This window comes from Bradyrhizobium sp. T-12, assembly GCF_058314695.1.
Genome location: NZ_CM177756.1, coordinates 559,139 through 615,556 on the forward strand (window position 1 = coordinate 559,139; position 56,418 = coordinate 615,556).

52 protein-coding genes (2 of these 52 only partly in view) are annotated in these 56,418 nt (G+C 63.7%); 25 read left to right on the top strand and 27 right to left on the bottom strand.

Annotated elements, in window-relative coordinates:
* The 5 genes from AC0WRY_RS02655 to recQ form a co-directional block, all read left to right on the top strand.
* Positions 1–1,565, top strand: partial view of an efflux RND transporter permease subunit gene (locus AC0WRY_RS02655; protein ID WP_194405554.1) — the 3' portion only. The gene continues 1,546 nt to the left of window position 1, outside the view; 1,565 of the gene's 3,111 nt are visible here — the last part of the coding sequence; its start codon lies beyond the left edge, outside the window; its stop codon occupies positions 1,563–1,565.
* 231 nt (positions 1,566–1,796) lie between these two features.
* Entirely contained in the window at positions 1,797–3,098 is a 1,302-nt protein-coding gene (locus AC0WRY_RS02660; protein ID WP_194405555.1) for an O-acetylhomoserine aminocarboxypropyltransferase/cysteine synthase family protein, read from the top strand.
* Positions 3,099–3,110: 12 nt separating this feature from the next.
* Positions 3,111–4,151 (top strand): homoserine O-succinyltransferase MetA, encoded by a 1,041-nt coding sequence (metA, locus tag AC0WRY_RS02665; RefSeq protein WP_194405556.1) that lies wholly within the window; start codon positions 3,111–3,113, stop codon positions 4,149–4,151.
* A gap of 65 nt (positions 4,152–4,216) precedes the next feature.
* Positions 4,217–4,963, top strand: a complete 747-nt coding sequence (locus tag AC0WRY_RS02670) for a polysaccharide deacetylase family protein (RefSeq protein ID WP_194405557.1) — start codon at positions 4,217–4,219, stop codon at positions 4,961–4,963.
* Positions 4,964–5,095: 132 nt separating this feature from the next.
* Positions 5,096–6,961, top strand: a complete 1,866-nt coding sequence (recQ, locus tag AC0WRY_RS02675) for a DNA helicase RecQ (RefSeq protein ID WP_194405558.1) — start codon at positions 5,096–5,098, stop codon at positions 6,959–6,961.
* A 138-nt stretch (positions 6,962–7,099) separates the two neighbouring features.
* Here recQ and AC0WRY_RS02680 read toward each other — a convergent pair whose 3' ends face one another.
* Positions 7,100–8,116 carry a 1-aminocyclopropane-1-carboxylate deaminase gene (locus AC0WRY_RS02680; RefSeq protein WP_194405559.1) on the bottom strand — a complete coding sequence of 339 codons (1,017 nt, stop codon included), beginning with the start codon at positions 8,114–8,116 and terminating at the stop codon, positions 7,100–7,102.
* A 158-nt stretch (positions 8,117–8,274) separates the two neighbouring features.
* Between AC0WRY_RS02680 and AC0WRY_RS02685 the strand changes: the two genes are divergently transcribed.
* Positions 8,275–8,739, top strand: a complete 465-nt coding sequence (locus AC0WRY_RS02685) for an Lrp/AsnC family transcriptional regulator (protein ID WP_194405560.1) — start codon at positions 8,275–8,277, stop codon at positions 8,737–8,739.
* 66 nt (positions 8,740–8,805) lie between these two features.
* The gene (locus tag AC0WRY_RS02690) at positions 8,806–9,975 is read left to right on the top strand and encodes a PLP-dependent cysteine synthase family protein (protein ID WP_194408143.1); all 1,170 of its coding nucleotides are present in this window, start codon (positions 8,806–8,808) and stop codon (positions 9,973–9,975) included.
* 6 nt (positions 9,976–9,981) lie between these two features.
* Here AC0WRY_RS02690 and AC0WRY_RS02695 read toward each other — a convergent pair whose 3' ends face one another.
* Positions 9,982–11,565, bottom strand: coding sequence for a sensor domain-containing diguanylate cyclase (locus AC0WRY_RS02695; protein ID WP_491122613.1), 1,584 nt, complete (start codon positions 11,563–11,565; stop codon positions 9,982–9,984).
* Between the two features lie 234 nt (positions 11,566–11,799).
* Positions 11,800–12,672: a hypothetical protein gene (locus tag AC0WRY_RS02700; RefSeq protein WP_491123538.1), complete on the bottom strand. Its 873-nt coding sequence runs from the start codon at positions 12,670–12,672 to the stop codon at positions 11,800–11,802.
* Positions 12,673–12,885: 213 nt separating this feature from the next.
* Between AC0WRY_RS02700 and AC0WRY_RS02705 the strand changes: the two genes are divergently transcribed.
* Entirely contained in the window at positions 12,886–13,131 is a 246-nt protein-coding gene (locus AC0WRY_RS02705; protein WP_491122614.1) for a hypothetical protein, read from the top strand.
* 6 nt (positions 13,132–13,137) lie between these two features.
* On the opposite strand, the gene AC0WRY_RS02710 is transcribed toward AC0WRY_RS02705, so the two are convergent.
* Positions 13,138–14,073: an alpha/beta hydrolase gene (locus AC0WRY_RS02710; RefSeq protein ID WP_491122615.1), complete on the bottom strand. Its 936-nt coding sequence runs from the start codon at positions 14,071–14,073 to the stop codon at positions 13,138–13,140.
* A 132-nt stretch (positions 14,074–14,205) separates the two neighbouring features.
* Here AC0WRY_RS02710 and AC0WRY_RS02715 point away from each other — a divergent pair, with 132 nt between their 5' ends.
* Positions 14,206–15,093, top strand: coding sequence for a branched-chain amino acid aminotransferase (locus tag AC0WRY_RS02715; protein WP_491122616.1), 888 nt, complete (start codon positions 14,206–14,208; stop codon positions 15,091–15,093).
* 105 nt (positions 15,094–15,198) lie between these two features.
* Here the strand turns inward: AC0WRY_RS02715 and AC0WRY_RS02720 are convergent, their stop codons facing one another.
* A complete protein-coding gene (locus AC0WRY_RS02720) occupies positions 15,199–15,816 on the bottom strand; it encodes a class I SAM-dependent methyltransferase (protein WP_491123539.1) in 618 nt (205 codons plus the stop codon).
* 44 nt (positions 15,817–15,860) lie between these two features.
* Complete coding sequence (gene phaR / locus AC0WRY_RS02725) at positions 15,861–16,451, bottom strand: polyhydroxyalkanoate synthesis repressor PhaR (protein WP_194405566.1); 591 nt, start codon at positions 16,449–16,451, stop codon at positions 15,861–15,863.
* A 317-nt stretch (positions 16,452–16,768) separates the two neighbouring features.
* Here phaR and AC0WRY_RS02730 point away from each other — a divergent pair, with 317 nt between their 5' ends.
* The 3 genes from AC0WRY_RS02730 to yddG all read left to right on the top strand — a co-directional run bounded on the left by AC0WRY_RS02730 (position 16,769) and on the right by yddG (position 19,973).
* Positions 16,769–17,947 carry an acetyl-CoA C-acetyltransferase gene (locus tag AC0WRY_RS02730; protein WP_491122617.1) on the top strand — a complete coding sequence of 393 codons (1,179 nt, stop codon included), beginning with the start codon at positions 16,769–16,771 and terminating at the stop codon, positions 17,945–17,947.
* Between the two features lie 266 nt (positions 17,948–18,213).
* Positions 18,214–18,939: an acetoacetyl-CoA reductase gene (gene phbB / locus AC0WRY_RS02735; RefSeq protein ID WP_097666290.1), complete on the top strand. Its 726-nt coding sequence runs from the start codon at positions 18,214–18,216 to the stop codon at positions 18,937–18,939.
* A 164-nt stretch (positions 18,940–19,103) separates the two neighbouring features.
* Entirely contained in the window at positions 19,104–19,973 is an 870-nt protein-coding gene (yddG, locus tag AC0WRY_RS02740; RefSeq protein WP_491122618.1) for an aromatic amino acid exporter YddG, read from the top strand.
* A 55-nt stretch (positions 19,974–20,028) separates the two neighbouring features.
* Here yddG and AC0WRY_RS02745 read toward each other — a convergent pair whose 3' ends face one another.
* Both AC0WRY_RS02745 and gloB read right to left on the bottom strand, forming a co-directional pair.
* Complete coding sequence (locus tag AC0WRY_RS02745; RefSeq protein ID WP_194405569.1) at positions 20,029–20,451, bottom strand: cupin domain-containing protein; 423 nt, start codon at positions 20,449–20,451, stop codon at positions 20,029–20,031.
* 50 nt (positions 20,452–20,501) lie between these two features.
* Positions 20,502–21,269: a hydroxyacylglutathione hydrolase gene (gloB, locus tag AC0WRY_RS02750; protein WP_491122619.1), complete on the bottom strand. Its 768-nt coding sequence runs from the start codon at positions 21,267–21,269 to the stop codon at positions 20,502–20,504.
* Between the two features lie 108 nt (positions 21,270–21,377).
* On the opposite strand from gloB, the gene AC0WRY_RS02755 reads away from it, so the two are divergent.
* Positions 21,378–22,121, top strand: coding sequence for a methyltransferase domain-containing protein (locus tag AC0WRY_RS02755; protein WP_194405571.1), 744 nt, complete (start codon positions 21,378–21,380; stop codon positions 22,119–22,121).
* Between the two features lie 55 nt (positions 22,122–22,176).
* Here AC0WRY_RS02755 and AC0WRY_RS02760 read toward each other — a convergent pair whose 3' ends face one another.
* Positions 22,177–22,965, bottom strand: a complete 789-nt coding sequence (locus tag AC0WRY_RS02760; protein WP_491122620.1) for a DUF4167 domain-containing protein — start codon at positions 22,963–22,965, stop codon at positions 22,177–22,179.
* 462 nt (positions 22,966–23,427) lie between these two features.
* A complete protein-coding gene (gene prmC, locus AC0WRY_RS02765) occupies positions 23,428–24,324 on the bottom strand; it encodes a peptide chain release factor N(5)-glutamine methyltransferase (protein ID WP_491122621.1) in 897 nt (298 codons plus the stop codon).
* A 90-nt stretch (positions 24,325–24,414) separates the two neighbouring features.
* On the opposite strand from prmC, the gene AC0WRY_RS02770 reads away from it, so the two are divergent.
* A complete protein-coding gene (locus AC0WRY_RS02770) occupies positions 24,415–24,840 on the top strand; it encodes an HIT family protein (protein WP_491122622.1) in 426 nt (141 codons plus the stop codon).
* Here the strand turns inward: AC0WRY_RS02770 and AC0WRY_RS02775 are convergent, their stop codons facing one another.
* The 4 genes from AC0WRY_RS02775 to AC0WRY_RS02790 all read right to left on the bottom strand — a co-directional run bounded on the left by AC0WRY_RS02775 (position 24,841) and on the right by AC0WRY_RS02790 (position 29,696).
* Positions 24,841–25,539: an ABC transporter ATP-binding protein gene (locus AC0WRY_RS02775; RefSeq protein WP_194405575.1), complete on the bottom strand. Its 699-nt coding sequence runs from the start codon at positions 25,537–25,539 to the stop codon at positions 24,841–24,843.
* Positions 25,536–27,383: a branched-chain amino acid ABC transporter ATP-binding protein/permease gene (locus AC0WRY_RS02780; protein ID WP_194405576.1), complete on the bottom strand. Its 1,848-nt coding sequence runs from the start codon at positions 27,381–27,383 to the stop codon at positions 25,536–25,538. The genes AC0WRY_RS02775 and AC0WRY_RS02780 overlap by 4 nt, the downstream gene beginning before the upstream one ends.
* Positions 27,384–27,394: 11 nt before the next feature.
* Complete coding sequence (locus tag AC0WRY_RS02785) at positions 27,395–28,270, bottom strand: branched-chain amino acid ABC transporter permease (protein ID WP_194405577.1); 876 nt, start codon at positions 28,268–28,270, stop codon at positions 27,395–27,397.
* A gap of 94 nt (positions 28,271–28,364) precedes the next feature.
* Entirely contained in the window at positions 28,365–29,696 is a 1,332-nt protein-coding gene (locus tag AC0WRY_RS02790) for a substrate-binding protein (protein WP_194405578.1), read from the bottom strand.
* A 251-nt stretch (positions 29,697–29,947) separates the two neighbouring features.
* On the opposite strand from AC0WRY_RS02790, the gene AC0WRY_RS02795 reads away from it, so the two are divergent.
* Together AC0WRY_RS02795 and AC0WRY_RS02800 are read left to right on the top strand one after the other, a co-directional pair.
* Positions 29,948–30,565, top strand: coding sequence for a hypothetical protein (locus AC0WRY_RS02795; protein ID WP_194405579.1), 618 nt, complete (start codon positions 29,948–29,950; stop codon positions 30,563–30,565).
* Between the two features lie 189 nt (positions 30,566–30,754).
* Positions 30,755–31,168 (top strand): MarR family winged helix-turn-helix transcriptional regulator, encoded by a 414-nt coding sequence (locus tag AC0WRY_RS02800; protein WP_349643190.1) that lies wholly within the window; start codon positions 30,755–30,757, stop codon positions 31,166–31,168.
* A 19-nt stretch (positions 31,169–31,187) separates the two neighbouring features.
* On the opposite strand, the gene prfA is transcribed toward AC0WRY_RS02800, so the two are convergent.
* From prfA to AC0WRY_RS02815, 3 genes are all read right to left on the bottom strand, one after another.
* Positions 31,188–32,273 (bottom strand): peptide chain release factor 1, encoded by a 1,086-nt coding sequence (gene prfA / locus AC0WRY_RS02805; protein WP_194405581.1) that lies wholly within the window; start codon positions 32,271–32,273, stop codon positions 31,188–31,190.
* A 57-nt stretch (positions 32,274–32,330) separates the two neighbouring features.
* Entirely contained in the window at positions 32,331–34,598 is a 2,268-nt protein-coding gene (gene ptsP, locus AC0WRY_RS02810; protein WP_194405582.1) for a phosphoenolpyruvate--protein phosphotransferase, read from the bottom strand.
* A gap of 352 nt (positions 34,599–34,950) precedes the next feature.
* Positions 34,951–36,207, bottom strand: coding sequence for an aspartate kinase (locus AC0WRY_RS02815; protein WP_194405583.1), 1,257 nt, complete (start codon positions 36,205–36,207; stop codon positions 34,951–34,953).
* A 149-nt stretch (positions 36,208–36,356) separates the two neighbouring features.
* Between AC0WRY_RS02815 and AC0WRY_RS02820 the strand changes: the two genes are divergently transcribed.
* From AC0WRY_RS02820 to AC0WRY_RS02835, 4 genes are all read left to right on the top strand, one after another.
* Positions 36,357–36,824 carry a PH domain-containing protein gene (locus AC0WRY_RS02820; RefSeq protein ID WP_194405584.1) on the top strand — a complete coding sequence of 156 codons (468 nt, stop codon included), beginning with the start codon at positions 36,357–36,359 and terminating at the stop codon, positions 36,822–36,824.
* Between the two features lie 14 nt (positions 36,825–36,838).
* Positions 36,839–37,606 (top strand): bifunctional 2-polyprenyl-6-hydroxyphenol methylase/3-demethylubiquinol 3-O-methyltransferase UbiG, encoded by a 768-nt coding sequence (ubiG, locus tag AC0WRY_RS02825; protein ID WP_194405585.1) that lies wholly within the window; start codon positions 36,839–36,841, stop codon positions 37,604–37,606.
* Between the two features lie 110 nt (positions 37,607–37,716).
* Positions 37,717–37,998 (top strand): GIY-YIG nuclease family protein, encoded by a 282-nt coding sequence (locus AC0WRY_RS02830; RefSeq protein WP_194405586.1) that lies wholly within the window; start codon positions 37,717–37,719, stop codon positions 37,996–37,998.
* Positions 37,999–38,262: 264 nt separating this feature from the next.
* Positions 38,263–39,162 carry an EamA family transporter gene (locus AC0WRY_RS02835; protein WP_194405587.1) on the top strand — a complete coding sequence of 300 codons (900 nt, stop codon included), beginning with the start codon at positions 38,263–38,265 and terminating at the stop codon, positions 39,160–39,162.
* Here the strand turns inward: AC0WRY_RS02835 and AC0WRY_RS02840 are convergent.
* From AC0WRY_RS02840 to AC0WRY_RS02855, 4 genes are read right to left on the bottom strand one after another with little or no spacing between them, the layout of a single operon-like run.
* On the bottom strand, positions 39,159–39,644 hold the full coding sequence (locus tag AC0WRY_RS02840) for a DUF1178 family protein (RefSeq protein WP_194405588.1): 486 nt from the start codon (positions 39,642–39,644) through the stop codon (positions 39,159–39,161). The genes AC0WRY_RS02835 and AC0WRY_RS02840 overlap by 4 nt on opposite strands.
* A complete protein-coding gene (locus AC0WRY_RS02845; protein ID WP_194405589.1) occupies positions 39,641–40,519 on the bottom strand; it encodes a carbon-nitrogen hydrolase family protein in 879 nt (292 codons plus the stop codon). Before AC0WRY_RS02845 ends, AC0WRY_RS02840 begins: the two co-directional genes overlap by 4 nt.
* A complete protein-coding gene (gene grxC / locus AC0WRY_RS02850) occupies positions 40,516–40,791 on the bottom strand; it encodes a glutaredoxin 3 (RefSeq protein ID WP_194405590.1) in 276 nt (91 codons plus the stop codon). Before grxC ends, AC0WRY_RS02845 begins: the two co-directional genes overlap by 4 nt.
* A 47-nt stretch (positions 40,792–40,838) precedes the next feature.
* A complete protein-coding gene (locus AC0WRY_RS02855) occupies positions 40,839–41,636 on the bottom strand; it encodes a ComF family protein (protein ID WP_194405591.1) in 798 nt (265 codons plus the stop codon).
* A 146-nt stretch (positions 41,637–41,782) separates the two neighbouring features.
* Here AC0WRY_RS02855 and AC0WRY_RS02860 point away from each other — a divergent pair, with 146 nt between their 5' ends.
* Positions 41,783–42,631, top strand: a complete 849-nt coding sequence (locus tag AC0WRY_RS02860; RefSeq protein WP_194408145.1) for a methyltransferase domain-containing protein — start codon at positions 41,783–41,785, stop codon at positions 42,629–42,631.
* A gap of 128 nt (positions 42,632–42,759) precedes the next feature.
* Here the strand turns inward: AC0WRY_RS02860 and AC0WRY_RS02865 are convergent, their stop codons facing one another.
* Entirely contained in the window at positions 42,760–43,170 is a 411-nt protein-coding gene (locus tag AC0WRY_RS02865; protein ID WP_194405592.1) for a (deoxy)nucleoside triphosphate pyrophosphohydrolase, read from the bottom strand.
* 141 nt (positions 43,171–43,311) lie between these two features.
* Between AC0WRY_RS02865 and AC0WRY_RS02870 the strand changes: the two genes are divergently transcribed.
* Positions 43,312–44,664, top strand: coding sequence for a TadE/TadG family type IV pilus assembly protein (locus tag AC0WRY_RS02870; RefSeq protein ID WP_491122623.1), 1,353 nt, complete (start codon positions 43,312–43,314; stop codon positions 44,662–44,664).
* A 41-nt stretch (positions 44,665–44,705) separates the two neighbouring features.
* Here the strand turns inward: AC0WRY_RS02870 and argJ are convergent, their stop codons facing one another.
* On the bottom strand, positions 44,706–45,965 hold the full coding sequence (argJ, locus tag AC0WRY_RS02875) for a bifunctional glutamate N-acetyltransferase/amino-acid acetyltransferase ArgJ (RefSeq protein WP_194405594.1): 1,260 nt from the start codon (positions 45,963–45,965) through the stop codon (positions 44,706–44,708).
* A gap of 104 nt (positions 45,966–46,069) precedes the next feature.
* The gene (locus AC0WRY_RS02880; protein WP_194405595.1) at positions 46,070–47,011 is read right to left on the bottom strand and encodes a peptidylprolyl isomerase; all 942 of its coding nucleotides are present in this window, start codon (positions 47,009–47,011) and stop codon (positions 46,070–46,072) included.
* Positions 47,012–47,364: 353 nt separating this feature from the next.
* Here AC0WRY_RS02880 and secA point away from each other — a divergent pair, with 353 nt between their 5' ends.
* Positions 47,365–50,205 (top strand): preprotein translocase subunit SecA, encoded by a 2,841-nt coding sequence (gene secA / locus AC0WRY_RS02885; RefSeq protein WP_194405596.1) that lies wholly within the window; start codon positions 47,365–47,367, stop codon positions 50,203–50,205.
* A 115-nt stretch (positions 50,206–50,320) separates the two neighbouring features.
* On the top strand, positions 50,321–51,487 hold the full coding sequence (locus AC0WRY_RS02890) for a tyrosine-type recombinase/integrase (protein WP_491122624.1): 1,167 nt from the start codon (positions 50,321–50,323) through the stop codon (positions 51,485–51,487).
* Positions 51,488–51,490: 3 nt separating this feature from the next.
* Here the strand turns inward: AC0WRY_RS02890 and AC0WRY_RS02895 are convergent, their stop codons facing one another.
* The 3 genes from AC0WRY_RS02895 to AC0WRY_RS02905 form a co-directional block, all read right to left on the bottom strand.
* Positions 51,491–52,261 carry a glycoside hydrolase family protein gene (locus AC0WRY_RS02895; protein ID WP_491122625.1) on the bottom strand — a complete coding sequence of 257 codons (771 nt, stop codon included), beginning with the start codon at positions 52,259–52,261 and terminating at the stop codon, positions 51,491–51,493.
* On the bottom strand, positions 52,262–52,765 hold the full coding sequence (locus AC0WRY_RS02900) for a hypothetical protein (RefSeq protein WP_491122626.1): 504 nt from the start codon (positions 52,763–52,765) through the stop codon (positions 52,262–52,264).
* Between the two features lie 1,274 nt (positions 52,766–54,039).
* On the bottom strand, positions 54,040–54,432 hold the full coding sequence (locus AC0WRY_RS02905) for a hypothetical protein (RefSeq protein WP_491122627.1): 393 nt from the start codon (positions 54,430–54,432) through the stop codon (positions 54,040–54,042).
* Between the two features lie 1,014 nt (positions 54,433–55,446).
* Here AC0WRY_RS02905 and AC0WRY_RS02910 point away from each other — a divergent pair.
* A protein-coding gene (locus AC0WRY_RS02910) for a hypothetical protein (RefSeq protein ID WP_491122628.1) crosses the window boundary here: on the top strand, positions 55,447–56,418 show its 5' portion. It continues 333 nt past the right edge of the window; only the first 972 of its 1,305 coding nucleotides appear in the window; it begins with the start codon at positions 55,447–55,449; the stop codon falls past the right edge of the window.

Sequence of the window (56,418 nt, forward strand, 5' to 3'; positions counted from 1 at the left end):
TGATCACCCTCGCCGTCCGCCACAAATTCCTGACCTGCAGCATCGTCGCCGTCGCCTTCGCGCTTTCCGTCCTCGGCATGGGTGGTGTCAAGCAGCAGTTCTTTCCGACCTCTGACCGCCCGGAAGTGCTGGTGGAGGTTCGTCTGCCCGAGGGCACCAGCATCGAGACGACGACGGCCACTGTCGAGAAGCTCGAGGGTTGGCTGCACGATCAACCCGAGGCCAAGATCATCACCAGCTATGTCGGCCAGGGTGCGCCGCGCTTCTTCTTCGCGATGGCGCCCGAGCTGCCCGATCCGGCCTTCGCAAAGATCGTCGTCCTGACGCCTGACGCAGAAGCGCGCGAGGCCTTGAAGCACCGGCTCCGACAAACCGTGTCGCAGGGCCTTGCGCCCGAGGCCAATGTGCGCGTCACCCAACTCGTGTTCGGACCCTATACGCCGTTCCCGGTCGAGTTTCGTGTGATGGGGCCGGATCCCGCGCAACTCTACGCCATCTCTCAAAAGGCTCTCGAAGTGATGCGCGGCGTTCATGACGCGCGGCAGGCAAATCGGGATTGGGGCGATCGCACACCCGTGCTTCGCTTCGTCCCGGATCAGGATCGACTGAACCTGATCGGTCTTTCGCCGGCCGAGGTCGGTCGCCAGCTTCAGTTCCTGCTCACCGGCATCGCCGTGACGCAGGTCCGCGAGGACATCCGCAATGTCCCCATCGTGGCACGCAGCGCGGGTGGCGAGCGGCTCGATCCGGCGCGTCTGGCGGATTTCTCATTGATGAGCCGCGACGGCCGCTCGATTCCGCTCGACCAGGTCGGTCATTCGGAAATCCGGCTCGAGGAGCCGATCATGAAGCGGCGCGATCGCACCCCCGTCGTCACCATACGCTCCGACATCAATGAGGCGTCCCAACCGCCGGAAGTCTCCAAGGAGATCAAGACAGCCCTGCAGCCCCTGATCGCATCCCTTCCGGCCGGCTATCGTATCGAGCTGGGCGGATCGATCGAGGAAGCGACCAAGGCCAACGACGCGCTGGCGACGATCTTCCCAGCCATGATCGCCGCGATGCTGATCGTCGTCATGCTGCAGGTGCGGTCCTTCTCGACGATGGCGATGGTCGTCCTGACAGGACCGCTCGGCCTGGTCGGTGTCGTGCCGGCACTGCTCATCTTCAACCAGCCGTTCGGATTCAACGCGATCCTGGGCCTGATCGGACTGGCGGGCATCCTGATGCGCAACACGTTGATCCTGACCGAACAGATCAAGGAGAACCTTGCCGCCGGCCTTGACGACTATCACGCCGTCATCGAAGCCACGGTGCAACGCACGAGGCCCGTGATCCTGACTGCCTTGGCTGCCGTGCTGGCCTTCATCCCGCTCACTCATTCCGTGTTCTGGGGATCGATGGCTTACACGCTGATCGGCGGCACCGCGCTCGGAACGGTTCTGATCTTGCTGTTTCTTCCTGCGCTCTATGCCGCGTGGTTCCGCATCAAGCCGACCGCAGACGATATGCATGAAGCTTCGCGCGAGAAGCCGGACCTGCAAGCGGCATTGGCTGCCGAGTAAGGCTCCGTTGATCCCATGGAGGATCGGTGGCCGACATCGCCGCCGCTGATTGATTAATGCAATTTAACCCGAATTCCGGCCAATTCGCCAATAACGGTTAGGGTTACTTCCTCGATCTCTAAGCGAATTATTGTCCGCTTTACCACCCGCCTCTAACACGGACGTGGCGGAAAACGCACATGCCTCATTCCAGGCCAATGAGTGCGGCCCGCCCCACGCGGAGGTGGCACGATGCGCAACGAGACGATCGCTATTCACGCCGGCTACGAGCCCGAAGCCACCACGCACGCGGTCGCCGTGCCGATCTACCAGACCGCGGCCTATGCCTTCGACAGCGCCGATCACGGCGCAGCCCTCTTCAATCTCGAAACCGAAGGTTTTCGCTACAGCCGCATTGCCAATCCGACCAGCGCGGTGCTGGAGAAGCGCATAGCCCAGCTCGAAGGCGGCGTCGGCGCGCTGGCGGTCGCGACCGGGCAAGCGGCGCTGCATTTCGCCTTCGTCAACGTTGCCGATCACGGCGGCAACATCGTTTCCGTGCCGCAGCTCTACGGCACAACGCACACGCTGCTCTCGCACATCCTGCCGCGGCAGGGCATCACCGGCCGCTTCGCCGAGAGCGACGCGCCGGATGCGGTCGAGAGGCTGATCGACGAGAACACCCGCGCGGTGTTCGCCGAGACCATCGGCAATCCCGCCGGCAATGTCTGCGACATCGAGGCCCTGGCCAAGGTCGCGCATGCCCATGGCGTGCCGCTGATCGTCGACAACACGGTCGCAACCCCGATCCTGCTCAAGCCGTTCGACTACGGCGCCGACATCGCCGTGCATTCGCTGACCAAGTTCTTGGGCGGCCACGGCACAACGCTCGGCGGCGCCATCGTCGATTCCGGAAATTTTCCCTGGGCGAAGCACGCTGATCGTTTCCCCGCCTACAACAAGCCCGATGCCTCCTATCACGGCCTCGTCTATGCCGAACGGTTCGGCCGCACCGCCTATATCGAGCGTGCGCGCAGCGTCTATCAGCGCACCATGGGCTCGGTGCTGTCGCCGTTCAACGCCTTCCTGCTGCTCCAGGGCATCGAGACCGTCGCGCTGCGCATGGAGCGCCATGTCGAGAACGCCCGCAAGGTCGCCGAATTCCTGCGCAAGGATTCACGCGTCGCCTGGGTCAATTACACCGGCTTTCCCGACAGCCCCTATTATCCGCTGGTGCAGAAATATCTCGATGGCAACGCCTCCTCGCTGTTCACCTTCGGCATCAAGGGCGGCATGGAGGCCGGCAAGACGTTTTACGACGCGCTGAAGCTGATCACGCGCCTCGTCAATATCGGCGATGCCAAGTCGCTGGCCTGCCATCCGGCCTCCACCACCCACCGCCAGATGTCGGCCGAGCAACAGCGCGTTGCCGGCGTGCTGCCGGAAACCATCCGGCTCTCGATCGGCATCGAGCACGTCTCCGACATCATCGAGGACATCGACCAGGCGCTGGACAAGGCCTGCCGGTCGGCGCGCCTCGAGGCCGCGGAGTAGGCGGCACCGCCAATGACGATCCTGATCGACAGGGATCAAGTCATCTCGAGCCCGGCGCTGGTGCCGACCGAGCGCGATCTCGCGCGCGATCCCGGCGCCGAGCTTACCATCGGGCTCGTCAACAACATGCCCGATCCCGCGCTGAAGGCGACCGAGCGGCAGTTCATGAAGCTGCTCCAGGCCGCAGCAGGCTCGTGCCGCATCCGCTTCCACTGCTTCTCGCTTCCCACCGTGAAGCGGTCGCCGGAAGCAAGATGGCACGTCGAGAGCGAGTATTCCAACCTCTCCGATCTCAAGCGCCTGAAATTCGACGGGCTGATCGTGACAGGCGCAGAGCCCGTCGCGCCCGAGCTCGACCAGGAGCCGTACTGGCGCGACCTCACCGAGCTCATCGACTGGGCCAAGGCCAATACGCGCTCGACGATCTGGTCGTGCCTTGCCGCGCACGCGGCGGTGCTGCATCTCGACGGCATCGCACGGCGACGGCTGCCAGCCAAATGCCACGGCATCTTCGATTGCGACGTGATGACGAGCGATGCACTGACGCGCGCCGCGCCCGCGCCGCTGAAGGTCTCGCATTCGCGGCTGAACGAGATCGCGGAGTGCGACCTGGTTCAGGCCGGTTATCAGGTGCTGACCCGTTCGGCAGAGGCCGGCGTCGACGTCTTCGTTCGTCAATATGCCAGCCGCTTCGTGTTCTTCCAGGGCCATCCGGAGTATGACGCGCTGTCGCTCCAGCGCGAATATCTGCGCGACATCGGCCGCTATCTCGCGCGGGAGCGCGAGACCTATCCGCGCCTGCCCGTGAGCTATTTTGACGCAGCGACGGAAGAGAAATTGCTCCGCTTCGAGAAGAAGGCGGCGCACCAGCGTCATCCGGCACTCGCCAACGAGCTGCCCGGGCTGACCTTGCGCGCTGATATCGGTGCCGGCAGCGCGGCGGCTGTGCTTTTTCGCAACTGGTTGCAATATCTCAGCGCGGCAGCCGAGGCGGCGATCCTCGCGCGTCCGTCCAGGGATGTTGGTTCCGCGTTAGGATTACCCAAGCGTTAGGCTTGCCTCAACCGGCGCGCGAATGTTTCAGTACAGAAATACGCAAATCACGGGAAGCTTAGGTCGTGTGGTCGGCACTCCAGGGACGCGTGAGCAATCGGCTGGCCCGGCATTTCCGTGCCGCCCCGCATCGGCTGCCCACCTCGCATGCGCCGATCGTGAGCTTCACTTTCGATGACGCCCCCGACAGCGCAGCAGGGCAGGGCGCCGAACTTCTCGAACAGCATGGCGGCCGGGGCACGTTCTATCTCGCCGGCAGCCTGATCGGCCAGCCATCGGACCATTGGCATGGCTTGTCGGATGACGCGATCGTCCGGCTTCACCGCACCGGTCACGAGATCGCCTGCCATACCTTCTCGCACCAGAGCTCGGCCCATCTCGACGAGGGCGGCATGGCGCGCGAGATCGAGCGGAATCGCGCCTATTTTCGTGCGATAGATTCCTCGATCGCGCTGGAGAATTTCGCCTATCCCTATGGCATCGCCTCGGTCTGGCGCAAGCCGCAGCTTGCCAAGGTATTCCGTTCGGCGCGTGGCATCCTTCCCGGCGTCAATAGCGACGTCATCGATCTCCAGTTCCTGCGTGCCTCGCCCCTGATCGATCGCGAAATCGATCGCGCGGGCGTCGATCGCTATTTCGACGAGGCCGTCGCGAGCGGCGGCTGGCTGATCTTCTATGGACACGACGTCGCGGACGCGCCGAGCCCGTATGGCTGCACGCCGGACCTGATGCGTCATGCGCTGAAAGCGGCCGGAAAGCGCAATATGCCGATCGTGACGGTCGCAGAGGCGCTACGCAGGATTGGGGCGTAGTGTCGTCTTCACTTCTCCCCCTGTAAGGCGAGAGGGAGAGAGCCACGCCTCGGGAGCAAACGCCCTTGCCACGCACGCGCCAGCATGCGACTGGCCTTGTGACGAATCTCACCGCCTGGTTCCATCCCGCTCATGCCCGCTCCCTCCACCGCCCCGCTGCCTGCGCCGGCCAACGGCCGCGATGCGCTGTCGATGCTGCATTCGGTGTTCGGTCTGCCGGGTTTTCGCGGCGCGCAGGGAGAGATCGTCCGGCATGTCACCGAGGGCGGCAATTGCCTGGTGCTGATGCCGACCGGCGGCGGCAAGTCGCTGTGCTATCAACTTCCTTCCCTGCTGCGCGAAGGCTGCGGCATCGTGGTGTCGCCGTTGATCGCGTTGATGCGCGATCAGGTCGCCGGCCTGATCGAGGCCGGCGTCAATGCCGCCGCGCTGAATTCGTCACTGTCGTTCCAGGAGGCCTCCGACATAGAGCGCCGCCTGCTCGCGGGCGATCTCGATCTGCTCTATGTCGCGCCGGAACGCCTGGTCACGCCGCGCTGCCTGTCGCTGCTGGCGCAGGCGAAAGTGGCGCTGTTCGCGATCGACGAAGCGCATTGCGTTTCGCAATGGGGCCATGACTTCCGTCCCGAATATGTCGGCCTCTCCATCATCGCCGAGCGCTTTCCCGACGTGCCGCGCATCGCGCTGACCGCGACCGCTGACGATCTGACGCGCAAGGAGATCGTCGCGCGACTTCAGCTGGCGGATGCGCCGCAATTCGTCTCGAGCTTCGACCGGCCCAACATCCGCTACGAGATCGTCGACAAGCGCAACGCGGTGTCGCAGCTGAAGGAGTTCATCCGGGAGCGTCATGAGGGCGATGCCGGCGTGGTCTATTGCCTGTCCCGTAACCGGGTCGAGGAGGTCGCCGCCGCGCTTCAAGACGCCGGCATTGCAGCGCTGCCCTACCACGCCGGGCTCGACGGAGCGTTGCGCTCACGCAACCAGGACCGCTTTCTCAACGAGGACGGCATCGTCATCGTCGCGACCGTCGCGTTCGGCATGGGCATCGACAAGCCCGACGTGCGCTTCGTTGCCCATCTCGACCTGCCCAAGAGCATCGAGGCCTACTACCAGGAGACGGGCCGCGCCGGCCGCGACGGCAAGCCGTCGGCGGCCTGGATGGCCTATGGGCTCTCCGACATCGTGCAGCAGCGCCGCATGATCGACGAGTCCAGCGCCTCCGACGAGTTCAAGCGGATCTCGATCGGCAAGCTCGATGCGCTGGTCGGCCTTGCCGAAACGCCGCGCTGCCGGCGCCGGCGGCTGCTCGCCTATTTCGGCGAGGTCGTGATGGGCGAGAGCTGCGGCAATTGCGACAATTGCCTGACGCCGCCGAAGATGCGCGATGGCAAGGTGCTGGCGCAGAAGCTGTTGTCCTGCGTCTATCGCACTGGGCAGCGTTTTGGCGCGATGCATCTGATCGACGTGCTGATCGGACGCCTGACCGAGAAGGTGACGCAGTTCGGCCACGACAAATTGTCGGTGTTCGGCATCGGACGCGAGCTCAACGAAAAGCAGTGGCGCACCGTGCTGCGGCAGCTTGTGGCGATGGGCCATTTGCAGAGCGACAGCGAAGCCTATGGAGCGCTGAAGCTGACCGAGAGCGCGCGCGGCGTGCTGCGCGGCGAGACCGAAGTGTGGCTGCGCGAGGAAGCGCCCGGCACCCGCGTTCGCGCAAGCCGCGGCAAATCCCGCCGCGGCGACCTTGCGCCTGCCGCCAATGCCCCGCAAGGCGATGTCGATCCCGAACTGCGCGCGCGGCTGCGCTCGTGGCGCTCGGAGATCGCCCGTGAGCGCGGCGTGCCGGCCTATGTCGTGCTGCACGATGCCACCATCGACGGCATCGTCCGGGCCTGGCCGACCACGCTCGACGAACTCCGCAACGTGCCGGGCATCGGCGACAAGAAGCTCGAGCATTACGGCGACGAACTGCTGCAGATCGTCAAGACGCGGTAGGCGCTATCGCAGATGCCGTAGCCCGGATGGAGCGAAGCGCAATCCGGGATCTCGCACATCAACGGCACCGTCCCGGATTACGCTACGTTCCATCCGGGCTACGAAGGTGCAGGAGGCGGCTATCGCCTCCCTTATGCCTCAGCCGTTGCGGAAGGCATACGCGTAGCCGTTCAGCGCCGGTGCGCCGCCGAGATGGGCGTACAGGATCTTTGCGCCCTTCTCGAAATAGCCCTTCTGCGCGAGGTCGATCAGGCCCTGCATCGACTTGCCCTCGTAGACGGGGTCGGTGATCATGCCTTCGAGACGCGCGCTGAGGCGGATGGCTTCCTTGGTCTCTTCCGACGGCACGCCATAGGCGGGATAGGCGTAGTCCTCGATCAGCACGACGTCGTCAGCCACGAGGTCCTTGCCGAGGTCGACGAGTTCAGCCGTGTTCTTCGCGATCTCGAGCACCTGCGACTTGGTCTGTGCGGGCGTGAAGGACGCATCGATGCCGATCACCTTGCGGGCGCGGCCGTCGGCGGCGAAGCCGACCAGCATGCCGGCATGGGTGGAGCCGGTCACGGTGCAGACGATGATGTAATCGAACTTGAAGCCGAGCTCGGCTTCCTGCTGGCGCACCTCTTCGGCGAAGCCGACATAGCCGAGCCCGCCATATTTGTGCACAGAGGCGCCGGCGGGAATCGCATAGGGCTTGCCGCCTGCGGCCTTCACTTCCTCGATCGCCTGCTCCCAGCTCTTGCGGATGCCGATGTCGAAGCCGTCGTCGACCAGGCGCACGTCGGCGCCCATGATGCGCGACAGCATGATGTTGCCGACGCGGTCATAGACGGCGTCCTCGTGCGGCACCCAGGCTTCCTGCACCAGGCGGCACTTCATGCCGATCTTGGCGGCGACCGCGGCGATCATGCGGGTGTGGTTCGACTGCACGCCGCCGATCGAAACCAGCGTGTCGGCGTTGGAGGCGATCGCATCGGGGATGATGTATTCGAGCTTGCGCAGCTTGTTGCCGCCATAGGCAAGGCCGGAATTGCAGTCCTCGCGCTTGGCATAGATCTCGACCTGGCCGCCGAGATGCTTTGACAGCCGCTCCAGCTTCTCGATGGGGGTTGGACCGAAGGTCAGCTTGTAGCGCGGAAATTTGTCGAGCTTCATGGGTCATCCCGATTGGCGTTGGTGCTGGCGGCTCCCTAGCATCGCCCCGGGAAAAGGTGCTCTCGAATTTTGCGCCAATGTTGCGCCTATTCTTGCGTCGAGGATAATATTGGCTCATGATTCTTCCATACTGACACTCTTTTGCGGAAGCTTCTTTCATGGCCGCCCGGCTCGATCGAACCGACCTTAAGATCCTGAGATTGCTGCAAAATAACGGTCGGCTCAGCAACGCCGAGCTGGCCGTCTCAGTCGCGATCAGCCCCGCCACCTGCCATCGCCGGACCCAGCGGCTGTTCGAGGACGGCTTCATCGCCGCCGTCCGCGCCATGGTTGCGCCGAAGAAGGTGGCCAAGGGCACGCTGGTGATGGTCGGCGTCGTGCTCGACCGCTCGACACCGGAGAGTTTCGCCACCTTCGAGCAGGCGATCGCCAGGCTGAAATTCGTGCTCGACTGCCACCTCGTCGCCGGCGACTTCGACTATTTCCTGAAGATCCGCGTCGGCGACATGGAGGATTTCAACCGCATCCACGGCGAGCAGCTCATCGCGCTGCCCGGCGTGCGGCAGACCCGCACCTTCTTCGTGATGAAGGAGGTCGTCGACAACGCGCCGCTGGAATTTTGAGCGGCGTGCACGAAGCGCCTCGTGCTAGATGGACGACAGTTTTCGAGGAATCGCCTGGTCATGCCGATGGAGCCGCTCCCCTTCCGCCACCACGATCCGGCCGGGCCGGCCTATCGCCGCGGCTGGGTCGATGAGGCCGTGGCCGCGATCGAGGCCGACCAGTGCCGCACCGCCGATACGCATCTGATCCGGCTGATCGTGCCGGCGCTGTCAGGCATCGACATCTATCTGAAGGACGAGTCTACCCATCCGACCGGCAGCCTGAAGCATCGCCTTGCGCGCTCGCTGTTTCTCTACGCGCTCTGCAACGGTCACATCCGCGAAGGCACGCCCGTGGTCGAGGCCTCGTCGGGATCGACCGCGGTGTCGGAGGCCTATTTCGCGCAGATGATCGGCGTCCCCTTCTACGCAGTGATGCCGCGCACGACGTCGGCGGAGAAGATCGCCGCGATCGAGCATTATGGCGGCAATTGCCATCTGATCGACGATGGCCGCGCGCTGTATGCGGAAGCCGCCGCGCTCGCCGCCCGTCTGAACGGCCATTACATGGACCAGTTCACCTTCGCCGAGCGGGCGACCGACTGGCGCGGCAACAACAACATCGCCGAATCGATCTTCACGCAGTTGCAGGGCGAGCGGCGCCCGCTGCCGGACTGGATCGTGATGGGCGCGGGCACCGGCGGCACCTCGGCGACCATCGGACGCTATTTGCGCTATCGCCAATATCCGACACGTCTGTGCGTTGCCGATGTCGAGCATTCCGCCTTCTTCGACTGCTTCCGCTCGCAGGACCGCTCCCATGTCTGCGATCGTCCGTCGCTGATCGAGGGGGTCGGCCGTCCCCGTTGCGAGCCGTCCTTCGTGCCCGGCGTGGTCGATCGCATGATGAAGATCCCGGATGCGGCCACGATCGCGGCGATGAACGTGCTGTCGCGCCGGCTGCGCCGCCCGGTGGGCGGCTCCACCGGCACCAATTTCCTCGCGCTGTGCCGGCTCGCCTCGGAGATGCGTCAGGCCAACGTTGTGGGATCGCTGGTGACGCTGATCTGCGATTCCGGCGAACGCTATCGGCAGACCTATTACGAGCCCGAATGGCTGAAGGCCCGCGGCCTCGATCCGGCGCCGTTCGAGGCCAAATTGTCGTCATTCCTCGCGACGGGCGAGCCGCTCGCGCTTGATCTCGACGACGTCGTCAATCCGCAGAGCGCGTTCGACGCTCCGGTGCCGCCGCAATAGTGTCGATCACTCCGCCGCCTTGCTTGCGGGCGCTGGTGGCACAAAGGCGATGCAGCGGTTGCGGCCCTCGGCCTTGGCCTGGTAGAGCGCCTGATCGGCGGCGCTCATCAGCGCGTCGATGCCGGACATGCTGACGGTCGCCTCCGCGATGCCCACACTGACGGTGACGCCGAATCGAATCTCGCCGGCGATGATCTGCGCGCTCATCACGCGTTTGCGGATGCGATCGGCGACTGTCCTCGCACGTGACAGGCTGGTTTCGGGCAGCAGCACGGCGAACTCCTCACCGCCGAGGCGGCCGACGAGGTCTGATTTGCGTTTGCCATCGAGACACGCGGCTGCAACCGCTCTGATCGCGGCATCGCCCACGGCATGGCCGTAGCGGTCGTTGACCGACTTGAAGTGGTCGATGTCGAGCATCAGCACCGAGACGGAGCGATAATAGCGCTGGAACCGGCTCCACTCCGCATCGAGGGATTCGAGGAAGTGGCGGCGATTGTAGAGGCCCGTAAGAGAGTCGGTGGTCGCGAGCGTCTCCAGCATCGCGGCCTTTTGCGTGAGGTCGGTGATGTCGACATAGGTCAGCATGCGGCCGCCATTCGACATCGTGGTGCAATGGGCCCTGATGCGCCTTCCGTCCGGCGTCTGCAGGTCGCGCACATGGTCGCCGGCCTTGACCTCGGCGACCCGCCTGGCAGGAAATTTTGTCAGCTCGTTTGCCGGAAGGTCCGGAGCGCTCGCGCGATGGACCCGGCTCACCAGTGATGCATAGGTCGGTCGGCTCGCCGCCTCCTGCTCGCTCACATCCCAGAACCGGCGCATCCGCCTGTTCATGAAGCTTGCGTTGAGATCGCGATCGAGCAGCAGCACGCCGTCCTCGACATTCTCGAGCGCGTCGCGCAGCAGCTTCAGCTCGTCGGAATAGCGCACGATGTCGGTGACTGGCGTATAGGTCAGCATTCGCCCGCCGTCGGGCAGTGGCGTGCACTGCATCCGCACGACGTCACCCTTGGTGCGGCGCAGATCGAGCGGCGAGGCGTCACCCGCCTGGACGTGACGGACCCGCTCTGCGACGTAAGCTTCAAGTTCAGCCGGCGGAATCTCGTAAGCAAGTGTGTCGCGGCCGTGATGCATCAGGGTCACGAATGACGGATTGCTGTTGGCGACCTCGTCCGGCAATAGCCACATCTCCCGGAAGGCACGGTTGATCAACTTCGCACGGAGATTGGCATCCAGCAGAACAATGCCGAGCGGGACGAAATCAAGTGCTGCGCGAAGTGCGAGCATCTGCCCGCGCATCAGCGCATCGGACGAGCGCCTTCGCTCCTCGCCGGCGAGGGACTCGACATTGTTCGGCTCCTCGAAAGCGACCCCGACCTGACGGTCCGATCGCCAGACCACGCGACAGGTCAGGACCTCGCGCCCCGCCAGCCGAAGCTGGAAGCGCTCGGGCACGCCGAGGCCGCTCTCCATCTCGAGCGTCGCCGCCTCGTCGGTCAGCCGTCGCACGACGCAATCGATCGTCGACTGGCCGAAATTGAAGAAGATTTTCCCAGCAAGTAGCGTCCGTTCCGGGACCAGATGGGACATTCGCAGCCTCCCGCGTGACTCCGGCCCAGTCTGTCGCAAGCATATTGCCGAGAGGTAACCGGATGGGCGCGGCGGCCATAAGACCGACCGGCAGTCCTTGGCCGGGAGAAGCCACCACGGGGGTCCGAAAGCCCTGCGAAAGTCCCTCATCGTCAAGGCCGGGCCAGTGCGACCGCCCTGGGATGCCGGAACAAGCGGTAGATTGGCTTTACCAGCTGTCCACCATGATCACAGTCAATTGCGCACGGCGTAAAGCGGCGTTCGCAAGGTCACTTGGTAGGCCGGCTTCGGCGTCCAGGCGATCTGCGCGGTGACGCCGAACAGGCGGTTGTCATTGTCATCCATGCGGTCGAGGTCGAGCCGCAGGATGGGCTGCGTGAAGGACTCGGCCAGCGTTCGGCCGGCGAGCTGCGCGCCGCCGAACGACTGCATGCCGAGGCGGCCCGTGAACTTCCAGTTGCTCGGCCATTGGTAATAGCCGCCGGCATAGAGGATCGTGTTCGGCCGGATGCTGGCGAACGGGCTGGCGATGGTGGTGTAGGTATGTTGCATGCCGGCCAGCCAGCCCCGCGTCTCGTCTTCGTCCAGCGCGTAGTCGAATTCCAGAATGTTGTTGAGCGAGTTCGTCATGCCCTGATCGTTCGGCACCGATTGGGTCAGGGTCGATTGCAGCGTGATGGTCGGAATCGATCCGCCGTCCTGCCGGTGGAGGTCGGCCTGCACGCCGATGTTCCAGCTCGTGACGTCGAACGTCGACCAGCCGCCGCCGATGTCGGTCGTCGAGCCCGACACGCCGCCGTAGAGCGAGACGCGGTCGTTGACGTCGACGGTCAGCGGCAGGTCGACGGCAATGGACTTCGCGGCCGGCAGACCGTTCGGCAGCGTTGCGCCTCGGCGCACCGCCAGGGCTTCGAGCGCGGTCGACAGCGACGTGGTGCCGAAACCGAGCCCGAGCGTGCCCGCCGGAATCGACGCATAGGTCGTGCGCAGATCGAGATAGATGTTCGGGATCGCAGGTTTCGCCGGTTCGTCGTCCTCATCTTCGGCAGAGAAGGCGGCGCTGGCCGACAGCATCACGCAGGCCAGTCCCATCGCGACGGCGCGCAAGGTCGGACGACGCGATGGGCGGTGAGGGGACACGTGACAATCCGACGCGTGGAAGGCGGTGGCGAAATCGCGTGCTAGATGGAACGTGATCGTTCGTGTGGTCAAGCGATATCGGCGAGCGATGGACGGCACGGACGTCCGCGGCTACTCTGCGAGGATTGCACGACAGGTTCGCCCGCCAGACTGCAGGCCGGACAATGGAGGACGACAGCCATGACCACGTCACGCCGCATCCTGCTCGCCGGAATGGCCGGGCTTGCCGTCGCTCCGGCCGCAAGGGCAGCCACCCCCGTGCCGATGCGCGATGGCACGACGGTTGCCGAAGAACGGTTTGCGCGCATGATTGCCGCCGCTCATGCGCCCAACGTGACTTGCGCCTGGCAGGCGGAGCGTTATGCGGACATGCATTGGCCTGACTATGTCACGGCAGCCAGGGCCGTGCTCGACGCGCGCGTGTGATTCGCGCTACTTCGCCACCGCTCGCCGCACCTGCTCGCCGATCTGCGACAGCACGAGCTGCGCCTGCGGCAGGATCGCGCCCATGGCGTGGAAATTGTGAACCATGCCGTCGTGGCAGACATGCTCGACGGCGACGCCGGCAGTGAGCAGCTTGCGGGCATAGGCATTGCCCTCGTCGCGCATCGGGTCGTACTCGGCCGTGTGGATGATCGCGGTCGGCAGGCCCGTGAGCCGTGTGGCGCGCAGGGGCGACACGCGCGGGTCGGCCGTGTCGATACCGTCAGGCAGGTAGTCGGACAGATCGGCTTCGATCGTGACCCGATCGATCAGATGGCCCTCGGCGAAGGCCTCACGTGAGGGCGAGGTCTCCTCGAAGTCCAGCACCGGGCAGATCAGGCATTGCGCGGCGATGGCAAGGCCGGCGGTCTGCGCCGCCTCCTGGCATACGATCGCAGCCAGCGCTGCACCGGCGGAATCGCCGCCGACCACCAGGCGGTCCGCATCGATGCCGAGCGATGCCGCCTCGCGCGCGATCCATTCGGTGGCGGCGATGGCGTCGTCGACCGCGGCAGGAAATCGGTGCTCCGGCGCGAGCCGGTAATCGACGGAAACCAGGCGGCAGCCGGTGGCATGCGCCAGCGCGGCCGCGATGCGATCATGCGTGGCGATGCTGCCGGCGACGAGGCCGCCGCCATGGAAGAATACGAAGCCGGGTGCAAGCTCGCCGGCATTTGCTGGCGTGTAGAGACGATAGGGCAGCTCGCCGGCGCGGCCGGGCAGCACGCCGTCGCGTGCCGTCACGTCAGGCGCATCAGCGCGCGCGAACTGCATCAGCTTGGCCAGCGATTGCCGCCGCGCCTCCACGCTCGGCCGGCTTCGCGCCGGCGGCGCAGCCGCAGCCATCATGGTCAACAAGCGCTTTGCGAGCGGATCGAGCGGCATGGCGAACTCCGTATCATTGCCCGCATTATAGCCTGTTTGGCTTGTCTGCCCTCCAGCAGAGGGTGCCAATCGGGCAGCAAATCGTTTAGAAATTGGGACAATAGTGGCCGGATATTCCAAGGGAGGCCGGATATGGCCGAAATCAAGAAGCCGATCGAATATTCGCCGAGCTGGACCTTCTTCGAGGGCAAATGGCACGACGGCAACGTGCCGATCATGGGCCCGCGCACGCATGCGGCCTGGCTCGGGTCGGTGGTGTTCGACGGTGCCCGCGCCTTCGAGGGCGTCGCGCCCGATCTCGACCGTCACGTCGCGCGCGCCAATCAATCCGCGATCAATTTCGGCCTGAAGCCGGTGGTCGATACCGGCACCTGGCTGACGCTGGCAAATGAAGGCATTGCTCGCTTTGCGGCGAATGCCGAGCTCTATGTCCGTCCGATGTATTGGGCGCAGAACGGCGCGGGCGGCGGCGTGCTGTTCGACCCCGAGACCACCAATTGGTGCCTGTGCATCTACGAGGCGCCGATGCCAAAGCCGGTCGGCAACGCCATCAGCCTGTCGCCGTTCCGCAGGCCGACTGCCGAATGCGCGCCGGTCGAGGCGAAAGCGGCCTGCCTCTATCCGAACAATTCGCGCGCGCTCGCGGAAGCTGCCTCGCGCGGCTTCCAGAACGCGCTGATGCTCGACATGCTCGGCAACGTCGCGGAATTCGGCAATTCAAACGTGTTCATGGCGAGGGACGGCGTGGTCTATACGCCGGTGCCCAACGGCACCTTCCTCAACGGCATCACGCGCCAGCGCGTCATCAGTCTGCTGCGCGGCGACGGCGTCAATGTGGTCGAGAAGACGTTGCGCTATGCCGACTTCCTGGCCGCGGACGAGATCTTCTCCACCGGCAATTTCGCCAAGGTCGCCCCGGTGATCCGCATCGACGAGCGCGAGCTGAAGCCGGGCCCGTTCTACGCAAAGGCGCGAAAGCTCTATTGGGACTTTGCCCATGCGGTGAAGCTGGCGGCGTGATCGGGGCTTCTCAGTCGTCATGCCCGGGCTTGTCCCGGGCATCCACGTTCTTCCTCGCACGCCGTCACGCATGGATGGCCGGGACAAGCCCGGCCATGACGGGATCTATCCGCGTCGCCGAAACCGGCTGAACTGAAACGCCTGCGTCGAATCCCAGGGCGTATGATGCGTCTCGCGGCGCGTCTCGATCAGCGCGAAGTCCGGCCCGAGCTCTGCGAGAAGGCTGGCGCTGTCATGGCGCTGCACCGGCAGGCCGCTGCACTTCTCCGGACCATCGGGTGCGAACGTCGCGATGATGACATGGCCGCCGGGGGCAACCGCGGATCGCAGGCGCTCGACATAAGCCGTCCTGTCCTGCGGATCGGTCAGAAAGTGAAATGCGGCGCGGTCGTGCCAGACCTGGTAGGTCTTCGGCGGCCGCCACGTCGTTGCGTCGGCGACGATCCAATCGACACGTGATGCGGTGTCGCCGAGCCGTTTCTTGGCTGCGTCAAGCGCGTGGGCAGAGAGATCCAGGACGGCGACGTCGCGATATCCGTCCTGCAATAGCGCATCGACCAGACGCGAGGCGCCGCCGCCGATATCGATGATGGCAGTCTCGCGATCGGGATCGGCTGCCCTGATCATCGCGAGCGAGGTCGAGGGGCTGGTCTGAAACCAGCTGACCTCGGCCTCGCCCTTGGTGGCGTAGACGTTGTCCCAATGGGAGCATCGGTCGGATATGGCGCATCCTCCGGCTCACCTGGGGCGCCGGGGCATAGAAAGGACTATTCGTCCTTCTTCGACATCCGCTCCAGGCGTTCCTGCATTTCCTTCATCTGCTGGCGCAAATCGTCGATGTTGCTGTCCTTCGGCGCTTCTGCGGTCGCATCGGTCTCCGTCTCTGCAGTGGCCCCCGGGCGCGGCGGAACGAAGGGCTTGAACATCGAGAAGGTCTGCTGGAACAGCTCCATGTTGCGACGGACTTGTTCCTCCAAAGGAGCAAAAGGAGTGCCGGACAGGGTATTGGCGATCTGCTTGCGGAACTTCTCCTGCTCCTGGGTCAGGGTCGCGATCGACTGCTCCAGATATTTCGGCACCACCATCTGCATGCTGTCGCCGTAGAAGCGGATCAGCTGGCGCAGGAAGGTGGTCGGGAGCAGGTTCTGGCCGGCCTTGTTCTCCTGCTCGAAGATGATCTGGGCGAGCACGGAGCGGGTGATGTCGTCGCCGGTCTTGGCGTCATAGACCAGGAAATCCTCACCATCCTTGACCATCGCGGCGAGGTCTTCCAGCGTCACATAGGTGCTCGTTCCGGTGTTATAGAGCCGGCGGTTCGCGTATTTTTTGATGGTGGTGGGTTGGTCTGATTTCGCCATGGGCTCTCACTTGCAAGCGCGGAGAACGGGAACCCGACGGGCCATGCCGCAGGGCGGGAAGAGTACGCAACGCAACAAAATAAGCATTTTCAAAGGGGTCACGCTACCGTTTTGTGCGGCACGGTTAATCGCGGAGCAAAATCTTGCTTGCGAAAGCGCCAAGAACGCTATTTTGAATGCGCTGCGGCATGAATTCGGTCGCCGGCCGATTGACATGCCTCAACGACGTTAACAGGATGGCTGACGAGACTGGCGAGCCGTTTCCCTAAAGCCCCGCCTGCCCCTTTCAAAGAAACCTCAAGCCTCAGGAGATGCCCATGTCAGACGATGTCGTCATCGTCAGCGCCGCCCGCACCCCGGTCGGAAGCTTCAACGGCGCGTTCGCGACCCTTCCCGCCCACGATCTCGGCGCTATCGCCATCAAGGCCGCGCTGGAGCGCGGTGGCATCGAGCCCGGCCGGGTCTCCGAGGTCATCATGGGACAGATCCTGACCGCCGCCCAGGGCCAGAACCCGGCCCGTCAGGCCTCGATCGGCGCCGGCATCCCGGCGGAGAGCCCGGCCTGGGGCGTGAACCAGCTTTGCGGCTCGGGCCTGCGCACGGTCGCACTCGGCTACCAGGCGCTGCTCAACGGCGATTCCGAAATCGTGGTTGCTGGCGGCCAGGAGTCCATGAGCATGGCCCCGCACGCCCAATATCTGCGTGGCGGCGTCAAGATGGGACCCGTCGAGTTCGTCGACACCATGATCAAGGACGGTCTGTGGGATGCCTTCAACGGCTACCACATGGGCAACACCGCCGAGAACGTCGCGCGGCAGTGGCAGATCACCCGCGCCCAGCAGGACGAGTTCGCGGTCGCCTCGCAGCAGAAAGCCGAGGCGGCGCAGAAGGCCGGCAAGTTCAACGACGAGATCGTTCCCGTCACCATCAAGACCCGCAAGGGCGATGTCGTCGTCAGCGCCGATGAATATCCGCGTCATGGCGCAACGCTCGAGGCGATGGCCAAGCTCCGTCCCGCTTTCGAGAAGGAAGGCACTGTTACCGCGGGATCTGCATCCGGCATCAATGACGGCGCCGCCGCCGTGGTGCTGATGACCGCCAAGCAGGCGGCCAAGGAAGGCAAGAAGCCGCTCGCGCGTATCGTGTCCTGGGCGCAGGCCGGTGTCGATCCGAAGATCATGGGCTCGGGCCCGATCCCGGCGTCGCGCGCCGCGCTGAAGAAGGCCGGCTGGAATGTCGGCGATCTCGATCTGATCGAGGCCAACGAAGCCTTCGCGGCCCAGGCCTGTGCCGTCAACAAGGACCTCGGCTGGGACACCTCCAAGGTCAACGTCAATGGCGGCGCGATCGCGATCGGCCATCCGGTCGGCGCGTCCGGCGCGCGCGTGCTGGTGACGCTGCTGCACGAAATGCAGAAGCGCGATTCCAAGAAGGGTCTCGCCACGCTGTGCATCGGCGGCGGCATGGGCATCGCGATGTGCATCGCGCGCGACTGACGATAGCTGACGTGCAGCTGACGCGCGGTGTGCGCGTGCGCTGCACACGTCGGTGAGTGCGTTGCACGCGATTAAAAAGGCAGCGGTTGCAAATCAAATATTCTTCGCAATCGCGCAGGCCTCGACTAAATCAAACGCCCGGCTCAACGCCGGGCGTTTTGTTCTTGATGTCCGTCAAACCAACCGCATAATCCCACGTTAAAAAAAACGATCACTCCAGAAACGTCCGAAGAGTCTAAGGAAGAGTCCAAGGGAAGGAATACGACATGGCACGTGTTGCATTGGTCACGGGTGGTACGCGGGGCATTGGTGCTGCGATCAGCAAGGCACTGAAGGCGGCTGGCTACAAGGTCGCGGCGAGCTACGCCGGCAACGACGCGGCGGCGGAGAAGTTCAAGGCCGAGACCGGCATCGCCGTCTACAAATGGGACGTCAGCAGCTTCGACGCCTGTGCCGAAGGCGTGAAGAAGGTCGAGGCCGATCTCGGGCCGATCGAGGTGCTCGTCAACAATGCCGGCATCACCCGCGACACCGCCTTCCACAAGATGACGCTCGAGCAGTGGAACGCCGTCATCAACACCAATCTCGGTTCGCTGTTCAACATGACGCGCCAGGTCATCGAGGGCATGCGTGCGCGCAAGTTCGGCCGCATCATCTCGATCTCGTCGATCAACGGACAGAAGGGGCAGTTCGGTCAGGTCAACTATTCCGCGGCGAAGGCCGGCGATATCGGTTTCACCAAGGCGCTCGCGCTGGAGAATGCCAAGGGTGGCATCACCGTGAACGCGATCTGCCCCGGCTACATCAACACCGAAATGGTGCAGGCGGTGCCGAAGGACGTTCTGGAGAAGAACGTGATCCCGCAGATCCCGGCCAACCGGCTCGGCGAACCCGAAGAGATCGCGCGCGCGGTCGTGTTCCTCGCGGCCGACGAGTCCGGTTTCATCACCGGCTCGACGCTCACCGTCAACGGCGGCCAATACATGGTGTGATGCGATCGCATCACGCCGGCTGATATTTTGCACATCGGCGTGCCCGGGCTTGTCCCGGGCATCATGCCCTGTCATTCCGGGGCGCCGCGAGAGCGGCGAACCCGGAAACTCGAAATTCCGGGTCTGGCGCTACGCGCCATCCCGGAATGACGAGGCCTTCCAAGATGACTCCCCGCACCGCCACGCTGATCGGATTGACCGCGATCCTGATGTGGTCGCTGCTCTCGGTGATGACGGTGGCGACCGGAACGATCCCGGCGTTTCAGCTCGCGGCCATGACCTTCGCGATCGGCGGCCTCGTCGGCCTGCTCACCTGGATCGGCCGCGGCGATGCCGCGAAAAGCCTGCGTCAGCCGCTCGTCGTCTGGGTCGTCGGCGTCGGCGGCCTGTTCGGCTATCACGCGCTGTATTTCCTCGCGCTCCGCTTCGCGCCGCCGGCCGAAGCCGGTCTTCTGAACTACATGTGGCCGCTCTTGATCGTGCTGTTCTCCTCGTTCCTGCCCGGCGAGCGGCTCGCTTTGCATCACATCGTCGGCGCCGTGCTCGGCCTCGTCGGCACCGTGCTGCTGTTCGCCGGCAACACCAGCGGATTTGCACCGGGGGCGGTGCCGGGACTGATCGCAGCCTTCATTGCCGCGTTCGTCTGGGCGGCCTATTCGGTGCTGTCGCGCCGGCTGAAAGCGGTGCCGACGGATGCCGTCGCGGGCTTCTGCCTTGCCACCGCAGCGCTGGCCGCGCTGATGCACGGTTTGCTTGAAACCACGGTGTGGCCGGAGACCATTTTGCAATGGCTTTCGGTTCTCGCCCTCGGCATCGGTCCCGTCGGGGCGGCCTTCTACGCCTGGGACATCGGCATGAAGCGTGGCGACATCCGCGTGCTTGGCGCCGCCTCCTACGCGACGCCGCTGCTCTCGACCGGCTTCCTCATCACCGCCGGCTTTGCCAAGGCCAGCGCCAACATCGCCATCGCCGCGATTCTGATTGCCGGCGGCGGCCTGATCGCGGCGAAGGACATGGTGCTGAGGAAGAGGTGATCGTCATTCCGGGCGCGCCGCTTGCGCGCGGCGTCCCGGAATGACGGTGTAGGCGCTACGGCTCCCAGCCCTTCGGTGCGAGCTCGAAGCCTGCGAACTCGAACGCGGGCGCCACGGTGCAGCCGACCAGGGTCCACTCGCCCGTGGTCTCAGCCATCTGCCAGGCCTGCTCCGGCACGATCGCCTGCGGCCGCTCGCCGCCGGCGAGATCGGTGCCGAGCCGCACTTCGTGCCGCGAGCAGCCGTCATGGGCGATGCGCAGCATCAGGGGGCTGCCCGCATAATAATGCCAGGTCTCGACCGCATCGACGCGATGCCAGTGCGAGCGTTCGCCGCGTGCGAGCAGGAAGTAGATCAGGGTCGAGCGCGACCGGCCGTTGGCGTCCGTGGCCTGGTCGCGAAACGTCTCGCGATAATGGCCGCCCTCGGGATGCGGCCGCAGTTCAAGGCGAGCGATGATCTCGGCTGCGGTCGGCATCGATCCCCGTCAGGTCTATGTTTCAGGACTTGCGCGTCAGGATTTATGCGTCAGGATTTGTTCTTGCGCTCGCGCAGCTCGCCGAACACTGCGGCGGCATCCGCGCCCTTCATGTGCAGCCTGGCCGCGACCGACGGTTCGTCGGCGCGCAGGAACACATTGGCCCGCTTCTCGTCGCCAAGCAGTGTCGGAATGGTCGGCCTGTTCTCGGCGCGGAGTTTCGTCACCTCCGCCGCGCGCGCCTGCAGCGCCGCATTGTCGGGATCGACGGTGAGCGCGAACTTGACGTTGGAGGCCGTGTATTCGTGGCCGCAATAGAGCTTGAAGTCGTCGGGCAGGGCGCGCAGCTTCAGGAGCGAATCCCACATCATGGGGTAGGTGCCCTCGAACACGCGTCCGCAGCCGATCGAGAACAGCGTGTCGGCGGCGAACACCGTCTTCTCGGTGTCGAACACGTAGGAGATGTGGTCGAGCGTGTGGCCGGGCGTCTCCAGAACGCGCGCCAGCAGATTGCCGATCTTGACCACGTCGGCATTGGCGACGCGCAGGTCGACATTGGCGATGGCGGTGGTCTTGTCGTGCGGCGCGACGACGCGGCAATTGTATTTCCGCTTGAGTTCGGCGACTCCGCCGACATGATCGCCGTGATGATGGGTGATCAGGATGTCGGTGAGCTGCCAACCCTCGCGCTCCAGCGCCTGGACGATCGGGCCAGCCTCGGGCGCGTCGATCGACGCCGTTGCCTTGGTTTCCACATCGTGGATCAGATAACCGAAATTGTCGTTTAAACAGGTGAAAGTACGAATTTCGGCGGCCATGTCATCTCCATCGCGCTCAGCCCCGCCAGACAAATATGGCGTTAACGTTGCACAGGCAATGCAATATTCCGCGCGCAGGCGCGGCCTTACGCATGTTACATTGCCGTCATGACCATCGACGTCGTCGACCTCCGCGAGTTCTATTCCCGTCGCCTCGGCATTGTGGCGCGGCAAATGATCAATCGCGGCATCAGGGAGCGCTGGCCGGGCGCGGAGGGCCAGCGCGTGCTCGGCCTCGGCTATCCCACGCCCTATCTGGGGTTGTTCCGCGAAGACGCCGAGCGCTGCATCGCCTTCATGCCGGCGGCCCAGGGCGTCCTGAAATGGCCGACGGGGCGGCCGGCGCTGGCCTCGCTGGTCGACGAATTCTCGCTGCCGCTGCCCGACGCCGCGGTCGACCGCATCCTGCTGATCCACGCGCTCGAGATGTCGGACGATCCGGCCGCGCTGCTGCGCGAGGTGTGGCGCGTGCTGTCGCCCTCGGGCCGCGTGATCGCGGTGATCCCGAACCGGCGTGGGGTGTGGACCCGCACCGACAGCACGCCGTTCGGTCACGGCCGGCCCTATTCGCGCTCGCAGATCACCGACCTGTTGCGCCAGACCTGGTTCACGCCGACCGCCTGGGGCGAGGCGTTGTTCATGCCGCCCTATGCCGGTGGCTGGGTGCTGAAATCCGCACAGATGTGGGAGCGCGCCGGTGCGGCGCTGTCGCTGCCCTTTGCCGGCGTGCACATCGTCGAGGCCACCAAGCAGGTCTATCGTGCGATCCCCGCCAAACGCGAGCGGGCGCGGCTGATTCCCTCGCTCGCCAAGCCCGTGTTGGTGCCATCCTCGACGGTGACGCGCAGCTGAAAAAAATCGTCCCGGCGAGGCCGGGACGATTGCAGTTCACAAACTCAGAACAGGCTTATTCGCCGGGCGCGACTTCGTCGCTCGAGGCGGCAGGTGCGGCCTCGCGCTCGGGGCGCGGGCCATGCGGCCGGCGCCGCCGGCGCGGAAAGCGTTCGCCACCGCCGCCGCCACCGCCCTCGAAGCCGGGTTGGCCGCCATTGGCGCCGACATTCACTTGCGGCTGCGGACCGGTGATGAAGGACGGCAGGCGATCGACGCTGCCGGCATCGGCGATGACGGGCTGCGGCTGGTTCGCGGGCAGCGGCTGCGGCTGATATTGCGGCTGCGGGCGATGATCGCGTTCGCGGTGCTCGCGCGGCTGCTGGTCGCGCTGATAAGGCTGCTGCTGGTCGCGTTGCTGATGATCACGCTGGTGATGATCGCGCTGGCCGTCGCGGTCGCGCGCGAAAGGCTGCTGCTGCGGCTGCGGGACGAAGCCCGGCTCCTGGCCGAAATTCGAGAAATTCTCGCCGTCGTCCTCGCCGTCGTCGCTGTGGCTGCTGACGGGCTCGTCACCGCGCGGCTGCTGGTTCTGGCGGAACTGCTCCTGGGCCGCCGCGATCAGGCGGAAATAATGCTCGGCATGCTGGTAGTAGTTCTCCGCCGCAACGGGATCGCCGGACGAGCGCGCGTCGCGCGCAAGCTGGAGATACTTTTCGGCGATGTGCGAAGCGGTGCCGCGGATCTTGATGTCGGGTCCGTTGGACTCGTAGACCCGGGTCATCGGGTTCTGGCTGCGCCGGTTGTTGTTGTTGTTATTGTTGTTGCGGTTGCGCATCCGCTGCTTGTTCTGACCGTTTCTCATGTCCTGCCTTTAATTCCAGCCCTAAAGGTTGCACGCATTACTGATTGCTAGGAGTGACCTGCCGACAGCGGTTCACATTGCCCACGCGCAACCGCGCGCAAGAGCGGATTGATCCCTGCCGATGTTCGTCGACCGTCGCGTTCAACAAGGACGCGTTCCCCACCCGCCAGCATTGATCGCCAGCGAACCCATTCATTTTGCCTGCCGAAACAAGCCCAGCTTTGTTGCGTAAGTCTTCAAGCGCAATATCAGGCTTTCGTTCACGTTGCGGTCGGAGAGCAGCGCAGCTCCACTGGCTATCGCGCTTCACAGGACCTGCGGCTTGGAACCTTTATCAGTAAAGCTCTCGCCCGAGAGCCCGGCTTTCGCCCGTAGGTCTACGGGGCCGGCACCGATGTGTTGATCGGAACGTAGTCGTTCCCAAGGGATATTCCAAGAGCTTTTTGCAGGCCAATCCGGCTTTTATGGGGGCATTTTTCGGGCCGAAACGGCCCGCGGAATGCCCGCCAGGTCGGCCTTGGCCGGCCTGTCCAACGTTAACCCCGCCGCTGCCATCAGGGTTTCAATGTTTCTCGCTTGGCCCTGTCCGGCCTCGACGATCAGGGCGCCGCCGGGCGCGAGGCGCTCGGCCGCCTGCGGGATAAGGGCGCGGTAAGCATCATATCCGTCGTTGCCGCCATCGAGCGCCAGATGCGGATCGTGCTCGCGCACCTCGACGCTCAATGTCGGAATTTCGGCCGAGGGGATATAGGGCGGATTCGACACGATGAGGTCGAACGGGCCGCGCAGCGCCGACGCATAGGAGCAAGCGACGAAGGCCGCCCGGTCGCCGAGGCCGAGAGCGGCGGCATTGTCGCGCGCCGTGTCGAGCGCCGCCAGGCTGACATCGGTGCCGATGCCAAACGCATCGGGAATTTCGTGCAACAGCGCCAGCAGGATCGCGCCCGATCCGACGCCGATATCGGCGATGCGCGGGCGCCGTCCCGATATCGTCAGCCCGCGAAAAATCTCGAGCGCCAGTTCGACAACGGTCTCGGTGTCCGGCCGCGGCACCAGCGTCGCCTCGGACAGCCGGAACGGCATGCCCCAGAATTCCCGCGCGCCGAGAATGCGGGCGACCGGCTCGTGCGCCAGCCGGCGTTGCGCATATCGTTCGAGGCGTGCGGTTTCCTCAGGCGTGAGCGTTCGCGCCGCCTGCGTCACCATTCCGGTCAGATCGAGCTCCAGGGCCGCGCCGACGAGCAGGCGCGCATCGAGGGCGGACTCCTCGATGCCGGCCGATCGCAATCGCGCGGCGAGGGCGCGGCGCGCGCTCTCGATGCTGTGTCCGGGATCGAAGCCTGTCGTCAATGGAACCATCCTGCCTGGCATCGTGGATAGATCGGCAGGCTTGCTTGCGTCAACGGAAAGGAGCGCGTTTGATCGCGCCTCGCAAGCGTGGAGGGGTCCATGACGGCCTATGACGATCAGAACGTCTTCGCAAAAATCCTGCGCGGCGAGATTCCCTGCTTCGAGGTGTTCAGGGACGATCGCAGCTTCGCCTTCCTCGATATCATGCCGCGCTCGCCCGGGCACACGCTGGTGATTCCGCGCGCGCCGGCGCGCGGCATCCTCGACATCGCCGATGACGATCTCGCCGCGGTGACGAGAACCGCCAAGCGGATCGCGATTGCGGCGATGAGGGCGTTCGACGCCGAGGGCATCATCCTGCAGCAATTCAGCGAGCCGGCCAGCGGGCAGGTGGTTCTTCACCTGCACATGCACGTCATGCCGGTCAGGTCCGGGATCGAGCTGTTGCCGGCGCAGACGCGGAAAGAGGACATGGCCGTGCTCGCCGATCACGCCAAGCGGATGGTCGGGGCGCTCGGCGGTTAATCAAACGCCGAGATAGCGCTGCAGCAGTTCCGGCTGGGCCTTCAGCTCCTGCGCCGGTCCCTCATGCACGATATGGCCGTTGTTGATGATGTAGATCCGGCTCGCCAGGGCCAGCGTGGCCGCCAGATTCTGCTCGACCAGCACGATGGTCTGGCCGGCGGCCGCCAGATCGCGGCACGCCTTGACGAGATCGTGGACGATGACGGGCGCGAGACCCTCGAACGGCTCGTCCAGCAGCACGATCTTGGGATCGCGCACCAGCGCCCGCGCGATCGCGAGCATCTGCTGCTCGCCGCCGGAGAGCTCGGTGCCGCGATTGTTGCGCCGCTCCTTCAGCCGGGGAAACATCTCGTAGATGCGCCCGAGCGGCCAGCGTTTCGGCGCGGTGATCCCGGCGAGAAGGATGTTCTCCTCCACCGACAGGCTGCCGAAGATCCGGCGTTCCTCGTGCACGAGCTGCATGCCGGCCTGCGCGATCTTGTGGCTTCGGCGTCCGGCGATGTCGATGCCGTCGAATTTCACGCTGCCGCTGCGCGGCGTCACCACGCCCATCAGGCTCTTCAGCGTGGTGCTCTTGCCGGCGCCGTTGCGGCCGAGCAATGCCACCACCTCGTGACGCTCGACATGCATGGCGACGTCGAACAGGATGTGGGAATCCCCATAATAGCTGTTCAGGCCGTTGACCTCGATCAGGCTCATGCGGCGATCTCTCCGTGAACGCCGCCGAGATAGGCTTCCTGCACCGCGGCGTTGGACTTGATTTCTTCCGGTGTGCCCGAGACCAGCACGCGGCCTTCCTGCAGCACGGTGACGCGCTCGACCAGCTCGAACAGGGAATCCATGTCGTGGTCGATGATGATCATGGTGCGGCCGCGCGCGATCGACTTCAGAAGCCTCACCGTCTCGACCCGTTCGCGCGGGCTCATGCCGGCGAGCGGCTCGTCGAGCAGCAGCAGGCGCGGCGAGGTCGCGAGCGCAAGCCCGATCTCCAGCCGGCGTTTCTCGCCATAGGCGAGCTCGGAGACGGGCGTGTCGGCGCGGCGGGTGAGATTGACCAGTGCCAGCGTGTGCTCGACCTGCTCGGTCAGGCCCTTGACGCTCGAGAGCTTGCGGAACAAATCAAGCCGGAATTTTCCGCGCAGCTCTGCGAGCGCGGCGATCGTCAGATTCTGGCGCACGGTGAGGCCGGTGAAGAGCTGGTTGACCTGGTAACTCTTGGTGAGCCCGAGCTGGCAAACCTCGGTGACCTTCAATCCCGTGATGTCGCGCCCCTCGAACACGATCCGGCCCGACGTCGGCGCGATCTCGCAGGTCAGCATCTTGAAGAAGGTCGACTTGCCGGCACCGTTGGGGCCGATGATGCCGCGCAGCTCGCCCTGATTGACGCTGAAATCGATGTCGCTGTTGGCGACGAGGCCGCCATAGCGCTTGGTGAGACCGGTGGCCTTCAGGATCGGCCCGGAATAAGCGGGGTGCTCGACCTCCTTGGCCTGCATCGGCGCCGGCGCGGCTTGCGGTGTCGCCTCGGCGTCCGCAGCTTCCTGTTCAGTCTCGGCTTCCGTTCGCTGACGCTTGCCGGAGACGAGGCGGTAGAGATCGGCAAGTCCGCCAATGATGCCGCCGCGCAGGAAGCAGACCAGCAGCACGAACACGACGCCGAGCACCAGTTTCCAGGCCGCACCCAAGCCCAGCGCTGACTGCAGGAAATCCTGCAGGAACAGCCAGACGGTTGCGCCGACCAGAGGTCCGAACAGCGTGCCGCGGCCGCCGATGGCGGTCTGCATCACCAGCTGGCCCGAGGTGTCGAAGGTGAAGGCGTCGGGCGGCATGAAGGCCTGGAGCACGCCGAGCAGGCCGCCGGCGAAGCCCGCATAGGCCGCTGCGATCACGAAAGCCGTCAGCTTGTAGCCGTGGATGTTGTGGCCGACGGCGGTGGCGCGCAGCGGATTGTCCCGGATCGCGCTGAAAATGGCGCCGACCGGCGAGCGCACGATCCTGAGCGCGATGATGACGCCGATGAAGTAGCACAGCGCGATAAACTGATAGAGCGACCAGCCATTGGTGAAGTGAATGGTGGTGAGGCCGAGATCGAAGCTCGGCGTCGGCACGCCGGGCAGGCCGTTCTCGCCGCCGGTGAAGTCGGAGAGCGGATTGAACTCGACGAAGAAGAACACCTCCGCGATCGCCACGGTGATCATGGCGAAATAGATGCCGGTGCGGCGCAGGGCGATCAGGCCGATCAGATAGCCGGTCGCGGCCGCCGCGATCATGCCGATGATCAGCGCGCCGAGCACGTTGCCGAAGCCGGCACGGGTCAGAAGGTAGGCCGCGACGAAGCCGCCGGTGCCGTAGAAGGCGGACTGGCCGAACGACAACAGGCCGGTGAAGCCGAACAGGATGTCGAAGCCGAGGCCGAACAGGCCCCAGACCAGGATCCGGTTCACGGTGTTGGGCGCGAAGCCGAGATGAGGCAGCACGAAGGGAGCTGCGATCAATCCGATCGCGGTCAGGGTCTCGATCAGGAACGGGCGTTGCTTGAGCATCGGGAAATCGCTTACTCGCGGCCCTGGACGCCGAGCAGGCCATGCGGTCGCACCACGAGCACGAGCGTCATCGCCGCAAACAGCATCACATAGGCATAGCCGGGGTTGAACATGGAGGTGACGCTGATGATCTCGCCGGCGATCAGGCCGCCGAGGATCGCGCCGGGGAACGAGCCGACGCCGCCGATCACCACCACCACGAAGGTCTGGACCAGGATGTCGTCGCCGATGCCCGGTGTCAGCGACACCACCGGCGCGTTGACGATGCCGGCAAAGCCGGCGGCCATCGCGCCGATGCCGAACACCACCATGAAGACGCGGTAGACGTTGATGCCGAGCGAATCGACCATCACCGAATCCTCGATGCCGGCCCGCACGATCATGCCGAGCCGGGTCCGGTAGAGCACGATGAACAGCGCGCCGAGCGCGACCGCGACGATGCCGACCACGGCGAGGCGGTAGGTCGGATAGAACATGAAGCCGAGATTGGTGATGCCCTGGAACAGCGCCGGGGGCGGCACCAGCTGCGACTGGCTCGAGAAGGCCAGGCGCACGAGCTCGACGAAGCAGATGCCGAGCCCGAAGGTCACCAGCAACTGATCCTCGTGCGGGCGATGATAGAAGTGGCGGATGATGACGCGCTCCATGAGCACGCCCAGCAGCATCACGAACAGCGAGCCCGCGATGACGGCAAGGATGAACGATTCCGTGTACTGGTAGGCGACGAAGCCGGCATAGCCGCCGATCATGAACATCGCGCCGTGCGCGAGATTGAGCACGCCGAGCGTGCCGTAGATGATGGTCAGGCCGGAGCTGATCAATGCGAGCAAGGCGCCGAGCGCCAGCCCGTTGAAAAGCTGCGAGACGAGGTTGGGCCAACTGATCATGAACTGGTCACTGTGCGGGGCGCGACGGAGAGTCAAAAAAGGTGACGCCGCAGGTGCTGGAAGCGACCTACGGCGTCAGAGGAGTAGCGCGGGCTCAGCTATAGTCGCCGGGATGGCAGCCGAACGCGTCGGGCTTCTGCATCAGGCCTTCGCCGGGGACGATCTCGACCACGTCGTACCAGTCTTCCTTGTTCTTCATGTCCTTCTGCTGCTTGCCCTTCACGATCAGGACGGGACGGATGCACTGATGGTCCTCGGGACGGTAATGCACGTCGCCGACGAGCGAGGGGATCGTCTCGCCCTTCTCATAGGCCTTGATCACGTCGGGCGGGTTGAAGCTGCCGGCCTGCTCGCACATGCGGGCCCAGTGCGCGAAGCTGACATAGGCGTTCTCGGCGCCCCATTCCGGTTTGTAGCCGTACTTCTTCTCGAAGGCCTCGTTGAACATCTTCGCCAGCGGGAACTTGTCCTCGATCGTCCACCAATAGTCGGTGGCGGCGTAGACGCCCTGCATCAGGCCGCCGGTCTCGCGCGCGATGAACGGCACCTGATACGGGACCACCAGCTTCATCTTGTCGAGCACGCCGAACTGCTTGGCTTGCTGGGTCGACAGCACCGCGTCGTGACCCCAATTGACGTTGATCAAGACGTCCGCGCCGGAATTGGCGACGTTCAACAGGTAGGAGGAGTAATCCGGCGCGCCGAGCGGCGCGACCTGGTTGGTCACGGTGGTCCAGCCGGCGGTCGCAAGGAAGTCCTGCATCGACTTGGTGACGGTGTGGCCGTAGGTGTAGTCGGGCGTGAGGTACGCGGCCTTCTTGCCCTTGCCGAATTCCTTGACCATGACCGGACCGATCGCCGCGGCGGCGGTCTGGCCGAAGAAGTTCTGGCGGAAGCCGTAGCGGACGCAGTCCTTGCCGGTGGTGTCGTTCGAGCCGGAGATGCCGCAGACGAAGATCACCTTCTCGCGTTGCGCGAGCTTGTTGAGCGCGACCGCGACGGCACTTGACGTGCCGCCGGTAATCATGATCGCCTTGTTCTCGCTGATGAAGCGCTGCTGCGCCTGCACCGCCTCGTTCGGCTTGGCGGCGGAATCCGCAACGCCGAACTTCAGTTCCTTGCCGAGCACGCCCTTGCTGGTCTTCGGCGAGATCTTCTTGATTAGCTCGTGACCGCTGTTGATGTGCTCGATCGCGAGTTGATAACCCTTGAGCTCGTCTTCACCTTGCACGGCGTAGGTGCCGGTGCGCGGCACCGAGATTCCGATGAAGGCGGTGGAGCCCGAGACGCCCGCGGGATAGGAGCCGATCGGCTTGTCCTCGGCGAAGGCCGGCATCGCGGGCAGCACCGAGCCGCCGATGAGGCCCGCCGTGGTCTGGAGCAGGCCGCGGCGCGACAGGCCGCGGCGGATGAGATCGTCAGTCATGATCGTTTCCTCCGAACGTCGTTCTTGTTTGCAGGCAAACACAACCCGTCCGGCGGCAACCGACCTCGATGGGTCTGCTCGCGCCGGGCACGTCACATCCGCGTGTAGCTCTTGGACCTAAACATTGCTTGTGAAGACCTTCTGTCAATTTCGCCTTTGGTCGAACGACCGAAATTATCACGTGAAAACATATCGGATCACGATATATATTAGTCTTTGTGAGTACGAAGCAGACGGGTTCGGCGAGGGACATGACGCGGCGGACGGTAGCAGCGGGCACGCGAAAGCGGCGGTCCTGGCCTCTGGAGACGGAGCCGCAGGAGCCGGCGTGGCCGGCGGCGGAGGGCAACGAACAACGCGCGGCACCGCCGTCCGGCGAAGCGGTTCGCGTCTCCGAACCTCGTCACAGGCCGATCGGCGAGCGGGGTCCGGCGGTCGGCTCCGTTCAGGCGAAGCGCCTGCCAGCTCCGATGAAGAAGCTGAGCGTACGCGCCCAGAACGTCCTCAAGGAGCTCGCGGTCGAACTGACGGGCGAGCAGCCGCCGAAAGGAGCATGGTCGCCCTCGCGTGAACTGCTGCTGGCGCTGACAGCCGAGCGCCTCGCGACCGCGCGCAATTGCGGCCCTCATACCATGCGGGAGATCGTCGACTGGGCGCAGGGCTGTGGCGTGACCATCAGTCCGGTGATCCCGGCCGGCGGCTCGCTGTCGCAGATGTGGGGTGAGCTGATCGCCAGCGCGTCGGCCGGTAGCCTGACCAGCGCCGAGATCGCTGGTGCTCTGCAGCGCTCGATCCGGCGGAAGAGCGTCCGCATCCCGCTCGCATTTCAGGTCATCCTGGTGAAGATCCTGCTGTCCGGGTTCGAATAGGCATTCGGTTAATTGTGCATGTGCGGTACCGGCCCGGTTGGTTCCGAGGCTGCATCTTGCTACTTTGGACTAAGTCGCTCGCGTCCCCGGCTTGACAGTGTCGAGGCAGGGCGGCCAGGCACGGTCCAGGCGATGCAGGCGCGGCGATCCAAGACGACGAAAACCACCCCGGGCTCGAACAGCCGTACGATGCGTGACGCCGATTACGCGGCGCTGGCGCAGTTTCGCTATCAGATCCGAAGCTTTCTGGCCTTCAGCGAGCAGGCGGCGGCGAACGAAGGATTGACGCCGACGCAGCACCAGGCACTGCTCGGCATCAAGGGCTTTGTCCGTCCGGGACCTGCGACGGTCGGCGATGTCGCGCGCTTCCTGCTGATCCGGCATCATTCCGCAGTCGAACTGGTCGACCGTCTGGCCAAGCTCGGGTTGGTCAGCAGGCTTGCCGATCCCAATGACGCCCGGCGCGTGCACCTCAATCTGACCAAGAAGGGTGAGCAGAAGCTCCGGGCACTCTCGCGGAAGAACCTCGAAGAGCTTCGCCATGCCGCGAGCCCGGCCTTGGGGCGTCTGCTGAAGTCGTTCCAGGATTCCGGCGAGACCTGATTCGCGGTGATCGCGCCTGTCAGGCCGCGACGCCTTGGGCGGCGAGCTGCGCGGCCTGGTGCTCGGTGGTCAATGCGTCGGTCAATTCGCCGAGCGCTTCGCCCGCGATCACCTGCGGCAGCTTGTAGAGCGTCAGGTTGATGCGGTGGTCGGTGACGCGTCCTTGCGGGAAATTATAGGTGCGGATGCGCTCTGAGCGGTCGCCGGAGCCGACCTTCTCCTTGCGCTCGGCCGAGCGCGCGGCGTCGACGCGCTGCCGCTCGGCGTCGTAGATGCGCGAGCGCAGGATGTTCATGGCGGAGGCGCGGTTCTTATGCTGCGAGCGCGAGTCCTGCATCATCACGACGATGCCGGTCGGAATGTGGGTGATGCGGATCGCCGATTCGGTCTTGTTGACGTGCTGGCCGCCCGCGCCTTGCGCGCGCATGGTCTCGATGCGGAGGTCGTCGTTCTTGATCTCGACGTCGACATCCTCGACCTCGGGCAGCACGGCAACGGTCGCCGCAGAGGTGTGAATGCGCCCCTGCGTCTCGGTGTCAGGCACGCGCTGCACGCGATGCACGCCGGATTCGAACTTCAGCTTGGAGAACGCGCCGCGGCCCTGCACCTCTGCGATGATTTCCTTGTAGCCGCCCACGGTGCCTTCGCTGGCCGAGATCACCTCGACCTTCCAGCCCTGCAGGGCAGCGAAGCGCTCGTACATCCGGAACAGGTCTCCGGCGAATAGCGAGGCCTCGTCGCCGCCGGTGCCGGCGCGGATTTCCAGCACCACGTTGCGATCGTCCATGGCGTCCTTGGGCAGCAGCGCCACGCGGATCTTCTGGACCAGCTCCTGGATCTTCGGTGCGAGCTCGTCGCGTTCGGCTTCCGCCATGCCGCGCATCTCGGCATCGGTTGCGGGATCGGCGATCAGCGCCTCGGTATCGGCGAGCTCCTTCACGGCGGAACGGTAGGCCTTCACCGCTTCGATCAGCGGCGTGATCTCGGCCAGCTCGCGCGTGACCTGCACGTAACGTTCGGAGGAGAGCTGCCCCAGCGATTCGGCCTCGAGAGAGGCATGATGTGCAAGGAGCACGTCCAGTTTGGCTTCGGGGAGTGACGACATCGGTTCAGTCTCAAATGGCGGAAAGAGGCGAGGCGGCGGGAGGCGGCGACAGGCCCGCTACAAGGCCAGGCCTTCGGCCTCGGCAAACTCCGTCAACTTCTGCCGGATCGAGACGCTGCCCGCCGGCGCGTCCAGGAGCGGGCCGAGCATGGCTTCGGCCTTCTTCGCATCGAGGTCGATCACCATGGCCTTGACCGGGCCGAGCGCGGTCGCCGACAGCGACAGCGAGCGATAGCCCAGCCCGATCAGCGCCAGCGCGCCGATCGGCTTGGAGGCCATCTCGCCGCAGAGCGAGAGCGACTTATTCGCCGCATGGCACTTGCGCGCGATCTCGCGCAGGGCGCGCAGGATCGGCGCCGACATGGTGTCGAAGCGCTCGGACACTTTCGCGTTGCCGCGATCGACGGCGAACAGGAACTGGAACAGGTCGTTGGAGCCGACCGAGATGAAGTCGACTTTCCGCAAGAGCTCGTCGAGCTGGTAGAGCAGCGCGGGCACCTCGACCATGGTGCCGATGTCGATCCGTTCAGGCAGCGTGTGGCCGTGCTGGCGTAAGTAAGTGAGCTCGCGCTCGACCAGCGCCTTCGCCGAATCGAATTCGGCGACCTCCGAGATCATCGGGAACATGATGCGCAAGGCGCGGCCGCCGCCGGCGCGCAGCAGCGCGCGAATCTGGCCGCGCAACAGGCCGGGGCGATCGAGCCCGAGCCGGATCGCGCGCCAGCCGAGCGCGGGATTCTCCTCGATCACGGCTTCCATATAGGGCAGCGCCTTGTCGCCGCCGATGTCGAGGGTGCGGAAGGTGACGGGCTTGGGGCCGGCGGCATCCAGCACGGTGCGATAGAGCGCCAGCTGGTCGCTGGTGCGCGGCAGGCTCTGGCCCACCATGAATTGCAGCTCGGTGCGGAACAGGCCGATGCCGGCGCTGCCGGTGTCCTCGATATGCGGCAGGTCGATGGCAAGGCCTGCGTTGATCATCAGCTCGACCTTCTGGCCGTCCCTGGTGACGCAGGGCCGGTCGCGCAGCGCCAGATATTGCGCCTGGCGGCGGGCGCGGAAGCGCACGCGCTCGGCGAAGGCGGCTTCGACCTCCTGTGACGGGCGCACATAGATCGAGCCCGAGGTGCCGTCGACGATGATGGCGTCGCCGGGGTCGGCGATGCCGGGCGCGTTCGGCACTTCGCCGACCGCGGGAATTCCGAGCGCGCGCGCCACGATCGAGACGTGGGAGTTGGCGGTGCCCTCCTCCAGCACGATGCCGCGCAGGCGCTTGCGATCGTAGTCGAGCAGCGCCGCCGGGCCCATCGCGCGCGCGATGACGATCGCGTTGTCGGGCAGTTGCTCGCGCGAGGGCGCGTGGTCCTGGCCGACCAGCTGCCGCATCAGGCGGTAGCCGAGATCCTCGAGATCGTGCAGCCGGTCGCGCAAATAAGGGTCGGTCGAGCGCAGCATGCGCGCGCGGGTGTCGGACTGCACGCGCTCGACCGCGGCTTCCGCGGTGAGGCCCGTGGCGACCGCCTCGTGCAGCTTGTGCGACCAGCCCTGGTCGTTGGCGAACATGCGATAGGCTTCCAGCACCTCGCGATGCTCGCCGCCCTCGGCGACGTCGCCGCGCTCCAGCATGCGGTCGAGATCGGCGCGCAGCTTGGCGAGCGCGGTGTCGAGCCGCTTGATTTCCTTCGGCAGGTCCTCGGCGATGTAGTCCTTGATGACGACGCGCGGCTCGTGCAGCACGACGTGGCCGAGCGCGATGCCCTCCGACAGGATGGCGCCGACCTTCTGCGCGGAATGGCGCGCCGCCGGCTCCTGGCCCGGCTGGGCCAGCGCGGAGAGCTCGCCCGAGGCGATCAGCTCCGCCAGCACCATCGCGGTGGTCTGCAGCGCCTCGAGCTCTTCCTCGACGTAATTGCGCTTGGCGCGGTTCTGCACCACCAGCACGCCGAGCGTGTTGCCGGCCCGCAGGATCGGCACGCCGAGGAAGGAGTGATAGATTTCTTCGCCGGTCTCGGGGCGGAACGAGAAGGCCGGATGGCTCTGCGCATCGTTTAAGTTGAGCGGCGTCGCCTCGCTGGCGACGAGGCCGACCAGGCCCTCATGGGCGCTCAGCACCGTGTGGTGCACCGCCTCGCGGTTGAGGCCTTCTGTGGCGTAGAGCTCCAGCGTGTTGTCGATGCGCAGCACATAGACCGAGCACACCTCGGCCACCATGTTGGCGGCGATCAGCACCACGATCTTGTCCAGCCGCTCCTGGGCCGAGACCTGCTCCGCCATGGTTTCGCGGAGCCGTCTCAACAAGACGCGGGGACCTCCCGACGCGCTCCGCATGAACCGTCAATCTCCTCCGTCTGCCGGGCCCGGCGGTATCGGCCGGCGGCTGGCCCAAAATTCCAGAAAAACAACCAAATTGTTTGTCCGGCGCAGGCGCAAACCTTCGCTTGCACCGAATCAGCGGCCTGAACTGGGACACAGTTTGCGGCAGCCCACCCTGTTCGCCGTATAGCGAATTGGGGCTTGTTTTGCCAAGCAAAACGCCTGCCAAACGCGAAAGTGTGGACACCTCGGCGTTTGCTGCGACCGCTAAGAGAAAATTAGCCTAAGCGCGGTCTGGAACGTACGAAGCGGTTTTCCGGAAAGACCATGCTCAGACAATAACGGGAAGCGCGACCGTGGTCGCGCTTCAGGCCTGATCGAGACCGTAGAGCGTGTGCAGGGTGCGCACCGCGAGCTCGGTATAGGCGGTGTCGATCAATACCGAGAATTTGATCTCGGAGGTTGTAATGGCCCGGATGTTGATATTCCGCCCGGCGAGGGCCGAGAACGCCTGGGCCGCGACGCCCGCGTGGCTGCGCATGCCGCTGCCGATCACCGAGATCTTGGCGACGTCCGTGGCGGTATCGAGCCTGGCGTAACCGATCTTGGCCTTGGCGGCGGTAATCGTGTCCTTGGCGCGGGTATAATCGGCCGCCGGCACCGTGAAAGTGAGATCGGTGGTCTTGCCGTCCTCGGAGACGTTCTGCACGATCATGTCGACGTTGATGTTGGCATCCGCGAGCGGGCCGAAGATCGAGGCCGCAACGCCCGGCTTGTCCTCGATCTGGCGCACCGAGATCTGGGCCTCGTCCTTGGAGAAGGCGATACCGGTGACGACGTGGCTTTCCATGATCTCCTCCTCGCTGCAGATCAGCGTGCCGGGCGGCTGGTTGGCATGCGGGTCGATATCCTCGGGCTTGTCGAAGCTCGAGCGGACGAAGATCGGCATGTTGTGGACCATGCCGAGTTCCACTGAGCGGACCTGGAGCACCTTGGCGCCCTGGGAGGCCAGTTCCAGCATGTCTTCGAACGCGATCTTGTCGAGCCTCTTGGCCTTCGGCACGATTCGCGGGTCAGTGGTGTAGACGCCGTCGACGTCGGTATAGATGTCGCAGCGGTCGGCCTTGACGGCCGCGGCAACGGCCACGGCCGAGGTATCGGAGCCGCCGCGGCCGAGCGTGGTGATGCGGTTGGTCTTGGGCTCGATGCCCTGGAAGCCGGCGATGACCGCGACCTCCTTGCGCTCTTTGAAGCGCTTGATGATCTCGCTGCCGTCGATGTCCTCGATCCGGGCCGAGGCATGGGCGTCGCTGGTCTTGATCGGGATCTGCCAGCCCTGCCAGGAACGGGCCTGGATGCCCATGCCCTGGAGCGTGATGGCCAGCAGGCCGGAGGTCACCTGCTCGCCCGAGGCGACCACGGCGTCGTATTCGCGCGCGTCGTGCATCGGCGAGGCCTCGGTGCACCAGGCCACCAATTCGTTGGTCTTGCCGGACATCGCCGAGACGACCACGGCCACCTCGTGGCCGGCGTCGACCTCACGCTTCACATGGCGTGCGACGTTGCGGATACGTTCGATATTGGCGACGGATGTGCCGCCGAATTTCATCACGAGGCGGCTCATGACGACGCGTGCATTCCTTCAAAGGGATCAGTATGGTGGCCCGCACCGGACGGTCCTGGCGGACACCGACCGCGCGTATACATAGCGGCGAGGCCGGGGGCAAGCGGGTTCCTGCGGGGCCGGGTGCGGGCAATGGGTTAGCTGAGGTCATGGCGCGTTATATCGACGAGATTCTGCAGCCCGGCGAGAAGGTGCTGTATTCGACCAATGCGCACTGGATCTTCTATTTTCCGGCGATCCTGGCCTGGATCGTGACGCTGGTCCTGCTGATCCTGTCGCGCCAGGTTGTTATCGACTGGCTCGTTCTGCTCTGCCTGGCGGCCGCAGCCGTCGCGGCGCTGGCGGCCCTGTACTGGACCATCAAGGGCTGGTTCCACCGCTTCACCACCGAGACCGACGTCACCAATCTCAGGGTCGTGCACAAGACCGGCTTCATCAAGCGTCGTACCTTCGAGATGGCGCTGGACAAGGTCGAGAGCGTCGACGTCGACCAGACCATTCTTGGACGTATTCTCAACTACGGCGACGTGACGATTCGCGGCGTCGGTGAGGGGATCGAGACGATCAAGACCATCGCCTCGCCGCTCGCCTTCCGTAGTTCGATCACCACGCGGTAGGACCGCGCGTAACCATGAGCATGCAGCAAAATACTTCCGTTTCCGCCCAGCCCGGCTCGACCGTCGACGCCGCCGAGATCGCCAAATTCTCAAAACTCTCCGCGGAGTGGTGGGACCCCAACGGCAAGATGGCGCCGCTGCACCGGATCAATCCGCTGCGGCTCGGCTATATCCGCGATGCCGCCTGCCGCAAGTTCGAGCGCAACGTGCGCAGCCTCAACTGCCTCGCCGGCTTGCGCGTGCTCGACATCGGCTGCGGCGCCGGCCTTCTGTGCGAGCCGCTGTCACGCTTGGGAGCGCAGGTCATCGGCGTCGATCCCTCGCAGAGCAACATCGCCGCGGCGAAGCTGCATGCCGACAAGGGCCATCTTGCGATCGACTACCGCTGCACCACGGTCGAGGAGATCGACCCGCGCGAGCGCTTCGACATCGTGCTGGCGATGGAAGTGGTCGAGCATGTCGTCGATGTCGGCGTCTTCCTGAAGCGCTGCGCCGCGATGCTGAAGCCGAACGGCCTCATGGTGGTCTCGACGCTGAACCGCAACTGGAAGAGCTTTGCGCTCGCCATCGTCGGCGCCGAATATGTCCTGCGCTGGCTGCCGCGCGGCACCCACGAGTGGAACAAGTTCGTCACCCCCGACGAGCTGACGAAATACCTGCTCGACAACCGCCTCGTCATCACCGAGCAGACCGGCGTGGTCTACTCGCCCTTCGCCGACAAATGGTCGCTCTCGTCGGACATGGACGTGAACTACATGATGGTGGCGGAAGCGATGGTGTGAGGGCGTATGAGTGAGATGCGATCTCTAACTCCCCGGGCGGTGTCGTCCCTGCGAACGCAGGGACCCATAACCACAGGCCCATCGAGTTAGCCAAGACGGGCGCCCCGAGCATGTACTACGTCTACATCCTCGCCAGTCGCCATCACGGAACGCTCTACATCGGCGTCACCAACTCACTGCAGAAGCGGATGGAGCAGCACCGCGCCGGCAAGGGCTCCGAGTTCGTCAAGCGCTACGGCGTGCATCGGCTGGTCTACACCGAAGCCTATGAACGCGTCGAGGAGGCGATTGCCCGGGAAAAGCAGCTCAAGCGCTGGAAGCGCGACTGGAAGATCGAGCTGATCGAGCGAGACAATCCGGACTGGCGAGATCTGAGTGATCTGTTGGTTTGACAGTGTGATGCCGCCCAGCAAATGTCGTCGTCCCTGCGAACGCAGGGACCCATACCGCGTGATCTCTCGTGGGGTTCGGTGTGATATGCGCGGGTTGGCAGCCTTCGCCAAACTGCTCCCTGGGGTTATGGGTCCCTGCGTTCGCAGGGACGACAGTGTGCTTGTTGCAAGAGCATCGCACCCATGACGCTCGTGTGGTTGACCAGCGAGGATGTTCCCGTCACGCTAATAAACCCACCTTCCTAAGCACTTTAGCCCCCTCCCATGCTCACCGTCGCCAGCCTCTGGATTCCCTTCACCATCGTCGCCGCGCTGGGCCAGGTCGCGCGGAACGCGATGCAGCGGTCGCTCACGAAGCCGCTGGGGACTTGGGGCGCGACCAATATTCGCTTCCTGTTTGGCTTCCCGTTCTCACTGGTGTTCCTCGGCGTGGTGCTGATCGCGACCGGCGATCATCTCGGTATGCCGCCGACCGCGTTCTGGCCATGGCTGCTGCTCGGGGCGCTGAGCCAGATCGTCGCGACAGGCCTGATGCTGCTCGCTATGAACGATCGCTCCTTCGTGGTGACGACGGCGTACCTCAAGACCGAGGCGATCCAGACCGCGATCTTCGGCTTCGTCTTCCTCGGCGATCACCTCACCTTTCTGAAAGTGCTGGCGATCGTGATCGCGACCGTCGGTGTCGTCATCACCGCGCTGCGCCCTGGCGGGGAAAAGAGCTTTGCCGAATTGAAGCCGACCATCACCGGCCTCGTCGCGGCAGCGGCTTTCGCGCTTTCCGCGGTCGGCTTTCGCGGCGCCATCATCAACGTGCCTGGCGTCTCCTTCGTGACGGCGGCCTCGTTCACGCTGGTGCTCGGATTGTTCGTGCAGACGCTGGTGCTGACGATCTATCTGCTCTGGCGCGCGCCAGCGATATTGCAGGCGATCCTCGGCCTGTGGAAGCCGTCGATGCTGGCGGGCTTCATGGGCGCCTTCGCCTCACAGTTCTGGTTCCTAGCCTTCGCGCTGACGGCCGCCGCCAATGTCCGCACGCTCGCTCTGATCGAGGTGCTGTTCGCACAAGCCGTGGCCTATTACTCGTTCAAGCAGCCGATCGCGCCGCGCGAGATTTTTGGCATCGCGCTGATCGTCGTCGGCGTGGCGGTGCTGGTGGGGGCTTAGTTCCGGTCTTCCGGCAGCGTCGGCAGCGGCGAGACCTCGATGCCTTCGTCGATCAGCGACTTCGCCTCTTCCGGCGAGGCCTCGCCATAGATCGGGCGATGTTCCTTGTCGCCGTAATGCATCGCGCGGGCTTCGTTCGCAAAGCGCTCGCCGACGTTGTCGGCGTTCTTGACGATGTGGTCGCGCAGCTCCTTGAGCTTGTTGCGCAGCTCTTTCTCCTGCGCCATCAGCAGCGAGGTCGGCCCTGACGGCGCGGCCTCGGGCGCGGCGGCAGTCGTGACCGGCTCCGGCGGCGGCGTCGCACGGCCGCGGCCCTTCTTGCCGACAATGCGCGGGGCCATGATCGCTTTGTCGACCTTGGCCGAGCCGCAGATCGGGCAGGCCACCAGCTTGCGCTTGACCTGCTGGTCATAGGCCGTCGAACTTTGAAACCAGCTCTCGAATTCGTGGTCCCGGTCGCAGCGAAGTGCGTAGCGGATCATGCCGATCCCCGCACGAGGTGCAGATGGTCCGGTCCGGCCTTGGGATCGGACACGCCGAAGCGGCGGCCGTGCTGGAGCGAGGGAATCGCGCGGCGCGCGGTCTCGACCTTGGCCGGATCGATCTTGGCCATGATGATGCCGGGCTCGACGTCGCCCTCGGCGAGGATCTCGCCCCAGGGGTCGATGATCAGCGAATGGCCATAGGTCTCGCGCTTGTTCTCGTGGGTGCCGGCCTGGGCCGCTGCGAAGATGAAGCAGCCGGTCTCGATCGCGCGCGCACGCAGCAGCACGTGCCAATGCGCTTCGCCGGTCTTGCGGGTGAAGGCCGAGGGCACGGTGATGAAGTAGGCGCCACTCTCGGCGAGTGCGCGATAGAGCGCGGGGAAGCGCACGTCGTAGCAGATCGTCAGGCCCATCCGGCCCCAGGGCAGGTCGGAGATCACCGCGGTCTCGCCCGGCTGGTAATTGGCGGATTCGCGATAGCTCTCGCCGTCCGGCAGCTCGATGTCGAACATGTGGATCTTGTCGTAGCTCGCGAGCACATTGCCCTCGGGCCCGATCAGGAAGGAGCGGTTGACCGCCTTTTCGGCGGAGAAGCGCAGCGCCAGCGAGCCGACATGGAGATGGATCTTCAATTCGGCCGCGAGCGCCCGGTAGGCTTTCAGCGAGGTGTCGTTCTCTTCGCTCTGCAGATGCTCGAACAGCGCCTTGCGGTTCAGCTGCATCATGTTGCTGACTTCGGGCGTCTGCACGTAGTCGGCGCCGTTGGCGGCCGCCTGCCGGATCAGCTTGGTGGCTTGTTCAAGGCTGGGCCCCGGCATCAGGCCGGTGCGCATCTGCACCATCGCGGCGGTGAACGTGCGGTCTTCGCTCATGAGGTTGCCTTCACGCTTTCGAGCATGCCGTCGAGCTTGCCTTCGCGGTCGAGCGCGTAGAGATTGTCACAGCCGCCGACATGCGTTCCGCCGATCCAGATCTGCGGGAAGGTCGAGCCCTCGCCGGCGCGGTCGTACATCTCGTTGCGCCAGGACGGGTTCTTGGCGACGTCGAATTCCGTGAACGCCGCCTTCTTGCGGCTCAGCAGCGACTTGGCGGCGGAACAATAGCCGCAGCCCGGCCTGGTGTAGATCTCGACAGCAGCAGTCATCTCGTCTGGCGCTCTCTTGTCATGAATCCATTGAATTATATGGGACTTTACCGGGGATCCACAACCCGGGCGAAGACCAGGACGTCGACCTGGGCGGCCTTGGCGCGGAGCAGGGCCCGTGCGCAGGCATCCAGCGTCGCACCCGAGGTCAGGACATCGTCGATCAGGACAATGCGGCGGCCCTGGATTTCAGCCTGGCGGTCCGGGGATACTTGAAATGCGCCCTGCACATTCGTGGCGCGCTGGGCCCGCGACAGGCCGATCTGCTGCTCGGTGGCCCGCACCCGGCGCAGCACCTCGGCCTTCGTCCTGACCCCGCTCTGCCGCTCGATGATCTGCGCCAGCGCCCCGGACTGGTTGTAGCGGCGCCGCCAGGCCCGCCGCCAGTGTAGCGGCACCGGCACCAGCATGTCGGCCCCGGCCAGCAGCTCGCCGCCCGCCCGCGCCATCCAGCGCCCCATGGCGGGCGCGAGATCCGTGCGGTCCTGGTATTTCAGCGCATGCACCAACGTGCGCGCGACGTCGTCATAGCGTACTGCCGCGCGGGCCCGCTGGTAGGCCGGCGGGTTCGCGATCGCCTCCATCGACAGCATGTCCGGGCCCGGGTCGTAGACGAAGGGGATGCCGAGCCGCGGGCAATAGGGCCGTTCGATGAACGACAGCCGCGCCCAGCACGAGGCGCAAACGCCCTCGCCATCGACCGGCTCGCGGCAGGACACGCACAGCGTCGGCAGCGCGATGTCGAGCGCGAGCCGCGCCGCCCGCGCCAGCACGTGGCGGCCGGCCGTCCACGCGGCACGCAGCGGTGAGGCAATAGAACGGGTGGGGGCGGCGTCGGCGTCCATGGGGGGAGGCTAGCGTTCCACGCTTCCGGGCTCAAGCCACGCTCTCGTGCCCCGGTCGCAGCGCAGCAGCGCTAAGAGCGCTGCAGCGCGTCCGGGACAAGAGAGAGGAGATTGCATTGGCCAGCGTGATCGGCGTAACCAGCGGCATGGCCCAGCCCCCGCAAACTCCGCCCGCTTTGTTCGATCGCGCCTTGCTGCACGCGCGGCAGCGGCGTGCGCAGGCGCAGGGTGCGGTAAGCTTCCTGCTCGATCGTGTCGCCGAGGACATGGTGGAGCGGCTCGCCGCGGTGATGCGCGAGTTTCACGCCCCGGTCGATCTCTGGACGCCGGGCGATGGTCTGGCGCCCCTCCGCACGCGCCTTCCCTCCATCTCGCACATCGCGCTTGATGCGGCCGGCGCGGAAAAACTTCCCTTCTCGCCGGACAGTCTCGACCTCGTCGCCTCGGCCCTGGCGCTGCAATTCGTCAACGATCTGCCGGGCGTGTTCGCACAAATTCGTCGGGCGCTGAAGCCGGACGGGCTGCTGCTGGCCGCGATGATCGGCGGCGACAGCCTGACCGAGCTGCGTCAGGCCTTTGCGGCGGCCGAGGCCGAATGCGAGGGCGGCGTGTCGCCGCGCGTGGCGCCGTTTGCGGATTTGCGCGATGTCGGTGCGCTGCTGCAGAGGGCGGGCTTCGCGCTGCCAGTGACCGACGTCGACCGCGTCGTCGTGCGCTACGGCAATGCGTTCGCCTTGATGCAGGATCTGCGCCGCATGGGCGCGGCCAATGTGCTGATCGAACGCCGCCGCACGCCGAGCCGGCGCGCGACGCTGCTGCGGATGGCCGAGATCTATGCCGAGCGATTTGCCGATGCCGACGGCCGCATCCGCGCGACGTTCGACATCATCTGGCTCTCCGGCTGGGCCCCGCATGCGAGCCAGCAGCAGCCGCTGAAGCCGGGATCGGCGAAGGCGAGCCTGGCGGAGGCGGTGAGGAAGGCGGGGAAAGAGTGAGCCGTGTCCCGGACGCGCTGCAGCTTTCTTACGCTGCTGCGCAGAGCCGGACCCAGTCTGCGGTAAGTATGGGCCCCGGCTCAGCAGCGCACCGCAAGGGCGCTGCGCTGCGTCCGGGGCACGGCAACTCACATCAGCAGATCAATCAAATGCGGGATCAGCGGAATATCCGCGGGCGGCATCGGGTAGTCGCGCAGCTTGTTGGCGCGCACCCAGGCCAAGGCCTGGCCCTCGCGCGAGGCCACCTGTCCTTCCCAGCGCCGGCAGATGTAGAGCGGCATCAACAGGTGGAAGCTCTCATAGCCGTAGCTCGCGAAGGTCAGCGGCGCGAGGCATGGTTCGGCGACGGTGATGCCGAGTTCCTCGTGAAGTTCGCGGATCAGGCTCTGCTCCGGCCGCTCGCCGGGCTCACACTTGCCGCCGGGAAATTCCCACAGGCCGGCGAGCGCCTTGCCCTCGGGGCGCTGCGCGATCAGGACGCGCTTGTCGGCATCGACCAGCGCGCAGGCCACCACCAGGGTCAGTTTGAGATCGGCCATGTCCGGAATGTCGCTCGCTGGGGTCGTTCGCAAGGATTCGTTAACCGTACTGAGGGGCCACGATTCCAGGGGCCCCATAAGTCATATTTAATCAAGGGTTCCTAGAGTGGGAACATATTTAAACCATTCCGGGCTCCATCCATGCGCGCCGTGCTTTGCTCCCTTATCGGCCGGTTCGCAACCGACCGGCGCGGCAATGTCGCGGTGATTTTCGCACTCGCCTGCGTCCCCCTTGTCACGGTGGTTGGCTGCGCGGTCGATTACTCCCGCGCCACTCAGATGCGGGCCAAGCTGCAGGCTGCGGCCGACGCGGCCAGCGTCGGCGCGGTCGCCAAGGCATCGCCGGCCTTTGCGGCCGCGGGCACGATGACCTCGGACGGTTCGATTCCCGTGGGCGTCACCGACGCCAGGAACATCTTCAATGCCAACGTCGCCAATCTGACCGGCTATACGCTCGACAGTCTCACGCCGACGGTGGTCAAGAACGGCTCGACGGTCACCTCGACCGTTGCGTTCAAAGGCACCATCAACACCATGTTCCTCGGCGTGATCGGCAAGACCTCGCTGACGACGAGCGGCACGTCGACGGCGACGGCGAGCATGCCGCTCTATTTCGACTTCTACCTCCTGCTGGACAATTCGCCGTCGATGGGCGTGGCGGCAACGCCGGCGGACGTCACCAAGCTGGTCAACGCGACCACCGGCAACAGCTTCAAGCCGAACGACCAGTGCGCGTTCGCCTGTCACGACTACAACGACCCCGACAATTACTACAATCTCGCCAAGTCCATCGGCGTGACCACGCGGATCGACGTGCTGCGCAGCGCGACGCAATCGCTGATGGATACGGCTGCCGCGAGCCAGACCTATTCGAACCAGTTCCGCATGGCGATCTACGATTTCGGCGCGGCGTCAAAGACCATCGGCTTGCGGGCGCTTTTTCCGTTGTCCTCGAATTTGTCGAGCGCGAAGACGGCGGCCGGCAACATCGACCTGATGGGCGTCTACGGCAACAACGACAGCTATACCAAGGATCAGGACACGCAGTTCAGCACCATCTTTCCGGCGATCAACAACGAGATCCCCAACCCCGGAAGCGGTAAATCCAACGCTCCCCTGAAATATCTGTTCTTCGTCTCCGACGGTGTCGCCGACGAAAGCAATCCGGGCTGCCTGAAGCCGCTCTCGGGGTCCTCACGTTGCCAATCGCCGCTCAATGCGTCGCTCTGCAAGACGATGAAGGATCGGGGCGTCAAGGTCGCGGTGCTGTACACGACCTATCTCGCGCTGCCCACCAACGCCTGGTACATGAAATGGGTCGATCCGTTCAATGCCGGCCCCTATGGTCCCTCGCCGAACAGCGAGATCGCGCAGAACATGCAGAGCTGCGCTTCGCCGGGGCTGTATTTCGAGGTGAGCCCGACCCAGGGCATCTCGGACGCGATGAATGCGCTGTTCAAGAAAGCGGTCGCGGACGCCCGGATCTCGGGGTGACTGTTCCCGTCTCCCCGTAAGAACGCGGCGAGGGTGAAGACTCAGGACCTGTAATCCCCGTTGATCGCCACATATTCCTTGGTGAGGTCGCAAGTCAGCACGCGGTCGCGGCCCTTGCCGAGACCGAGCGAGACCTTGATTGCGATCTCCGGCGCCTTCATCGCTTCCGACACCTGGGCCTCGTCATAATCGGGATCGCGCGCGCCGCTCTTGGCGACGCGGATGCCGTTGAAGGAGATCGAGAGCTTGTCGCGATCGGCCGGCTCGCCGGCCTTGCCGACCGCCATCACCACGCGGCCCCAATTGGCGTCCTCGCCGGCGATCGCGGTCTTGACCAGCGGCGAATTGGCGATCGACATCGCGATCTTGCGGGCCGAGGCCTTGGTCTTGGCGCCCTCGACCGTGATCTCGACCAGCTTTCGCGCGCCTTCGCCGTCGCGGGCGACCTGTTCGGAAAGATTTGCCAGGATCAGATTGAAGGCCTTGGTGAAAGCCTTCAGGCGCGGATCGCTGGCGCGGCTGATCTTGGGTGCGCCATGCGCGGCGGCAGCCCCGGTCGCGAAGGCCAGCAGCGTGTCCGAGGTCGAGGTGTCGCCGTCGATCGTCACGGCGTTGAAGGTGTCCTCGACGCCGGCCTTGAGCAGCGCCTGCAGCGCAGCGGGCGCGATCGGCGCGTCGGTGAAGATGAAGGACAGCATCGTCGCCATGTCGGGCGCGATCATGCCGGCGCCCTTGGCCATGCCGTTGATGGTGACCTTGGCCTTGCCGAGCTTGACGGTCGCGGTCGCGACCTTCGGGAAGGTGTCGGTGGTCATGATCGCCTTGGCCGCGGCGAGATAGTCGCCCGCTTCCGCGGTCTCGGCGAGGCGGCCGAGCACGCCGTCGAACTTGGTCGCGTCCAGCGGCTCGCCGATCACGCCGGTCGAGGCCAGGAAGATCTCGCTTTCGCTGCACCCGACCGCCTTGGCCGCGATCTTGGCGGTCAGCGCGGTGGAGGCGCGACCGGTCTTGCCGGTGAAGGCATTGGCATTGCCGGAATTGACGACGAGCGCGCGCGCCAATCCTTTTTTAGAAGATCCGCCGCCCTTCAGCTTGGCGCGGCACCATTCCACCGGCGCGGAGGGACATTTGGACTTAGTGAAGACGCCGGCCACCGCCGTGCCCTTGTCCATCACCGCCAGCAGCACGTCGGTGCGGTTCTTGTAGCGGATGCCGGCCTCGGCCGTCGCAAGGCGGACGCCCGCGATCACGGGCATATCGGGAACGTGCTTGGGGGCGAGCGGGGAGACGGTTGAGGACATCGCGGGGCGCCTTGGTGGGATCTGGATATGCAGATGCCCGGCACGGGGGCCGGGCATCACGAAGGCTTAGATACTCTTGGCGTCAGCGAAGTGACAGCAAATTCTTACTTCTTGGCGGGCGGCGCCATCTTGCTGTCGGAGGGCTTTGCGTCAGAAGGCTTGGCCGCATCCGCCGGCTTCGCATCGGGCTTGGCATCCGCGGCCGGCTGGTCGAGCCGCTCGACCTTGGCCTCGGCGCGCAGCTTGGCGACGTATTCGGCCTGGGCCTTGCGGGTGACATAACTCTCGATCTGGGTCTTGACCTGCTCGAAATCGGGCGCCTTGCGGCTACGCTTTTCCTCGACCTTGATGATGTGCCAGCCGAACTGCGACTTCACGGGGTCGGAGATCTTGCCCGGCTCCAGGGTGAAGGCGACCGTGGAGAATTCCGGCACCATCTGTTCCTTGGTGAAGAAGCCGAGGTCGCCGCCATCGGCCGAGCCCGGATCCTTGGACTTCTTCTTGGCGAGCTCGGCGAAATCGGCGCCCTTGTCGAGCTCGGCCTTCACCGCCTTGGCCTCGTCCTCGGTCTCCACCAGGATGTGGCGGGCGCGCACCTCCTGCTCGCCGGTGATCTGCTTGGAGGCCTCCTCGTAGACCTTCTTCATGGCATCCGGGGTGGTGGCGGCCTTGCCCTCATTGGCGAGCAGGCTGTCCATCAGCAGCCGGTTGCGGGCGAACGCCAGGCGCTTCTTGAACTCCTCGCTGTCGGCAATCTTCTTGTCCTCGGCAGCCTTGCTGACGATTTTCATGTCGATCAGGAACGACAGGACGTTCTCGTCCTTGCTCGCCGGGTCCATCTGGGCGAGGCTCGGTCCGAGCTCCTCTTCGGCCATGGCGACGTCGCTCTTCTTGATTTCCGCGCCATTGACCTTCGCCAGCACCGGATCGTCGGCGGCCCGGAGCGGGCCCGCGAACGCCAGGGACAGCGCCAAAGCGAGGCTGCCAGCCAGGGCGGACGCATGGCGGAAACGCTGGCCGGTGGTTACCGGGAACGAGGTGGTCATGGAAAATCCTTATGTTGAAGCAGGGGGCTGCTCGAAGCGGGGCGGACACTCGCCCAATTCAGGGGGGCTTGGCAACGCGAAAAGTCTGTCAAAATGATGAATTAGCCGCAATGCGCCCGCCGTTGACAAGGCCCTGACCGGGCCATATCTCTGCCCGGTCGCGACCATGGCGATGGCGTTTATTTTGCTGCGTTTTTGGCCGTTGAACCCAGACTAGCCCAATTCCCACCCATATGGCGGACGACCCCCGCAGTCCGGGCTCTGACGCCGCCAGGCGTCACGGTGAGTTGATAGGCAGGCGGGGGACAACTTCTTAGGCCAACGCGGTTAAATCGCGAACACAGGAACCAGGCATGATCGGCGCGCTCGCCCGCAAGTTTTTCGGCTCCGCCAACGACCGGCGGGTGAAGGGATATCAGTCCCGCGTCAACGCGATCAACGCGCTGGAGCCCGAAGTTTCCAAACTTTCCGACGAGGCGCTCAAGGCCCGCACCGCCGAGTTCAAGAAGCAGCTTGCCGAGGGCAAGACGCTGGACGATCTCCTGGTGCCCGCCTTCGCCACCGTGCGCGAGGCGGCCAAGCGCACGCTCGGCCAGCGCCATTTCGACGTCCAGCTGATCGGCGGCATGGTGCTGCACGAGGGCGACATCGCCGAGATGAAGACCGGCGAAGGCAAGACGCTGGTCGCGACGCTGGCGGTCTATCTCAACGCGCTCGCCGGCAAGGGCGTCCATGTCGTCACCGTCAACGACTACCTCGCCCGCCGCGACTCCGGCTGGATGGGCCAGATCTACGGCTTCCTTGGCCTGACCACCGGCGTGATCGTGCACGGCCTCGACGATGCCGAGCGCAAGGCGGCCTATGCCTGCGACATCACCTACGGCACCAACAACGAATACGGCTTCGACTATCTGCGCGACAACATGAAGTACCGGCTCGAGGACATGGTCCAGCGGCCGCACTTCTACGCCATCGTCGACGAGGTCGACTCCATCCTGATCGACGAAGCGCGGACGCCGCTGATCATCTCCGGCCCGCTCGACGACCGCTCCGACTTCTACAACACCATCGACAGCTTCCTGCCCAAGCTCGACAAGTCCGACTACGACGTCGACGAGAAGCAGCGTACGGTGACCCTCACCGAAGCGGGCATGGAGAAGATCGAGGGGCTGCTGCGCGATGCCGGCCAGCTCAAGGGCGAGTCGCTCTACGACGTCGAGAACGTCTCCGTCGTGCACCATATCAACCAGGCCCTGCGCGCCCACACGCTGTTCACCCGCGACAAGGACTACATCGTCCGCGACGACGAGGTTGTGATCATCGACGAGTTCACCGGCCGCATGATGGCCGGTCGGCGCTATTCCGAAGGCCTGCACCAGGCGCTGGAGGCGAAGGAGCACGTTACGGTCCAGCCCGAGAACCAGACGCTGGCCTCGATCACCTTCCAGAACTACTTCCGCATGTACGAAAAGCTCGCCGGCATGACCGGCACGGCGCTGACGGAAGCCGACGAGCTGTTCGACATCTACAAGCTCGAAGTCGTGGAAATCCCGACCAACCTCCCGGTCGCCCGTCTCGACGAGGACGACGAGGTCTACCGCACCCAGAACGAGAAGTACGCCGCGATCCTGGCCGAGATCGAGCGCGCCAATGCGCGGCTCCAGCCCGTGCTGGTCGGCACCGCCTCGATCGAGAAGTCGGAAGTGATCGCCGAATACCTCAAGAAGCACGGCTACCGGCAGATCGATTTCGGAAACGAAAATTCGATGCAGAAGCTGTACGCGGCGGCCCGCGCCGGCAAGCCGGCAAAGCTGTTCGCCGTGCTGAACGCACGTTTCCACGAGCAGGAAGCCTACATCGTGGCGGAAGCCGGCGTGCCCGGCGCGATCACGATCGCGACCAACATGGCCGGCCGCGGTACCGACATCAAGCTCGGCGGCTCGCTCGAGATGCGCATCCAGCAGGAGACCGCGGGCATCGAGGACGAGGCCGAGAAGGCCAGGAAGATCGAGCAGATCAAGGCCGACATTGCCCATTTCCGCGACATCGTGCTGAAGGCCGAGGAGACGGTCGAGATCGAGCCGGCGAAGGGCTCCAAGCCCGCCAAGACCGTGAAGAAGCCCGGCGGCCTCTACATCATCGGCTCCGAGCGCCACGAATCCCGCCGCATCGACAACCAGCTGCGCGGCCGCTCCGGTCGTCAGGGCGACCCCGGTCGCTCGAAGTTCTTCCTGTCGCTGGAAGACGATCTGATGCGCATCTTCGGCTCGGATCGCCTCGACAGCATGTTGCAGCGTCTCGGCCTGCAAGAGGGCGAGGCCATCATCCATCCCTGGATCAACAAGGCGCTCGAGAAGGCGCAGCAGAAGGTCGAGGCGCGCAACTTCGACATCCGCAAGAACCTGCTCAAGTTCGACAACGTCCAGAACGACCAGCGCAAGGTGATCTTCGACCAGCGCGTCGACCTGATGAAGGACGATAGCGTCGCCGAAACCGTCACCGACATGCGCCACGCCTTCATCGACGATCTCGTCGCCAAGCACGTGCCCGAGCATGCCTATGCCGAGCAGTGGGACGTCGCCGGCCTGAAGGACGAGTTGAAGCGCGTGCTCGATCTCGACCTGCCGGTCGACGAATGGGCCAAGGAAGAGGGCATCGCGGACGAGGAGCTGCTCAACCGCATCGAGACCAAGGCCGACGAGCACATGGCGGCCAAGGTCGCGCAATGGGGTCCCGACGTGATGCGTTACGTCGAGAAGACCATTCTCCTGCAGACGCTTGACCATCTCTGGCGCGAGCATCTGATCATGCTCGACCATCTGCGCCAGGTCATCGGCCTGCGCGGGTACGGCCAGCGCGATCCCTTGCAGGAGTACAAGACCGAGGCCTTCAATCTCTTCCAGGAGATGAGCGCTCACTTGCGCGAGGCCGTCACGGCGCAGCTGATGCGCGTCGAGATCGTTCCGCCGGAGCAGGAAGCTCCCGTCCTGCCGCCGATGGAGGCGCATAAGTTCGACCCGAACACCGGCGAGGACGAGATGGCGCTCGCCAGCGTCACGCTCGGTGCGCAGGCCACCGACGCCGCGCTGCGCGATCCGAAGAACCCCACCAGCTGGGGCAAGGTCGGCCGCAACGAGGATTGCCCCTGCGGCAGCGGCAAGAAGTACAAGCACTGCCACGGGCGGTATGCCTAGCGAGCAAAAACAATGGGTTAGACGGGCAAATCACTCGCTGTAAATTTTCGACCGTCTAACACTTGAAAGCATTTCGTCCCTTTGCGGTGCTTGCCAAACTTCAGGGGCACCATGAATGGACGGCGCTCGCTATCTTGAGGATGGCCGGCTTACGATTTTTCGGCGCAATGGCACCTACTACGCCCGCCTGCGACTTTCACCCGGGAAATACGTTACCCGATCATTAAAGACGACGGTCGAGGAGACCGCCGTGCAGTTCGGCCGACGTCTGCTGTTCCAATTAGAACACAGGGCCGAGCAGGGCTTACCGCCGAAATCCAAGTCATTCTCGGCTGTCATCGATGACTACATCCGCTTCCGTGAGCGGGATCATGCGCACGGCAAGACCTCGGCTGGAATGCTGCGGCAGATCAGGCGGGTGTCGAAGTTCTGGCGGGAGTATGCAGGGCACCTGACTGTCGAAGACATCGACGACAAGGTGATGCGAGAGTTCATCCCGTGGCGTCGGGATTACTACGCTTCGCTCGAAGTGTTGCCGAAGAACGCCAAGCGACATCCCACAGATAAGACGCTTCAATGGGACATGATGCTCGGCAAAGCCATCGTCAAATGGGCTTCAGAGCAGGGCTGGCGAGGTGACAAGGCATCGATCACAGCGACTTTTACACCCAAGAAGAAAAGGGTCCGGCCCGCTTTCGAGCAATGGGAATTTCGTCAGCTTTGGCGGACGATGTGCCGACGCATCAATTTCGCTAGAGACGCTCGCACTAAGGCGAGCCGAGAGCTGCTACAAATCTACGTTTTGGTAGTCGCTTGCACCGGTTTCCGACCTGGAGAGGCGAACAGCCTAAAAGTCCGAGATGTTCACCCATTCAAAGACGAGAAAGGGCGCAGCAATTATCGGTTCGTCGTAAGGGGCAAAACGGGAGAGCGGGATGCGATCGTCAGGTCGGTCGCCGTTAAGCGGCTAGACAAATTCTTGACAAAACGACGGGCGCAAGATCCCGCAGGTCTTCTTTTCGTTATGCCCGACGGATCGAGGATCACCACACTTATTGATCAGCTTAATGCCGCCCTCAAACAAGGGGGAATCGAACGGAGTACTTTCGGGGAAAAATATTCAATCTACAGCTTACGACATTTCTATGCAGTCAATGCGCTGCGCAATGGGGTAGGCGTGTTCGAGATTGCTCGGAATATGGGTACGTCAGTGGAAGTTATTCAGGAGTATTACGGGAAGCAGGCCACCCCGACTGTGTTTGCAACGAGGCTTGGGGATTGACCGTTACGGCATCCGATTTGGACCAAAGCTCCCGTGACTAGGAAAGGGGCGAGTGTCCGCTGGACGAGTCTTGGTATCTCCGCCTGTGGCACCTCCTCCGCCGCCGCCACGGTTCATAGCACGCTCTCCAGCAGCGCCTCCTAAATCCTCGCTCTTTGAAGTAGAACTGGCAGCGGGAGGAGATGTAGCAGGGGCGGGAGACGGTGCGCCTACCTTTGCCGGCACTGCTGACGCTCTAGGTAATGCGGCCTTTGGGTAGACATCCAATCGCAGTGCCTGGGACAGTCTCTCTGCACGGGGGCGGGTCTGTGGATCTCTCCACCAATTCGATTTGGTCATAGCATCAGCCGCCTTGTCGAATTGGGACAGTCCGACATATTTCCTAGTATCAGCAAATTTTTCAGCCCGGTCATAACCCATGATGTAACACAGCGAAACGATTGCAAGCTTTCTCGGATCCGACAATGCATCGAACCCCTCGAAGAGCTTTCGGGCGTCATGGGTTGCAGTCTCTATTCGACTATCCAGAAGTGCGAGCGCCTCAGCTTCAATTAGAAAATCTTTGTGCACGATCAGGTCCGAGACTCGCTTTTTTGAAATAGCTGACAATGCCTTCTGAGCGCTCTTCTCGGAGAGGTTGAATCCGTATCCTGTGGTCCACTTGCCCTTATGATCAAGATAAGCAAAGTGTAGTGGCTCGGGGAGGGCTGGAATTCTTAGCCAGCCTTCATCGATCTTAAGCAATCGGCGAAGATTTTCGTCGTAAGCAGACATCTAAATCAAATTCAACGTTGTCATAGACGTGAACGTCTCATACGGCTTTTCTTTATTGAAAGGGGGCACGTCGAACCAAAGCGATCCAAAGTCGACAGCAAATCGATCTGACTTGAAGATCAGGCGATCCTCATCCTGCAGTCGAGCGATCAGCCCAAATGATGCTGTCATACGACGGAGCTCCGTATAGACACTCCTTGACCCATAGACGATGCGATCGGATTTTGGTTCGATCACTCTGAGTCGCTTCGGCAAAGCATCGATTGCATCGCCTCGTGATCCCGGAGGCCAAAACGGGTTTGTGAATAGCACCGTGAGCAAAGCAGTCACGGTGGTTTCGATTTGGCTCACTTCGAAACTGAAGTCGGCTATACGTTCAACCAGAACGGGGCTGGCCCGGAAGTTGACGAAGTCTTCGTTCCAGTCTCTGGAGGCTTGGGCTGTTCGTGAAGCTCCGATAGATACTGCTGCTCCAGCAATAAGCTCTCTCCGGGAGATCTTCATTGGCCTTGGCCTTTTTTCGAGAAATCTTGATCCCTGGCGCTTTTCAAAGAGGGCCCCAGGCAAAGAGACGTTGAGCGCAGCTAACGCAGCGATAGAAACATATCCCCTGTCCTTACAGTGCGCTGGGTTCCTTGCAGCCCAAGCATAAAGTTTTTCTTGTCTGGAACGATGTTGGTTAATAGACCTCCCGCAGCCCAGCACTTTATCTGGATGGATCAGATAGCGTTTCGCCCATCGTACTATGCTAGGCGGCTTGTAATTGCGGTCAAGTCTGTATCGATCATCCGGGATTTGCAGACCGACAGCCAGAGAGCATGACGCATCGTCTAATCGGCTCACCGCCCGAACTATGACTTATGCTTTACAGGCGACGGTGGCGTAGAAAACGCCTTTTTCCAGTTGGCTCAAATAGCCCCGGCTGATCCCTGCGTCATAAGAGAGGTCGTCCTGCGAGAGACCCTTCGCATGTGCGACGTAGATTCGTGGCGAATACGTCCCGCAGTCAAAAAAAGCGATCGCGCCCACGAATGGCTAGCAGGTCATACGGGCAGTTGGAGGTGGGAGGCCCGCTCGGGCCTGTCCTCTAATTTGGACAGCAGCATTCTCTTGGGGCGCCGTCCTCATCACTACGTCAAGCAGACTGCTCCGGCTGTGTTCGCAATGAGGCTGGGCGATTAACAGCGTCGATTGCTGAACAGCCTCATTGCTGAGGCGAAAGCCATTCTAAGATTGGACCGGGTGAATGAGGACCGTCTGACTTTATGTCGATTGTAGAAGAAATTGTCGGCCCGCTGCTGCAGACAGGTGGTCGGATTGTGTAGCAGAAGCGTAAATCTGCGATGTTTTGGCCCGCTATCCAAACAAAGTTCAGAAAAGCGCCGACCTTCGTGCCGCCATAGTCCCAAATCTCATCCCACCGATTCACGTGGTAGCCATTCGGCTCCAGCTCGATTCCTCCCGTCGCAGGAAGATTCCATTTCTCGCACGATAAAGACACCGTGTTTGGTGCCGGACGGGTGCCGCCCGCCGAATGTTGCTTGCCGATGCACAAGTATGCTTCGCCAGTATTCTTGTTGTAGACCCAAGCCGCGGAATCACAGGCGCTGACGGTCGGATCATTCCTGTTACAACCTGCCCCGACGATCTTGACACCCCACGGAGATGTTGCTGCCCCAGCGGGCGCCGTAAACAAGCTCAAGACCGATGCAATAGCCAGGCTAGTTCCCACTCTTGCGCAGTGCATAGCTCAGCCCACTTTTGTTTGATTGAACGAACTACAGCTTCTGAATAGTAGCAAGATTATTGAACGTCGAATTGCTCCCACATCTTGTGAAGTCGGTCGAGGTCCCAATTACGACCCAGCCGTTCTGGGACGCTGAAAAATTGCAAACGGTCACGGTCTGACCCTTACGAGCGCCATTGAGTTCGAAGATAGTCCAGATGTTATCCGTATGCCCGCCGCAGGTAGTGTAATTGGTGCTTACGCCTGTTACGGCCCAGCCCGATGGCGCTTGGCCCGCGCAGACCGACATAGTTGCGCCAAACATCGGTTTGATTCTTTTTCCCTTTGCCGCTTGCACAGCTGAATTCGAAAGTAGCAAGAAGATCGACATGACCAAACCAGTCACAAGAGCAGGCAGGGGCAGCTCTAGCTTCATTCTGTCCACGTTCATCTCCAATGCTTTCGCGTGAATGTAAGAAACACATATTATAGACGTCTGCATCAAACGGAGAGTGTAACTTCGGCCTCTCCTGATTTGACCTCGCTGCGATCTTTCGATGGGCCACGCGCCATTAATCGCCGAAATATAGCGCTAGCGCGTGAGGTCGCATAAGTGGTGATGGTGAGTAGTATCAACTTGCGTTGACAACTTAATCACCTTTGGCAATACTCTTCAAGCTCCTGGATCCCAAAAAATTGGTCGCCGCAGAATGCGCCAGGAATGTCGACGGCATTTTGCCGAAAGTCTATGCGAGCGTCTTCGATTCTGTAATTTGCGCAACTAGCAATTTTCAGTTCGCGTTTAAGGGGGGGGCTGATGTCCGCTTTTCCACGACGGGTTTTTGTTGGATTCTTTGTTTCATCTCTTGTGGTTGGTTGTGGGGGCGGTTTTCACGCGGCCGACCCTTCGCAAAGCAACGAAGATATAATGTACGTGGTGAACAGTAGCCCCCTTGCTTTCACCGAGAGTCTCCAGCTTCGGCCCTTGCCACTACCGTCTGTGCCTCCAGGCGGCGCGGGAGTCGTTCCCTTGCAACCAGGGCTGAAGCCGCTTGAAGTTGTGCCACCCACCGCTCCTAGAGTTGGTGAGTTTGGTCCCAAGGCCGTTGCACCGGACGGTCAAGCGGAAATGGCAACCGTTGCAATATCGCCATATAGCAAGGTCGGGAGGCTTACATTTCGATTTCCGACAGATCAGCCTGGATGGGGACACATCTGCTCTGCGCAGTTTGTTGGAAACCTGGGCGTAGTCCTGACTGCAGCCCATTGCGTCTGGGACCAGCAAGGCAAAGTGTGGGGCACTAATTACTCCTTTCAGTTGGGCTTTGCCCCAGGGGCTCCCATAAATTCGTTCACTTGGGAGTGCGCTGCGATTATGTCCGGTTGGGCAAATGGCAATTATGCGTATGACTATGCGATCTTAAAAGTAAGAGGTGTTCCGCCTAGCGGTGGGTTGGGAATGAAGATCAATGTCGGTGCAGTACACGTTGATGCGGCTGGATATCCTGACAATTTCGGGAATAACCAGATCATGTACCACGTCTACGGAAACAAAGACGCCGGCAATCCAACTTCATTTGTTAATCCACTTGGCCATGGGGCCAGCGGTGGCGCTTGGGTAGAGGGTACGGAGCCAGGAAATGAGACTGACGTCGTCAGCCTGAACTCCTTCAAGTACAACAATGATCCGTCGCGAATGTACGGGCCACAGCTTTCGGCTGCCACCCTTCGCTTATATGACTTCGCGTCTAGGAGCTGTCGTGATCAGGTGCGCCCGAGCGGAGCAGCACCACTCACCAGCTCCAATGAAATCCTCAATTCGAACGACGAGACACTGATTGCGCGACTGAGTGAAGACGTTTCCGCAGGCGTTACGTTGGTTTCCGAACCTGCTCCGACGTGTCTGTGTGGCGACAAGAAGATGATCTACGCAACAAATTCTGATGACGATCGGCATTTGATAGGTTTGAGGTACACGAGAACGAGAGGGACGGTAGTTAGTAGTTCTACCGGCGAAGATTTCATCATCTTAGATGCCAAAGAGAAAAAGCCTCTGGTCTGCACGCGAGAATCGTCCGACGGCCGGGAGGCCTGCGATGTCGACAATGCATATCGATTAAGCTCGGATCGAGCTGCTCCAGCATCCGTTTCAATGCCTAAAGCCGTCCCAGGCGTGACAATCTCGTCCCTTATCGCGGCTTCAGCATCAGATACTTGTGTTCAGAGTTGTAAGAGTGGAGATGCAGCTAAATGTCTGCCTCTTGGTCAAGGCGCGATACCTGCACTGGCGCCACTTGCAAAGTTCTTAACGGTCGTCGACTCGACGCCCGAAGGCATGAGCGGCAAGATCTTAGGAAAGTCGGATGTTGTCACTGAATACGGAGGAGATCCAAACTCCGATGATCCATGCGCTAGAGGCGATCTGAACAAA

Coding starts and splice junctions, on each gene's coding strand:
- AC0WRY_RS02660 (WP_194405555.1), top strand. CDS start 1,797: ATGCGCAACGAGACGATCGCTATTCACGCCGGCTACGAGCCCGAAGCC.
- metA (WP_194405556.1), top strand. CDS start 3,111: ATGACGATCCTGATCGACAGGGATCAAGTCATCTCGAGCCCGGCGCTG.
- recQ (WP_194405558.1), top strand. CDS start 5,096: ATGCCCGCTCCCTCCACCGCCCCGCTGCCTGCGCCGGCCAACGGCCGC.
- AC0WRY_RS02680 (WP_194405559.1), bottom strand. CDS start 8,116: ATGAAGCTCGACAAATTTCCGCGCTACAAGCTGACCTTCGGTCCAACC.
- AC0WRY_RS02685 (WP_194405560.1), top strand. CDS start 8,275: ATGGCCGCCCGGCTCGATCGAACCGACCTTAAGATCCTGAGATTGCTG.
- AC0WRY_RS02690 (WP_194408143.1), top strand. CDS start 8,806: ATGGAGCCGCTCCCCTTCCGCCACCACGATCCGGCCGGGCCGGCCTAT.
- AC0WRY_RS02695 (WP_491122613.1), bottom strand. CDS start 11,565: ATGTCCCATCTGGTCCCGGAACGGACGCTACTTGCTGGGAAAATCTTC.
- AC0WRY_RS02705 (WP_491122614.1), top strand. CDS start 12,886: ATGACCACGTCACGCCGCATCCTGCTCGCCGGAATGGCCGGGCTTGCC.
- AC0WRY_RS02710 (WP_491122615.1), bottom strand. CDS start 14,073: ATGCCGCTCGATCCGCTCGCAAAGCGCTTGTTGACCATGATGGCTGCG.
- AC0WRY_RS02715 (WP_491122616.1), top strand. CDS start 14,206: ATGGCCGAAATCAAGAAGCCGATCGAATATTCGCCGAGCTGGACCTTC.
- phaR (WP_194405566.1), bottom strand. CDS start 16,451: ATGGCGAAATCAGACCAACCCACCACCATCAAAAAATACGCGAACCGC.
- AC0WRY_RS02730 (WP_491122617.1), top strand. CDS start 16,769: ATGTCAGACGATGTCGTCATCGTCAGCGCCGCCCGCACCCCGGTCGGA.
- phbB (WP_097666290.1), top strand. CDS start 18,214: ATGGCACGTGTTGCATTGGTCACGGGTGGTACGCGGGGCATTGGTGCT.
- yddG (WP_491122618.1), top strand. CDS start 19,104: ATGACTCCCCGCACCGCCACGCTGATCGGATTGACCGCGATCCTGATG.
- AC0WRY_RS02745 (WP_194405569.1), bottom strand. CDS start 20,451: ATGCCGACCGCAGCCGAGATCATCGCTCGCCTTGAACTGCGGCCGCAT.
- gloB (WP_491122619.1), bottom strand. CDS start 21,269: ATGGCCGCCGAAATTCGTACTTTCACCTGTTTAAACGACAATTTCGGT.
- AC0WRY_RS02755 (WP_194405571.1), top strand. CDS start 21,378: ATGACCATCGACGTCGTCGACCTCCGCGAGTTCTATTCCCGTCGCCTC.
- AC0WRY_RS02760 (WP_491122620.1), bottom strand. CDS start 22,965: ATGAGAAACGGTCAGAACAAGCAGCGGATGCGCAACCGCAACAACAAT.
- prmC (WP_491122621.1), bottom strand. CDS start 24,324: ATGGTTCCATTGACGACAGGCTTCGATCCCGGACACAGCATCGAGAGC.
- AC0WRY_RS02770 (WP_491122622.1), top strand. CDS start 24,415: ATGACGGCCTATGACGATCAGAACGTCTTCGCAAAAATCCTGCGCGGC.
- AC0WRY_RS02775 (WP_194405575.1), bottom strand. CDS start 25,539: ATGAGCCTGATCGAGGTCAACGGCCTGAACAGCTATTATGGGGATTCC.
- AC0WRY_RS02780 (WP_194405576.1), bottom strand. CDS start 27,383: ATGCTCAAGCAACGCCCGTTCCTGATCGAGACCCTGACCGCGATCGGA.
- AC0WRY_RS02785 (WP_194405577.1), bottom strand. CDS start 28,270: ATGATCAGTTGGCCCAACCTCGTCTCGCAGCTTTTCAACGGGCTGGCG.
- AC0WRY_RS02790 (WP_194405578.1), bottom strand. CDS start 29,696: ATGACTGACGATCTCATCCGCCGCGGCCTGTCGCGCCGCGGCCTGCTC.
- AC0WRY_RS02795 (WP_194405579.1), top strand. CDS start 29,948: ATGACGCGGCGGACGGTAGCAGCGGGCACGCGAAAGCGGCGGTCCTGG.
- AC0WRY_RS02800 (WP_349643190.1), top strand. CDS start 30,755: ATGCGTGACGCCGATTACGCGGCGCTGGCGCAGTTTCGCTATCAGATC.
- prfA (WP_194405581.1), bottom strand. CDS start 32,273: ATGTCGTCACTCCCCGAAGCCAAACTGGACGTGCTCCTTGCACATCAT.
- ptsP (WP_194405582.1), bottom strand. CDS start 34,598: ATGCGGAGCGCGTCGGGAGGTCCCCGCGTCTTGTTGAGACGGCTCCGC.
- AC0WRY_RS02815 (WP_194405583.1), bottom strand. CDS start 36,207: ATGAGCCGCCTCGTGATGAAATTCGGCGGCACATCCGTCGCCAATATC.
- AC0WRY_RS02820 (WP_194405584.1), top strand. CDS start 36,357: ATGGCGCGTTATATCGACGAGATTCTGCAGCCCGGCGAGAAGGTGCTG.
- ubiG (WP_194405585.1), top strand. CDS start 36,839: ATGAGCATGCAGCAAAATACTTCCGTTTCCGCCCAGCCCGGCTCGACC.
- AC0WRY_RS02830 (WP_194405586.1), top strand. CDS start 37,717: ATGTACTACGTCTACATCCTCGCCAGTCGCCATCACGGAACGCTCTAC.
- AC0WRY_RS02835 (WP_194405587.1), top strand. CDS start 38,263: ATGCTCACCGTCGCCAGCCTCTGGATTCCCTTCACCATCGTCGCCGCG.
- AC0WRY_RS02840 (WP_194405588.1), bottom strand. CDS start 39,644: ATGATCCGCTACGCACTTCGCTGCGACCGGGACCACGAATTCGAGAGC.
- AC0WRY_RS02845 (WP_194405589.1), bottom strand. CDS start 40,519: ATGAGCGAAGACCGCACGTTCACCGCCGCGATGGTGCAGATGCGCACC.
- grxC (WP_194405590.1), bottom strand. CDS start 40,791: ATGACTGCTGCTGTCGAGATCTACACCAGGCCGGGCTGCGGCTATTGT.
- AC0WRY_RS02855 (WP_194405591.1), bottom strand. CDS start 41,636: ATGGACGCCGACGCCGCCCCCACCCGTTCTATTGCCTCACCGCTGCGT.
- AC0WRY_RS02860 (WP_194408145.1), top strand. CDS start 41,783: ATGGCCCAGCCCCCGCAAACTCCGCCCGCTTTGTTCGATCGCGCCTTG.
- AC0WRY_RS02865 (WP_194405592.1), bottom strand. CDS start 43,170: ATGGCCGATCTCAAACTGACCCTGGTGGTGGCCTGCGCGCTGGTCGAT.
- AC0WRY_RS02870 (WP_491122623.1), top strand. CDS start 43,312: ATGCGCGCCGTGCTTTGCTCCCTTATCGGCCGGTTCGCAACCGACCGG.
- argJ (WP_194405594.1), bottom strand. CDS start 45,965: ATGTCCTCAACCGTCTCCCCGCTCGCCCCCAAGCACGTTCCCGATATG.
- AC0WRY_RS02880 (WP_194405595.1), bottom strand. CDS start 47,011: ATGACCACCTCGTTCCCGGTAACCACCGGCCAGCGTTTCCGCCATGCG.
- secA (WP_194405596.1), top strand. CDS start 47,365: ATGATCGGCGCGCTCGCCCGCAAGTTTTTCGGCTCCGCCAACGACCGG.
- AC0WRY_RS02890 (WP_491122624.1), top strand. CDS start 50,321: ATGGACGGCGCTCGCTATCTTGAGGATGGCCGGCTTACGATTTTTCGG.
- AC0WRY_RS02895 (WP_491122625.1), bottom strand. CDS start 52,261: ATGTCTGCTTACGACGAAAATCTTCGCCGATTGCTTAAGATCGATGAA.
- AC0WRY_RS02900 (WP_491122626.1), bottom strand. CDS start 52,765: ATGAAGATCTCCCGGAGAGAGCTTATTGCTGGAGCAGCAGTATCTATC.